The sequence below is a fragment of the Vibrio sp. 10N.261.55.C5 genome, from assembly GCF_041470505.1.
Classification (GTDB): Bacteria; Pseudomonadota; Gammaproteobacteria; order Enterobacterales; family Vibrionaceae; genus Vibrio; species Vibrio crassostreae_C.
Window position 1 is genome coordinate 1 of the sequence record NZ_JBFRMS010000046.1, and the last position, 51,918, is coordinate 51,918.

A 51,918-nucleotide genomic window follows, 5' to 3' on the forward strand; every position below is an offset into this window, starting at 1 on the left:
TTGAATTACGCAACAAAGCCCAGACGATAGGCTTTGAGCTCACGATAAACAACAGCAGTGGTTGATGGTTCTGTTTTGTGAATTGCCTCCGATAAACAAAACAGAACGCCCGTTATATAGGAAAACTAATAATGAAAAAACTATATTATCCCTATTGATTTCAGGTTCAGTAGTGTCCCCAATGGCGTTAGCAATGGCTCCAAGTACCGATCTAAATTTAATGCCGTACCCGCAAACAGTCGAGCTGAAAGCTGGGCAGGTTAAGGTTGATGGCAACTTCAAGGTTTACATCAAAGGCTTTAACTCTGACCGTGTTGAATACACGGCGAAACGCTTTATTGACCGCCTTGAGCGCCAGACTGGTGTACCTATTCTAAACTGGCAGGTTGATAGCGCCGACCAAGCGAACCTGATCATTGATATCGACGCGGCGCCAAAATCTGAAGTACAAAACATTGATTCTGTGGAGTCCTACAAAATTACGACTCAGGGCGAACAAATCACGCTGAGCTCTCCAAGTCCATACGGCACAATTCACGGCATCGAAACCCTTTTACAGCTCGTTGAAACCACAGCGACTGGCTACCACATTCCTGCTGTCACGATTGTCGATGAGCCTCGCTTCCGCTGGCGTGGTGTCTCTTACGATACCTCTCGTCACTTTATCGAATTCGATGTGCTGATTCGTCAGTTAGATGCGATGGCATCGGCGAAGATGAACGTTTTCCATTGGCACTTCTGGGACGACCAAGGTATTCGCATTCAAACCGAATCATGGCCACGTTTGTGGTCTGAAACCGCTGATGGTAACTACTACACCAAAGACCAAGTCCGTTACTTAGTGGAATACGCGCGTAATCTTGGTATTCGTGTGATTCCAGAGGTGTCTCTTCCGGGTCACTCTTCTGCGGTTGCTTATGCTTACCCGCGCCTGATGTCGGGTGGTGAAGGTCAAAGCTATGAGCAAGAGCGTGGTTGGGGCGTGTTTGAACCATTAATGGACCCATTGAATCCAGAGCTCTATGAAATGCTGGGCGACGTATTTGATGAAGTGACCGAGCTGTTCCCAGACGAGTATTTCCACATCGGTGGCGATGAGCCGAACTATGCGCAGTGGAAAAACAGCGAAAAGCACCAACAGTTCATTGAAGAGAATAATATCGATGGTGAGCGTGGCCTGCAGTCTTACCTCAATGTAAAAGTTGAGAAGATGCTCGAAGAGCGCGGTAAGAAGATGACGGGTTGGGATGAGATTTGGCATAAAGATCTGCCAACTTCTATCGTGATTCAAAGCTGGCAAGGACACGACAGTATCGGTCGTGCGGCGAAAGAGGGCTACCCAGGTATTCTGTCTACGGGTTACTACCTAGACCAACCTCAGCCAACCAGTTACCACTATCGCAATGATCCAATGCCAAGTGGCATCACGGTTGACGATAAGCTGCACAGTGGTGAGAAGTTTGTGACTTACCAATGGCAAAAGCCTCGCTCTAAAGGCAGCCCACGTAAGGGAACACTGACTATCATTGAAGCGCAAGACGGTACTTTCCGCGCGTTCAGTGATTACAACGGTAAGTCTCGTGAAGAGATCTACATCCTTGATTATGTGCCGGGTAAAACCTTTGTCGGCCACTTCGATAACTTCATGTCGTATACCGAATTCAACCTGAACTTGAATCCAAATGGGTTTGCGGAAGGCAGCTATCAGTTAATTGGTAACGTGCGCTGGCCAACCACAGGCGAAGTGATTGCGAGCAGCGATGTAGAAGGCAGCGTGATCCCTGAGCCAAACGGAGGCTACCCCGCGGAGCTAACCGACAAAGAAAAAGAGCTGATTTTAGGCGGCGAGATCACCATGTGGCTAGAAAACAAAGACAGCCTCACGGTCGAAAACTACCTATGGCCTCGCAGTTATGCAATTGCAGAACGTTTCTGGTCGGATGCAGAACTGACAGACGAACGCAGTATGTATAAGCGCATGAAAGCAATGGATACATGGTCAGAAGTATCGGTAGGGCTACGTCATCACGCAGATGCTGATATGCTGTTGAAGCGCATTGCCAAAGGCCAAGATATTCACGACCTGCGCGTGCTAGCGAAATACACCGAGCCGGCTCAATACTATGCTCGCAACTGGGAAAAGTGGAACTCCACTGAACCTAAGGGCACCTTGTACAGCCAATACGAGCGCCTAAATCGCTTCGTGGATGCTTTGCCAGTAGAAAGCTACGCGGTGTATGAGATGCAAGACTTGGTCAATGAAGTGGCGACAGGCAATCAGCAGGCGCTAGAGCAACTTGCAGAGCATTATCAGCAAGCAAAATCAGCTGCACTAGCGGCGGAAACTGTCTTCGCTGGTAACGTGTCTTCGGTAGAGACTGTGGTGGTTGCAGAGAAAACCGTTGAAGTTGCAGATTTAGCATTAACTTTGATTGCTAAAGCGCAAGCTGGCGAGAAGGTAAGAGAAGCTGACGTGAATGCCTACCAAGCGATACTGTCTGATTCAGCGAAAATCTACGATGAATCGATCATCGCGATTGTGCGCCCAACAGAACTGTTGTTGAAGCAGTTAGCTGAGTAAGTCGTTAACGGATTAGTGAATAAGTCACACGCCAATAAGTGAATCAAAATCGCCCTCTGTGGGCGGTTTTTTAGTTCTAGCGCTTCAATAGAATGTGGAGTTCAAGGTCTGTGTAAGTAACTACTCACTATCGCTATTGTTTAGTGTTAACGTAAATGTCATGCCTTGGTCTGAATTGTTCTTCGCTATTAATGTGCCTTGCATATCGCGAACGTTGTTGGCTGTGATAGCCAACCCGAGCCCCAAGCCTTCGCCCATCTTTTTGTTGGTATGAAACGGTTCGAAAATGGTTTCGAGTTGATCTTCAGACACACCACAACCGTTATCTTGAACCTTGATGATCACGCGTTGTTGCTCGGTATGAGCGCTGATCACAATGGTTGCTGGTTTCTGATTCTGCGTGGCATCGACAGCGTTTCTAAGCAGGTTACCAAGCACTTGACGAAGTCGCGCCTCTTCTCCCATTACCATCGAAATATTGGAAGCGACACGCACGCGAATATCGACGTTTTCCAGTTCGGCTTGATGAATTCGCAGGGTTTCTTGCAGTGCGTCTGTCAGTGAAACTGGGTAAGGCTTTTCAAGTCTTTGGAAGGCGAACGACTTCAATTGGCTGGTCATGTTAGCCATTCTGTCGATCAGGCTCATGACTAAGTCCATGTTCGCTTTCAACATCTTGGTCTCGCCTCTTTCCATCAATAGCTGGTTACTTGAAAGTAGCGTTTTTAGGCCAGTAAGCGGCTGATTGAGTTCATGAGTAATCGCACTCGACATCCGCCCTAGTGCAGCCAGTTTGCTAGATTCGACAAGTTCTTGCTGCGCATCTTTTAGATCTTGAGTTCGCTCTTCGACCCGCAGTTGTAGCGTTTTATTGGCGTTTTGCACCGCAATTTCGGCTTTCTTACGTTTGCTGATATCGATTACGGTACACAGGTAGTAAGTCGTCGCATGCCAAGGAAAGGCGCTAATAGAGAATAAAACAGGGAAGTAGCTGCCATCGCTGCGTCTTGCCATGGTTTCGACGCTAGTTATCTCGGCCAGCTCTTGATGCTGCTCTAAGTTTTTGAGCAGTTGCAAGGTGGTTGAATTCGGGTTACCTGCCTCAAATAACTGCCACGCCTTGATGTTATTGATCATTGAATCAGATAGTGAAAAGTAGTTCTTCGCCATCAGGTTGATATCGTGAATGCGTCCGTGTTTATCGATCAGTATTAACCCAACATGGGTTTTATTGATCATCCCAGACAGTCGTTTCTCAGACTCTTCGATAAGCTTTTGGATTCTCAGATTGCTGAGCTTTTTCTGGCGTCTTTGGTAAAGAATAACCAACAGTAACAGAATGAAAAGACAGCCAACCGCCACACTCCAGCTGATCCAGTTCGTGGTCTGGTTGAGGCTGGTTAATGGCGTTAGGTAGGTTAAACGCCAATTCAGATCGTCTAACTTGATGGACTGAATTAGGTAATCTTTATCTTGCAATCGCCACACGCGAATATGGGTTTGGTCATACAGCTCACGTTTTGTCGCTGTGGGCTGAGAATTGAAGGTGTCATTGAACCAATCGGCACTCAACCTGTTGTCACTGGAGAGAAAGAACTGATCGCGAGGGTTCTGAAACAGTATCGCCTCACCATCGGCAAACCATTGATCGGTTAACAATGACAAATCGATTTGCACCGCGACAATGCCAACCACATCAGAGGCTCGATATACGGGTGCCGCTATGAAGTAATCGGGTGTCACGCCTTTGTTTTTTGTCACCACTGAAATCGCACCACCTTGTTGGTGGATCTTCGAAACAATTGTACTGGCGTTCTTATTGCTCAGTTTGCTTCTTTCAACACTCGATACCAACAAGTCCCCTTCGCCAGAAAGCAGATACCAGCCCTTGGTGTTGGCGGCTTTATCCAATTGAATCAGCTGCTTCTTAATGCGTTTTTCTAGGCGGGCTTCACCATCAATGAAGCGCACACTGGTTTCATCATTGGTTACTAGGTAGGGCAGATAATAGAAACGCTTAAGGGTTCGCCTTGCTTCGGCAATGTAGCCAAGGAAGCGCTGTTCGGCATAGCGTTGGGCTTGTTCAAGCTTCCACTGGCTGATGCCATTCTTGGTGGTGACCTGCACTAAACCAATCAATAAACAGGTACACAGGAATAACCAATATCGATTGTTATTCATCATTGCTGATCAAATCCCTTTAAAATTAGTGGCTTGCCTCTTTGAGCTAGTGGTTTGACAAGGTTTTATGTTTGCTTTTTAAGCGAATGGAGAGTGAGACAAATCGAAGCTAACAAACATTATTAAACTGTTAAAGGAGTGTTATTCAAAGTGGGAGCTAGCTCCTTTTCGTCTGAGGTTTTTTTACATACCGTGGACGATATTAATCAGATGTAGAGTGGCGGAACCAAACTATGCAGCGTATTGCTTTAATTGAAGATGACGCGATTGTGCGTCAAGCAACCAGCCAATGGTTGCAGCTGGCGGGCTTCGATGTCACCGCATTTGAAGTAGGACAAGATGCGTTAAACACCGTAGAGCAGGGTGATTTTCAAACCATTATCACCGATGTTCGTTTACCTGATATTGATGGTGTTGATCTGCTAGGGCGTTTCAAAGGTCTTGTGCCAGATGTGCCTGTTATTTTGATTACTGGCCATGGTGATGTCGATATGGCGGTGAAAGCCTTACAGCAAGGTGCCTATGACTTCATTGAGAAGCCATTCGACCCAGAGCGTCTGTCTCAAACGGTATCGGAAGCGGTAGATAAACATCAAAGTGGCCAAGACAGAAACAGTCGTCAGAACTATCTGGATAACCTTAAGGGCATTGAACAGGTGCTGATCGGTCGCAGTAAAGTGATGTGTGAACTGCGCGAGCAAATCCAGAAAGTCGCTTCCATAGACACCAACGTGATCATCTATGGTGAAACGGGTTGTGGTAAAGAGCTGGTCGCCTCTTGCTTACATGAATTCAGCCAACGTAAAACCCATCCGTTTGTTCCGCTCAACTGTGGCGCAATCCCAGAAAATCTCTTTGAAAGCGAGCTGTTTGGACACGAAGCCGGAGCGTTTACTGGTGCGGCCAAACGACGCATTGGTAAGCTGGAATTTGCCGACAAAGGCACAGTGTTCCTTGATGAAATAGAGAGTATGCCGCTGTCGATGCAGGTAAAAGTGCTGCGCACCTTGCAAGATAATGTCGTCGAACGCGTGGGGGGGAATCAGCAACAACATGTTGATCTACGAGTGGTCTCTGCCTCGAAAAGCGATCTACTGAATCACCCCGACTTTCGCCAAGATCTATTCTATCGTTTGAATGTTGCCCAGTTGCATTTGCCTCCACTCAGTGAGCGTGAAGAAGATGCCTTACTTTTGTTTGAACACTTCACCCAAGAAGCCAATTCCGAAACACGTATAGCCAGTGAGGCTGATCGCTATGCACTGCTCTCGTATGCGTGGCCGGGCAATGTGCGTGAACTGCGTAATGTTGCGATTCGTTTTGCATTGGATGAAAGCTTGACCGTTGGGGATATTTTGGCGTGTCGTCCCAATTCTGTCACAGAGTCCACAACGGCGGGCATCCCTTTGGCGGTTCAAGTACAGAGCTTTGAAAGGAAAGTGATTCATGATGCCTTAGTTCGTTATAAAGGGCGTATCAATGACGTGATGCAAGATTTGGATTTACCTCGTCGAACATTGAACCAAAAGATGGTGCGTTATGGGTTAAATCGAAGTGACTATGTTGACCCTTAGAGAGCGGCTTCATCGCAGTGCTTGTTGATTTTTAATGAGCAATAAATGGCTCATTGCATATTTATCAATTTACATACATTGATCACACAACTGCAACATGGTGTGACTTGCTTCCCGATCTACAGGTGTTAATTCCGGTAGCCGATAAGCAAAAAATGGCTTACTTAATAACAGGGGAATAAGCAAAAAACGGCTTATTTTGAATAGGTTTTAAAATAAAAGTAAATTAAAACAAATAGTTAAAAAATGGCATTACGCTTGCTATCTATTGTTGTTAACAAAAATATAACGTGAATAACCCTACATGGAGAGTAACAATGAAATACAACAAGCTGGTTAAAACTTTAGCGCTAGCAATGGCTTCTCTTGGCCTTATCAGTAATGCGTCAGCTGAAGAAGATCGCAGCTATATTTTAGCGACGGCTTCAACGGGTGGTACCTATTATCCAGTGGGTGTGGCCTTAGCGACATTGAGTAAAGTTAAGCTTGCGCCTAAGCAGCATTTTTCTTTAGCGGCTATCAGCTCTGCGGGCTCGGGTGAGAACGTAAAGTTGTTGAACGAGAACGAAGCTCAGTTCGCAATTCTACAAGGTTTGTATGGTGCTTGGGCTTGGCAGGGTTTGGGGCCATATGAGAAATCTGGCAGACAAACTCAACTGCGTTCAGTTTCCATGTTATGGCAAAATGTAGAACACTTTATTGTGCGTTCAGATCTAGCAAAAACAGGTACGGTAAGCGATCTAGAGAACCTAAACGGTAAGAAATTCTCTATCGGTAAGAAGAACTCAGGCACTGAGAATTCAGGACGCCAGATCATGCAGGGCCTATCGGTTAACCCAGAACAATTTAAACTCGCCTTTATGGGTTACGGTGGCAGTGCTAGTGCACTACAAAACGGCACGATTGATGGCATGAATACGCCTGCTGGTGTGCCTGTTGGTGCGGTAACACAAGCCTTTGCTGCCTTGGGTGAAGATATTCAAATCCTGTCGTTTACCGATGCGCAGCTCAAACAAGCGAATGGCGATTACAATATCTGGACCAAGTACGAGATCCCAGCAAACACTTATCCAGGTGTCGACAAACCAATTACTACGATTGCCCAACCTAACTTCCTAGCAGTTCGCGAAGACATTTCTGAAGACGATGTGTATCAACTGACCAAAGCTATCTATGAAAACCTACCTTTCCTACAAGGTATCCATAAAGCAACCAAAGCAATGGCACTTGAGAAAGGGATCGCAGGTCTGCCTGTTCCTCTTCACCCAGGCGCTGCACGTTATTATCGAGAGATGGGCATCGAGATCCCTTCTGAGTTGATCGTTAACTAGCTTATCTTTTGTCAGGTAACTATTGGTTCGTGAGCTAATGATTTGTCGCGAACTAGCTGTTTGTCATCAACTAACCCCTTCGTGACTTAATTGCTTGGTGCACGTTCGCTCAAGAATGTGTTCGTGCACCTCTTCACTTTATGGATTTTCTCTTCGTGTTTGCTGCGGAGAGCAGGAGTTTTCTATGAGCGATTCGCTGCAGCAGGAACTGAAAAAATTTGAACTGCCGACCCGAACGGATTTTCCGTGGGTGGGCAAAGCAATAACGACAATGGGAGTGCTCCTCTCGTTGTTACACATTTGGTTTAACACCTTATCTACCTTGCCTGAGCTTTGGATCTCGGCGACCCACTTCGCTGGCTTTGCGATCATTTGTGCACTCTGGTATCCCGCTCATATCTCGCTGAAAAATAGCAAGATAGCGCTGGCTGTCGACATCGGAATTGCCTTGGCGGCTCTGGCTTGTCTTATCTATATCCCCTTCGCAGAAGACGCCCTTTATGACCGAGGCGTAAAATTTATCGCCAGTGATTGGTTTTTCTCTATCTTGGCGATTGCCATCGTCATCGAGCTGATTAGACGCACTATGGGCTGGTTCATTCCAGTGCTTATCTTAGTGTGTTTAAGCTATGTAGTGCTTTGGGGACAATGGACCAGCGGTATTTTTCATTTTCCGGGTTTAAGCCTTGAGACGTTACTTTATCGAAGCTTTTATTCATCAGAAGGGATGTTTGGTTCGATCTCAAGAATCAGTTGGACCTTCGTGTTCATGTTCATCCTGTTTGGCGCATTTTTAGTTCGATCTGGTGTCGGCGACTACATTATTGATGTATCCCGTGCCGCGGCGGGCAAAGTGATTGGAGGCCCTGGTTTCATTGCCGTTATTGGCTCCGGCTTGATGGGCTCAGTCTCCGGGTCGAGCGTAGCAAACACAGTATCGACGGGCGTGATCAGTATTCCCTTGATGCAAAAGGCAGGTTTCCCTTCGCGCTTCGCGGCAGGTGTTGAAGCGGCTGCATCTACTGGCGGGCAGCTGATGCCACCTGTGATGGGTGCGGGCGCGTTCATCATGGCCTCTTACACGCAAATTCCTTATGTCGATATTATTGCGGTTTCCTTCGTTCCTGCGCTTATCTACTTTTTGTCTGTGGCATTCTTCGTGCGCATCGAAGCAAAACGCAGTGGTGTGCAAAAGGTGACTTCTGGCTGTGAGCCTCTATTGAAAGTATTGCTGTCGGGTTGGCACAACCTGATCCCATTAGCGGTGTTAGTCACTCTGTTGGTGAAGGGCTTTACGCCGACTTACGCTGCGGGCATCTCGATTCTGTCTGTCGTGGTGGCTTCATGGTTCTCTAAAAATCACAAAATGGGTCCAAAGGCGATCATCGAAGCGCTTTCTCAAGGCGCAAAAAACATGGCGACCACGGCTGTGTTGCTAGTGGGCATTGGTCTGGTGATCAACGTGATCAGCACGACTGGTATTGGTAACACCTTCTCGTTGATGATCAACAGCTGGGCGAACGGCGATTTGTTGGTGATGATCGCCTTAATTGCACTGGCGTCTTTGATTCTCGGTATGGGTTTACCGGTAACGGCGGCTTATATCGTGTTGGGTACTCTGTCTGCACCAGCTTTGTATAAACTGATTGCTGAAAGTCAGTTGCTCGACCTGTTGGTTTCGGGACAGTTACCGGAACAGGCGAAAGCTATCTTCATGTTGGCTGCGCCAGATAAGCTTGATTTGCTGAACGCGCCAATGGCACTTGAAACAGCCAAAGAGATGATTGCGTTAGTCCCTGCTGATTTTGTGGAAACTCTGCTTGAACAGAGCCTTGGCTTAGAAGCGATCAGCCTTGCACTGCTTTCTGCCCACTTGATCATTTTCTGGCTATCGCAAGACAGCAACGTGACTCCGCCTGTTTGTTTAACTGCATTTGCGGCTGCAACCATTGCTAAAACACCCCCGATGAGAACGGGATTAATGGCATGGAAGATAGCCAAAGGCTTGTATTTAGTACCATTGTTGATTGCCTACACTAACTTGGTAAGTTGGGATGTGATCTCCGTATTAGTCACGGGTGGCTTTGCTGTTATTGGTACTTACGCGTTTATCGCGGCGATTGAAGGTTATCTAGAGAGCGAAGTTAATATTATTACTCGAGTAGCGTTGGTTGCGGTAGGTATAGCTCTAGTATGGCCTGATGTTTCAGTCGTGATCCGTTTGGTATGTGTTGCCATTTTTGTTGGCATATTTATCTACAGCGGTCGTAAATACGATGCTAATCAAGTGAAAATGGAATCAGAAAGTGAGGAAAAAAAGTTACCTCAAACCGGGTCTAACACTGTCGCGTCTTCCCTATAATTAAAAGGATTGAATGTAGGAATATTATGAACTCAATATACGACTATATTATCGTTGGTGGCGGCATTGTTGGCGTGTCGACGGCTTGGCAATTACAGCAAGCTCACCCTGATAAAAGTATCCTTTTAGTCGAGAAGGAACGTGGTTTCGCGCAGCACCAAACTGGCCATAATAGCGGGGTGATTCATGCTGGTGTTTACTACGCTCCGGGCAGTTTAAAGGCGGATTTTTGTAAACGCGGCGTAGAGCGCACCATCGCCTTTTGTAGCCAACACGATATCCCCGTCGAAAACTGCGGTAAGTTGTTGGTCGCGACCAATGAGCAAGAAGTGGAGCGAATGAATGCGCTCTATCAGCGTTGCCACGATAATGATATTGATGTTGATTTGTTGGATCAAGCTCAGCTCAAACTTGCCGAGCCAAATATCACGGGTTTGGGTGCGATTTATGTCAAAACCACCAGTATCGTCGACTACAAAAAAGTCACCGAAGTGATGGCTCAAGAGTTTGTTGAGGCGGGTGGTAAGCTTAGCCTTGGTACGGAAGTGATCATGGCCGATGAGCAAGAAGATGAAGTGCAGTTAACGTGCAAAGTAGATGGTCAGACTCTTCAACTGAACAGTCGATTCTTGATCACGTGTTCTGGCTTGATGGCCGATAGAATGACCAAGATGTTAGACATCGAAACCGACTTCCAAATCGTGCCTTATCGCGGTGAGTATTATCAGTTAGACGCTAAGCACAACCAAGTGGTGAATCATCTTATCTATCCGATCCCTGACCCAGAACTGCCTTTCTTGGGCGTGCATTTAACACGCATGATTGATGGCTCCGTAACAGTAGGGCCAAATGCAGTTCAAGGCTGGAAGCGAGAAGGTTATGGCAAGCTTAACTTTAGCTTCAAGGACACTTGGCAGATGCTGAGCTTTGTGGGTTTTTGGAAAGTGACTGCGAATCACTTGAAAACGGGTTTGGTCGAGTTTAAGAACTCGTGGTGGAAACCGGGATATCTAAAGCTAGTGAACAAATACTGCCCGAGTATTACGGTTGATGATTTTAAGCCTTATCCTGCTGGGATTCGTGCTCAAGCGGTACTGAAGGATGGCACCTTGGTCCATGATTTCCTGTTTGCCGAAAGCCCAAGAAGCTTACATGTATGTAACGCGCCATCACCGGCTGCGACCTCTGCAATGCCGATTGGTGAGTACATCTGTGGCAAGGTAATGAAAAAGACGGCTTGATGATAACTAAAGGTTATTAAGTTGAGATGCTCTCCGAAGACAATAAAAAATCCGCAAGCTCCAATCTATTTATGATCGTGGGCTTGCGGATTTTTAGTTTTAGCCGTGTTTGCTAGGTTTAATTGTTAGTCAATTAACCAACCTTAAAGCCAATCAGGAACGAAGTTAGCGACGATGGTGACATCACTAAAGTTACGGTAACCGCGCACCATGATGCTGAATTCACCCGCTGGCTTGTTCAATACACACTGTTCGTTGCTGCTGTTCTGGTATGGGCGGCAGTCGTAGTTCGCTTTCGATACGGTGCCGTTGTGTTTCACATATAAGTCGGCATCGCCACTTCGAGGGCCGGTTAATGTTACCGTTAACTGACCTGCACTTTGAGTCGTAAATGTGAAGAACTGCTCTTCACCATATCCTGCAGTAAGTCCTTTAACAGGCACGCCATTTTGCAGCTCTTTAGGGCCTGCAACGGGTGAATCAAGGCTGGTTTCGACAAGGTAAGCAATGGCTAGTTTGGCGAACTTGGTCGCGTGTGTCGCCGTAGGATCGGAGTTCTCAAGCGTGTCGTGCTCAGTGTGAATACTTGGGTTGTAATCATTGAACATGCTTTCGAATGGCATGGCAGCTGGGTAGCCAACATTGTGCCAAGAGGCGTGGTCAGAACAGGCATAGCCACAATCATCGAAACCGTAACTGATGTCGCTCGCGTAAGTGTCGATCAGCTCGCTTAAATAGGCGGTGAGGTTGCTGTCGGTGTAGTCTGTGATGAAGGTGATATCGTGCGCTGAACCGTTGTAGTTGGTCATGTCTAATTGCAATACCGATACAACGTTGGCTTGCTCATCTCTTAAAGCGTTGGCGACATCTTGTGAGCCACGTAGCCCTACTTCTTCAGCAGCATAACCATAGAACTTAATGGTTTTGTCTGGTTGAATACCACTGGCGATCATCAGGCGAAGCGACTCTGTTACCGTTGCAATGCCAGACGCATCATCATCGGCTCCCGGTGAGATGGTGCCTTCGCTTGTCCAAGATCCAACGGTCGAATCAAGGTGTCCACCAACCACGACGATCTCTTCAGGATATTTAGCGCCAAGCAGTGTCACTTCAACGGATTTCTGTGGGTATTCGGCATGCGTGATCTGGCGTGCAGACGCATACGGCACATCTTTAATTTCCGTCTCCCAACGTTCTAAAAGCCAATCTGAAGCAGCGACACCAGTAGAAGTAGTATAAAAACGGTTGGTGAAGTTGGTTAGATTTTCGATGGTCGTGACCATGTTGTTCGGCTCGACCTGAGCGAGTAGGTCGTTCACTGTGTCTTGATGGCTGATCACCGGCTTTTCGAAGGTGCTCATTGTCAATGGCATCGCTGCGGCTTTGAGTGCGCTTGCTTTGTCTTCGTGCACCATGTAGCCACCACAACGGTGAGTTTCTTCGTGCATGTGGCTGGAGAGTTTCGCGAGCTCTTTCTGGTTGATTTTCGCGACGATGGAATGCTTGTTTCCTGTCACGCCTGGGTAAACCGTTGCGCCATGTTGAGTCATAATATGTTGTGCGTCCGCATCGGTGGTGATCCACACCTCTTCGTTCGCTGGTGGTGTGATACCTAGGGATGCGTAAGCCGCAGTACTGTTGATTAGGGTTAACGATCCCCCGAGCACAGCTAAAGCTAGCATGCTTTTTTGAATAGCCATTTGTCGTCCTTTTTATGGTGAGTATTGTTATGTTGATGGGTTCGATTTTTGTGTAATGCGTAGGTTTTTCATGTAGACGTTTCATTCGCTAAATAGCTCATTGCCAAATAGCGAAAAGGGCTCCTATAAGGAGCCCTGAATCTACTTTCGATTATTGAGTTTTAATGAAACGGTAATGCTTGGTTTCTGAACAGATATCGCTTGAGGTACACACTTGGTACCCCACATCCACTGTGCCGTTGTGACGGAACTTGTCGACGTATGAGTTGAAGTCTGTAGCACCAACATTCTTGCCATTACGCTTAATCACGAAGTAGTCATTGGTGTCGTAATCCCATGCCAGCTTAACGCGCGCCTTACCGTTCGGATTTTTGTTACCAAACTTCAGTTTTAGTGGGAAGCCTTCCGCAGAGTCACCTTCAATCGTGATCGACTTGCTTGTTGATGTTGCAACGCCTGCATCGTCAGTCACGGTCAGAGTCACCACGTAGTCGCCAGCTTCAGCGTAGGTATAACGAGCCACTTCACCGGTTTGTGTGTTGCCATCGCCAAGGTTCCAGTGGTAAGAAACGATTTGACCATCGCTGTCTGAACTTGTGCTGCGTAGCTCGACTTCTTTACCGACAATCGTGTGTTCGAAAGAAGAGACGGGCGGCACGTTAGCGCTGCCTGATTCGTACGACGCTTTCAGATTTGCACCTGCGTAATCTGAGTAACCTAGAACGTTAACCGTGTAACGACCTGCGGTTGGGTTTTCAATCACACACACTTCATCGGTCACGGTTTCGCTCTTACAGATATTCTCTTGAGAGCTTGGCGCATAATCTAGGCCGACATAAATATCTGGGTCACCCGTAGAGACAGCAAGATCAATCGTCAGCTTCTCTTGACCTGATGGTACTTCGATATCAAAGTAAGTTTTCGAACCTGTTTCACCAGCAACTGCGGCTTCGACACCATTTTCAAGGCGTTGGTATTCCGGTTCTGGTGGAAGTGGTGGTTCGCCACACGGTGACACACCCACTAAGTTAAACGCAGAAACAACATCATCGGCACTGTAGCCAAGGTCGGTTGCTGAGTTTTTCACGCCACAAGCACCCTGCCAGAAGTCGCTGTTTTCAGACCAGTAGATCTGGTTGGCTAACACGAACAGTTCGAACGCTTTCTTGGTATCCCAACCTTGTGTGGTTGCAAGATGGTAGAACGCCTTGTTGAACACGCCAGAGCTGTAGTGCACGTTTAAGCCATCGTAGTACTCGGATGCATTGTTGATTGAAGAGCCATCGCGTGATGGATCGTCCATGTAACGCAGTGCACCTTCGCCTTTAAAGATATTGCGTCCGACCATCCAGTCGTTGGTGCCTTTCATGTAGTATTCAGCCGCTTCACCCGCCATGTCCGAGAATGCTTCGTTCATACCGCCGGATTGGTTTGCGTATATCAAACCTGAGTTTTGCTCAGTGAAACCGTGGCTCACTTCATGGGCTGATACATCTAGGCTAACAAGCGGGTAAAAGAAGCTTTCACCATCACCAAACGTCATGGCTCTGCCGTCCCAAAATGCATTCTCGTAGTTTTCACCGTAGTGAACACGCATCATGAGCTTGAAGGAGAGTGGCGCTGTGTCGAACCAGTTTTTATACATATCGAACACGATGTTGCCAAAGTAATGGGCATCGTTGAGTGGTGAGAATGCGCCGTTGACGGCTTTATATTCGTTACGAGGACATTCATAGCTGTAAGTGGTGTCGCCGTCGGTCGCTCCATTAAGGTCAACGGTAACGACATTTTCAGACTCCATTACACACTCTGTGCCCACTTCTTGAACATCAAGGTAGTGGTAGTCGGTGCCGTATTCGTACATGCCGGTTTTTTCGTTGCCGCCAGGGCCAGTACCGATCTGAGCATGGGCAATACCTTCCCAGCGGTCGATGACTTCGCCTGTGTGCGCGTCTAGCATGGTGAACGGTCGAGTCGGCTGTTCACTGCCTTCTACTAGGTAAGAGACAACGTACACTAGTCGTGTTTTATCTACGCTTTGCTGTCCGATGCCTTGCTTCACAGAGCCTTGATAGATAAATAGCTGATGTTGAACGTTGTCTAGAGATTTGCTGGTTAAGCCTTGAGTCTTTAGATCTTTACTTGCGAGTTCAACCGCTTGAGCGCTGTTGATTGATGGCTTAACAAAAGATCGCTCTAAGGTCGTTGTTTTAAGGTAGCGACCTTGAACGGACTTAAGTGCGCCACCTTGGACACTTTGGGTGGCATTTAGGTAATGTCCCCATACCGGTGTTCCCCAGATGTTCTGCTGGATCTTAACTTTATAGATACCACGCTTTTTCAGGTTTACTTCTTTCACCATCTTGAAGCTAGAGGCGTTACTGACTCCTAACTGAGCGTTTAACCCAGAGAAGCTAGTAAAGTTGATCGGTTGATCGATTTGAACGGATTCACTTGCATGTACTGATAAAGACATAGCACTGGCTATAGCAACGGCAACTAAACGCTTTTTCATTTTCATTGTTATTTTCTCTTTCCATGTAAAATCCATGAAAACGTAACAAAATTATCACAACGAATTTACATCATTCGATCTGATTAATTAGTAGCATGGCAATGATCTCTTTTATTCATGAAACTTATATTTCTCGTATTTACAGATAGTTATCATTTCTGTTTATTTTTGAACGCACCTATATGTTTATTTATAAAATCGTGACACTTTTATTAAGTGTTTATTTCTCTTGGAAATTAAGATTTTCGAGTAAATTGATCTGTGCCTCAATTAACGGATTCTGGGTTGATAGAAGGATCAACGATTTGAAAGTGTCACTTTAAACAGAAGGCCATTTAGCGAATTTAGGGGCAATTTTGATAAGAAATCGAAGACTTTTCGGCTTATTTTTCGAATTGTTAGTTAAAAGAGGGAAGGGGAATCGGGCACTTGTTTGGCACAGAGCACAAAAACGGCTGGATGGAAAAAGCCAGCGACGGGTCACTGGCTTAGATTAACTTAGTTTGTGCAGGCTACTGATTAAAGGTACGTAACTAGTACACTTAGCTATGGTTTGCGACTAAAGCGAATTACTGCTTTTTACCGCCAACTTGTACGTAGTCGATACCGATAATACGGTTGATGATACCCAGAACAGAGCTCGTATCAGAGTTTGTTGAGCGAATCGTATCAACCGTTGCACCTTCAGGTACTAATTCCATTGCGCGGTCTTGAGTGTTACCTGGCACTTGGAAACCGACAATGTTGAAGCTCTCTGCGTGCGCTGTGTACACTTCTTCGTTGTGGCTGATACCAGAACAACCCGCTAGAGAAACAATGCCTAAAACAACTAATAACTTTTTCATAAAAATACCTTAAGAATGATTGGAACCGAGATGGCAAGCCACAAAAGCAGTGTCGTGATTATCAAGATTCAATAAGTTCATGGGAGACAGCATCTCCCGACCGATGTTGAACATTATTCCAGAGGTGTTTTGTAGTTACTGTATGGGTTTGTCAGCTGAATCATTACACAGCTGAATGGTAATGGTGAATACCGCACCCTTTAAGGCTTGGCTCTGACCTACCTCCACGGTAGCGCCGTGTTGAGCACAGATCTTCTCGACGATAGACAGCCCTAAACCATGGCCGCTCTTGGCTTTGTTACGCGCTTTGTCGCCAACGTAAAAGGGTTCGAACAGGCGAGCTTGATGTTCTTGAGCCACACCATCACCGTCATCGTGTACCGCAATCTGTAGCTGATCTTGATGCACGGTCGCTGCAATCGACACTTGTGAGCGTGCGAATTTCATTGCGTTACGCACTAGGTTATCTAGTGCTCGGTTAAATAGCGTTTCATCCGCCATTATTGAGCTAGGTTGCTCTGGTAGCGATAGGTCGATGTTGAGCTGAGTGTCTTTGTTCCAACGCGCCATTGCGTGGTCGAGAAAGTCTCGAATCTCTAATGGCTTTTTTAAGTTTTCTAGGTCAGTGCTATCGAGTTTGGCGTAATACAATAGTTCATCGACCATCTTTTCCATCTCTTCCGTGTCTTCGACAATACTCTCAATCGTGCTTTCTTGCTCTGCGTTTAGCTGGGTGTCTTTCAACATTTCAGCTTGCCACTGAATACGGAATATTGGCGTGCGCAGTTCATGAGCGACAGCATTAGTGAGTGAGCGATTACTTTCTACCAAGCGATGAATTCGGTCGGCCATTAGGTTGAAGGATTTGTTCAGTGAACCAATCGCAATACCACTTGAAGTCTCGGCTCGTGTCGAGAGATCGCCCTCCGCAAAACGCAGAGTGGCAGCCTCAAGCTTTTTAACTCGGCGGAAGATAATAAATAGATGACATAACCCATATAAGATAAAGCTCGCTAAAAAGAACAACCAAATGAGGTCATCCTCCAACTCTATTTTTTGCCTAACGAACGCTTCACTGTTGGGGAGGTAGTGATAGGTATTGTCACTGCTTGCTAAGCGAAACCATAGGTCCCGTTCATCATCGTGAAAAACAAAGGTATTCGGATTCGTGCTGAAGAACTCTGAAACGGGGCCTGGTATTTCATCGTCTGGGCTGAACGTAACCAATTTATTTCGTGTGGTTTCTACAAACTGGTTTATCGCTTGATGAGCCGCTTCAAGGCCTTGATTTTTAGCGATGTTCTCGATCAATTGCTGGTGGGCAGCCGCTTCGTAATCTTCCAGTACGTATTCGTAGTCGGTATTGAGCTGATAGACGCTAATCTCGTAGGCGACAAGGCCGGCCATAAAGCAAACTAACAGCCCTATTAAGGACTCCAAAAAGATACGTCGCATAATCGCTCTCTTTTATTACGCTCGTATTGAGCGAGGTTAACGCCAGGCGGTCGAAACAAATAAGTAACCCTTCCCGCGAATGGTCTGAATTTTCTCTGCTGGTGTGTGGTCGTCGCCCAAAATCTTTCTTAGACGTACAACCTTGTTGTCAATCGTTCGATCGATTCCGTCGTACTCAATACCACGCAGCGTTTGTGTCAAATAGTCACGTGATAGCGGAGTATCAGGGTTACTTGCTAATAACCACAATAGGTCAAACTCGCTGTCAGTTAGTGATAAAACGGCACCTGAAAGTTCACACTTCTTATAGGTGTTTTTCAGAACTAGTTGATCGAACTGAAGGGTGTCTGAGTCATCGACTGAAGCCGTATTGGTGTCTTGGCGGCGTAATAGTGAACGAACTCTGGCCAGCAGAACTCTTGGTTTGATTGGCTTGGTGACATAGTCATCAGCGCCTGTCTCTAAGCCTGCGACGTGGTCGAAATCATCATCGCTGGCGGTGAGCATTAAAATCTTACCTTTAAAGAGGGTGCGCGTCTGTCGGCAGATTGTAAGTCCATCAGTTACAGGAAGCATCAAATCCAGCAGTACGATGTCAGGTTGCTCCGTGAGGATGGTGTGTGCGGCATCACTGCCATCGTCCAACACCGTGACATCAAAATCTTGCGCGACGAAGTAGTCCTGCAACATTTTCTGAAGTTTCAAATCGTCTTCCACGATGATCATTTTAGGTTTTGTCATTCCATTATCAGCCTTGTCGTGCGTTTCACTTATTGAGATTAGGTGAGCGAGTCTTCGTCGTGATGAACCATTACGATTATACGCTATTGCATATAAGTTCAGATGCTTCGCCAAATACCTAAAGCGAATGATTAAACACTTTATAAGTTAGTTCAATGATGAATTGGCATTTATAGGAAAATAAAAAACATCGTTCAAATAGGCTCGACATTCTCATACATTTCCACGACAGATAAATTCAGCGCTAAACAATAGAATTTTCCCATCAAACATTTTGGGAATAACGGTATGAACGACTATAGAAATGCATTACTGGCGTTACCTTTGATTCTGTTAGCGGGCTGTAATTCAAGCTCTAACTCAGGTAAAGCTGCCACCAAAGTGCAAGCAAAACCTCAAGCGGATTACGTATTTTCATCAGCGAAACTGGGTGAGTTGTATAAAGAGCGACAAGAGGTCCAAGAATCCATAAAACTTGATTACAACGGTGTGCAGTATGAAATCGTTCTGTTTGTGGAAGATATTAGTGATAAGCAAAAAGTGGTTAGGCTTGCGGATAGTTTAGGTCAAAGTGTGGATCTGTACCTCCCTGATGCAGGATTTGATAGCTGCGGTATCTACACAGAGAGCAAGGGTTTGGACGTGTTTGATTGTGGTGCGGCTCAACGCTCAATCGGCAATGACACCACGTTAATTAACACGACGACGAATACTCATAAGCCCGTCGAGCTTGAGTATCACAATGAACTGGTTCAATACGTGACTAGCCTTGGGTCTACCATTCTGAGTAACACTAAAAGTGGGAACAAGGTAACGATAACCACCTCGTTTGCTTTCAACGCTTTTTACCGTGATGTGCTCAACGAGACTGGCGCTGTTGATCGCATTACTTCCACTCTAGGCGCATCAACCTATTCTCAGCTTTTTGATATCGTGAAATTGTATCAAGGCAGTGAGATGACGTTGAAGTTTACCAACCATATTGGTGGAAGTGCCGACGATGATATCAATATGTACACCGGTCGCATGATCCACAGTAACAACATGACGACGATCGTAACGCCTACGGGGTCGGTGTTCTCTGGCGGCACGGATCTTTTCGCTGCGGGTAACCCACGAGTTTTGCAACGAGCAGATACCACTAAAGCCATTGAGCTCAATAAGCAGGTTGGTGTGCACAGTTGGGCTGAGGATGATAAAACAGCCAAAGACTTCCCATACACGAACGAAAGCCATCGCAAGCAAGCGACCTACTTTAAAAAGGTAATGGGAGACAAAGGAATCGACTTCTATATCTTCACGTTGGATTCTGCTCCGGCTTCTGGCGAACACTGGGTGACTAAGGCTGAGTCAGATAAATACGGTTTTATCACACGCATTGAGTAGCTTAGGCTCGCATTAAAAATTAGGTGTGTATGTTGAAAGGTTGGTTGTGCTTTGTCATCACCAGCCTTTTTTTGTTCTGGAATTGAAGGCGGTACCGCTTGTGATGCTCATTAATTCAACGAGAAAACATGGATGTGAGTAAAAACCGCATTTATTCGCTAAGTAACAACTAATTTCTGCAGATTTGGTTTTTAGAAAGCACAATCACAGCACTTTTTTGACGATAGCATTTATTATCCGCAACCTTACTGGCCAATAGGTTTCTATAATCTAACGATGTAAGGAGCATGTGAATGACTAATAAGGACGATCATTTATGCAGTTACTGGCAGGCAATCTGACACACTACGCTAATCCCCAAGCACGCCGTGAATTGGAATACTCAAGTGAGCAGCGTGACATTTTAAGTGTCGCGAACTCTCAACAGGCGATTAAAGATATTTCTCAATGGCCAGGTTACTCTGTGACTCCTTTGCATGAACTGAATGCTATCTCTGCTGAGATCGGCGTAAACAAGTTTTGGTACAAAGATGAATCGCAGCGTTTTGGCTTAAAGAGTTTTAAAGCTCTGGGCGGCGCTTATGCGGTGGCTCGTCAGCTTCAGATTGAAATCGCTAATCGCTATGGGAAGAATCCGACCATCAGTGAGCTGCTCAACGGTGAATGGAAATCAGAAGTTGCTGAGATCGTTGTTAGTTGTGCAACTGACGGAAACCATGGCCGTTCCGTGGCATGGGGCGCTCAGATGTTTGGTTGTGGTTGTGTGATTTATATTCACCGCGATGTGTCTGAAGGGCGCAAACAAGCGATGGAAGCGTTCGGTGCAGAAGTGGTTCGCATTACAGGTAATTACGATGAATCGGTTCGTTTGGCCGATTCTGAAGCCAAAGCGAAAAACCGCGTGATTGTGTCGGATACCTCTTATGAAGGTTACATGGAAATCCCGAAGGATGTGGCACTTGGCTACACAGTGATGTTGGCTGAAATTGTCGAGCAATTGGATGGTGAAATCCCAACACATGTCTTCGTACAAGGCGGTGTAGGTGGTTTGGCATCAGCCGTCTGTGGTTACTTCTGGGATTTGTGGGGCGCTGAGCGTCCACGTTTTGTAATCGTAGAACCTGAGCAGGCCAACTGTTTGCAGAAGAGTGCTCAAGCGGGCAAGCCCGTTGTAGTTACCGGCGATCTAGAGACACTGATGGCAGGCCTTGCCTGTGGTGAGGTTTCAAGCTTGGCGTGGACGATTCTACAAAATGGCGCTGATGATTTCATGACGCTGAGTGAAGAGGCGATCCCGCAAGCGATGCGTATGTTGGCGAGTGGCGAGCAAACGGAAGCGGCGATAGAAGGGGGCGAATCTGCAGTTCCAGGGTTTTCCGCAGTGATCATCGCTAAACAAGAGCCGAATTTCGCTGAAAAACTGAATTTAACTCAAGACAGTCGAGTGCTAGTAATTGGTACTGAAGGGGCAACGGACCCGGATCTCTACCAACAAATCATCGACAACAAAATCTAATAACGAAAGTACATAGTTAGCAGTTAATAGCTAATCGCGAACAACGAATAATAAAGTAAGCCCCAAAGTTGACGGTATGTAAGGTTTCTTCATACCGTCTTTTTTACTCTCTTTTTTACTTCATCTCATGACACGCCTTGGTTGCTAATTTCGCTGGTCATCAATCGATCTGGTCATCAATCACGCTGCTCATCAATTGGAATCGTCAGCCCAACCTTGACGTTATCCATCACCACATTGGTTTGAAAGCTCTTGATATTGGCATTGTCAAAGAAGGCTTCACGAGTGAAATTGTCGTAACCCTCCATATCTGCTGCCGTGACGATTAAGATAAAATCAGAGCTACCTGTGACGTAATAACATTGCTGCACAGAACGGTTCGAACTCATCTCTTTTTTGAAGTTGTGCATCAAATCCACGCGCTCACGTTCAAGTGTTACCTGAACGATAAACGTCATTCCGTGACCGACCGCTTTTGGATTGATCACTGAGACATCAGCCTGAATTACTCCTTGTGCTCTCATGCGTTTTAAACGGCGCTGAACGGCAGCGGGAGAGAGCCCGACTTTCTCAGCAATCTTGTCTGATGTTGCTCTATTTGAGTGTTGTACGATGTTGAGGATCTTCTTGTCGAAACTGTCGACCACCAATGCAGGCTGTTGTGTCATACCCATACTTCCCAGTATCAATTTGTAAATTAATTGTTTCTTTTCTACCAGTGTGTGATCGAGTTAAAGGTATTTGGCTCCAATAATTAATCACAGAGGTTTGAGAACAAAAAATCACTATAACGCAATAAAAAATGCGGAATTTCCGCACAATAAGGTATTCGTTTAATGATAATCCTTAAAGTTATCGGTGCATTATTAACCTTGTGAACGAAATGTAAAGTTCAAATCGACAGAGTTTTGAAGTTTACGTGATACATGTTGTTAACATTTGTTGAGTGTTGATATTGGCAGCTCAAGGAGTTGGAAAGTATGAAATCTGCAACCGCTACTTTACAGTTTGAATTAGAAAAATTGGCACCAGCAGGACGCGTCGGTGTGATTGCGTTAGCGACAGATTTCAATATTGAGCGTGATTTAAACACGTTGTTTCCAGACGATGTACAGTCGTTCACCAACCGAGTTCGAAACTATAATCCATTGACGATAGAGAACCTGCGAAAGATGGAGCCAGGAATCGCTGCTTGCGCTGATGCCATCCTTCCGGATACCGAATTAGATGTGGTGATTTATGCCTGTACTTCCGGCACCGTAGCGATTGGCAGCGAACGAATTACCCAGCTCATTCATCAGTCTCGCCCAAACGCTGCGGTAACGAATCCGGTGACTGCGGCCTTAGCGGCTTTCGACTGCTTTAAAGCGAAGCGTATCTCGGTATTAACGCCTTATACCGAAGCCGTGAATCAAGACGTCGCGGCATTTTTTGAATCGCTAGGCATTGAGGTATTGAGCATCGCTGGCTTTGATTTTGAAGATGACACCGCGATGACGTTCATTGACCCAATGGACATTAAACATGCCGCACTACAAGTTTGCGCCCCTGAAGCGGATCTTCTGTTTATCTCTTGTACGGCACTGCGTGCAGCATCGGTGATTGAATCCATTGAAGTGGAATTAGATAAGCCCGTTGTTAGCAGCAATCAGGTATTGGCTTGGCATTCGCTTCAGTTGATGAACTACCCCATACCCATAAAAGGTTTCGGTGCACTGCTAGAGCACCATCTTGAGCCAACCTCAGATAATTACCGTTGTAACGACCTTTGATTCAAGCTGCTTGCTTCGTGTTTACATTCAGCAGCCAAGCTAACTCCACATTTTACGTTAATACAAAGAATGACACTTTGGGACTACTACTATGCCTTCTACTTTCTCGATCAAACCAGACCAATTGTCTTCGCAGCTTATTCAAAGCATGACGGAGTGGCGTCAACATTTACACCGTTTCCCTGAGTGTGGCTTTGATGTGAATCTGACCTCCGATTTTATCGCTGACAAGTTACACAGTTTTGGTATCGAGGTAGTGCGTTACATTGGTAAAACAGGATTAGTTGGGATACTTCGTTCAGGATCGAGTGAAGCGAGCATTGGTCTGAGAGCTGATATGGATGCTCTGCACATTCACGAGCAAAACAACTTCGCACACTGCTCACAACACGATGGAAAGATGCACGCTTGTGGTCACGATGGACACTCCGCAATGTTGCTTGGCGCTGCAAGCTATTTAGCCGAGGCCCCAACCTTTGATGGCACTGTGTATTTCATTTTTCAACCCGATGAAGAGCACGGTTGTGGCGCGCAAGCGATGATTGATGATGGCTTGTTTGAGCGATTCTCTATTGATGAAGTGTATGGCGTGCATAATTTCCCCGGCTTAGCGGAAGGTGAATTGATGGTTCGTCCCGGATCATTAATGGCTAGTGAAAGTAGCTTTGAGATTACCATCAATGGCGTGGGTGGACATGCTGCTCTGCCGCACCAAGGCGTCGATCCTTTAGTCGTTGGTTCGCAAGTCATTCTTGGTCTGCAAACCATAGTATCTCGCAACCTTAGTGCGATCCACGACACGGCTGTAGTCTCTGCGACCGAGTTTATTACTGATGGCACGGTTAACGTTATCCCGACCCAAGTAACCATCAAAGGTGACTGCCGCTGCTTCACTGAGTCTTCTCTCGATCGAATCAAGCAAAATATGGAGCGAATCGTAGCGGGCATTTGTCAGGCGGCAGGTGCGACCTACGAATTTGAGTTTATCAATACCTTCTACCCAACCATCAACAGTGATCAACAAACCCAATATTCGGTTGCCGCCGCGCAGAAGGTGCTCGGTGTCGAGAAGGTTAATGACGCCTGCGATCCACTGACAATTTCGGAAGATTTCTCAAGCATGTTACGCGTTAAACCGGGCTGTTATGTGCTGTTGGGTAACGGCACGGAATCGGTCGGTGGCTGCGCATTGCACAACCCTGAATATGACTTTAATGACGGCATCTTAAAGCTCGGTGCGAGTTACTGGATTCAGTTGGTGAACGATCGTTTAGCAAGATCAATTTAGAAACACTTATTCAGAAACAATGAATTAGAAGTAACAACTCAATTAGAAGTAATAAGTAAAGGAACAGATTCAGCAGTGACGGATTTGGCACTGCAAGATGGCTGACTTTAAACGGAGTTTATTGTCGACACAGCCAAAACTGAAGCGCGTGAAGTGACCAAGGTCATCAGCGTGTAATTAGGATAATAAAAAGGAAAGACAGGATGAAACGATTAGGCGTAGCACTGCTAAGTTTGAGCATGGTTTTTGGCGTTCATGCCGAAACATGGAAGTTTGCTTCAGAAGAGGACAAAACAGACGTTCAAGATATCTATGCGCAAAAATTTGCGGAAGTGATTAAGAAGGAATCTGATGGCGACATCCGTGTTCGCATCTATTACTACGGTCAACTGGGCACAGAAAACGACATCGTAGAGCTGGCTGCTAAAGGCACGATTCAGTTTGTGTCTGTTGGCGCGGGTCACTTAGGGTCTTACGTACCTGAAGTTCAGGCGGTGAGCTTGCCGTATGTACTGGGTACCAATGAAGCAATCACTCATAAGGTGTTAACGGAAAGCCCGACCATCTACAACAAATTGGCACCTAAGTTTGAGAGCGTAAACCTAAAGCTGTTGTCGATGATGTCTGAAGGCGAAATGGTTTGGGGCGGTAATAAACCTATTCGTACTCCTGAAGATTTTGCGAACCAGAAAATCCGTACTTTCACTTCAACCATTCCTGTTGAAACCTACAAAGCGTTTGGTGCAACACCCACCCCTCTTTCTTGGGGTGAAGTGTACGGTTCACTGCAACTAAAGACCATTGATAGCATGGTTAACCCTATCTACTTCATCTACAACGCCAAGTGGCATGAGGTTCAAGATTACCTAATGTTCCCAGGTCAGCAACCTTATGTGAGTACCGTTTCGACCAACAGTAAGTGGTATAACGCTTTGTCTGAAGAGAAGCAAGCCATGGTCGACAAAGCAATCAAAGCGGCAGATCAAGAGGCTTACGACTATCAGATCCGCATCAACAAAGAGAACATGGACAAGATCTTGAAAGAGCGTCCAAACATGCAAGTGGTTGTCTTGACGGATGAAGAGCGTGAGCGCTTCAAAACACTAAGCCAGAAGCTGCACACGACATACTACGACGTAGTGGCGAATGCTTACCCGGCGGGTCAGAAAAGCGAAGCTCGTGAGGGGGCGAAAACCATTCTCGAAGAGATCCTAGGTGAAGTGAAGGCTGCTTCAGCAACGCAATAGAAAGCGTTAGTAAGGATGATAGTTATCCGTTGATATGTGTTAGCGGATAGCTTATCCCAACCTTCTCCAAAATAGTGGCAATGGACTCGTGTCACTGAACGAAGTATGGAGCACTGCCTGCTATGAAAGAACTGCTACATAAAATAAGTGTCGCGACAGAAAAGCTAGAGCGCTTTCTGATCATGACAGCCATTCTCGCGATGATGATCAACTCTACTGCCAATGCGATTGGTCGTTACGCCTTCAATAAAAGCCTGTTTTTTTCAGAAGAGCTCAATCAGTTTCTGATTGTCTCTGTTACCTTCGTCGGCTTCGCTTATGCGGTGCGCCAAGGTCGAAATATTCGTATGACAGCGGTCTACGACTCCTTGAGCACTAAAGCTCAGAAAATTCTCACAACCATCATTGCGTTATTAACTGCAATGCTGATGTTTTATCTCACTTACCATGCGTTCTTTTACGTTAAAGAGCTGAAAGATATTAACCGGTTAAGTCCAGCCTTACAGTTCCCTGTGTATTGGGTATACGCGATCATTCCAATTGGTTTTTTTATTGCCGGGTTGCAATACAGCATGAGCTTCTTGATGAACTTATTGCACAAAGAAATCTACGTGTCATTTGACGTGATTGAAAATAGAAACACAAAAGTAGGTGAGTTCGAATGAGCGATGTTGCACAGTTTTTCTCGGACGTTATTGCCGGCGAATTAGATATTTATGTCATCACATTTACTCTTGTCTCTGTGATGGTGATTTTGCTGTTTTTGAGCTTCCCTATGATCGTGCCGTTAGCGGTTGGGGCTTTGATTGGCTTGATTCATTTCTCTCAGGTTGAGCCCGGTGTATTGATTCAGCAGATGGTTACGGGTATCTCGCCGAACGCATTGATTGCTGTTCCCATGTTTATACTCGCGGCCGATATTATGACACGTGGGCACACGGCCTATAACTTACTTGGTCTGATTCAAGCGTTTGTAGGGCATCTGCGTGGCGGGCTGCCGATTACCACCTGCATTAGCTGTACTCTATTTGGATCTGTTTCCGGTTCGACTCAAGCGACCGTGGTGTCGGTTGGGCAAATCATGCGTCCTAAGTTACTGCAAGCAGGGTACAAAGACAGCTTTGTGATGGCGTTGATCATCAATGCCAGTGACATCGCGTTTCTTATTCCACCGAGCATCGGCTTGATTCTATACGGCACTTTAGCCAACGCCAGTGTAGGGGAGTTGTTTATTGCTGGTATTGGTCCGGGCTTAGTGCTCGCTAGCCTGTTCTCGTTATACAGCTATGCCTACAGCGTAAAACACAGCGACACCATCTCTTTGGTTGAAAAGGCCAACACTGCTGAGCGTATTGAAGCGATCAAGAAAGCGATTCTTCCTCTCGGCTTCCCTGCTTTGATTATCGGTGGTATCTATTCTGGCGTGGTCACGCCTACGGAAGCGGCTTCATTTGCCGTGTTGTATGCAATCATTGTTGAGTGCATTTTCTATCGCAAACTTGGCGTAAAAGACATCTGCGACGCGGCGCTGAATACCGGTTTGATTACTGCCGTTGTCTTTGTGCTGGTGGGTGTTGGACAGGCGTTTTCTTGGTACATCTCGTTTGAACAAATTCCTCAGGAGTTACTTGCTCCTCTTAATCTAGAAGATGCTTCACCAGAATACATTCTGTTTGTTATCGCACTGACTTTTTTTGTTGGCTGCATGTTCGTGGACTCATTGGTCGTTCTACTGATCTTGACGCCGATTTTCATGCCGATTGTTAATGCCGCAGGGATCGATCCAATCTTGGTCGGTGTGATGGTAACGCTGCAAATGGCCATTGGGTCGGCAACACCTCCATTTGGTTGTGACATCTTTACGGCTATCGCGATTTTCGAGCGGCCTTACATGGAAGTGATCCGTGGGACATTACCGTTTTTCCTTATTTTGATATTGATGTCTGCATTGCTGATTTTCTTCCCAAGTATTGCACTGTTACCAAGAGATATTTTATTCAATTAATTCGTCGAGTTACCCTTATTCAATCAAGGATAGAAATATGAGTATATTGCCGTTAACACCTCCGCAGAGAGGGTTTGAATCAGCAGAACTAGAGCAACGTACTGTCGAGTTACAACAACGTCTACGTGCTCAAAACATCGATGCAGCGTTCTTTACGACCGAACCAGAATTTCGCTATTTCAGTGGCTTCAAATCGCAGTTCTGGGAAAGTCCAACTCGACCTTGGTTTTTGGTTGTGCCTGCGGTTGGCAAGCCTATCGCCGTGGTGCCAGAGATTGGTGTCGCTGGTTTCGACGATACATGGATTGACGACGTGCGCAGTTGGCCGTCACCAAGACCAGAAGACGACGGTATCTCTTTGTTAGCGGCAACGTTGTCTGAAGTATCGAGAGGTTCTCGTCGAATCGGTTCGATGGTCGGCCCAGAAACACATCTGCGTATGCCGGCCACTAACTATGCATTGTTACAGCAGAAGCTAAGCCAACATAGTGTGGTTGATGTATCGCTGATGATTCGCGATATGCGCAGTGTTAAGTCTCAAGTCGAAATCGATAAAGTACGCTTTGCGTGCCAAGTCACGGCGGCGGGTTTTGAGTATCTTCGCCAAAATTTAGCAATAGGCATGACAGAGCGACAGGCGTGTAAAGCCATGCATTTAGAAATGCTGCGTTTGGGTGCCGATGCGTGTCCTTACTTGATCTCGGCATCCGGGCAAGGTGGCTATGACAACATCATCATGGGGCCAACGGATCGTGTACTCTCTGAAGGGGATGTTTTGATCATCGATACGGGGGCTAACTTTGATGGTTACTTCAGCGACTTTGATCGTAATTATGCCTTTGGTCATGCAGCACCTGATACCATCGCTGCCTACGATGCCGTTTATCAATCGACAGAAGCGGGGCTCGCGATTGCTGAGCCGGGACGCACCACTGGAGACGTGTGGCAAGCTATGTGGTCGGTACTCGAAAAGAACGGCGCACTTGGCAACGATGTGGGTCGTATGGGGCATGGTTTAGGTATGCAGCTTACAGAGTGGCCATCACATGTGCCTAACGGTGATGTGATCTTAAAACCGGGTATGGTGTTAACACTTGAGCCGGGCATGGCATTTGCGAAAAACCGCATGATAGTGCACGAGGAAAACATCGTCATCACAGAATCTGGCTGCGAGATGCTGCATCAAAGAGCTTGGCAGTCGATGCCGATTATAGGCGAATAAACCGCAGTTAGTTACTTTGTTAACCCTTCTATTCATCCCAAATTAAGACCGCTATTTGAATAGCGGTTTTTACATTCAACTTCATTCTCAAAATGAGAATTCTCAACTAGATAATCATAACCTTCTGTTAAATAAAGTTTTATTTTTCGGCACTATACTTGCTCCATTCCTCTTTACTCGTTTATGGCTAGTTGAAAGAGGGAACATAATGAGAAATTGGAATTCAGTCATACTGCCCAGTTGTTTAATGCCGTGTTTTGCGATGGCGCTGACAACTGCGGATCTTTCCTTTGAATCTGGAGCAGATGCGTCAAACTATTCGGTAAAAGGTAAACCCAACAATACTTATTCGATAGCCGATTCACTCCCACAAGATGTACTAACCAACGTTTATTCGATGCTCCCTGAAGGCAGTACGGTGAACAGTGCGTTTATTGCGCCCGAGCGTTATTCGAGCATTGATATTGACGACGAGTTGAATGGTGCAGAGTACGCAACGGCGAAAATCACGTTCTTGAATGAAGGGGCGGGTTATCGAAACTCTCTCGGTTACTTTGTGTTTGATACCAACAATCCACCGGCGACCAAAGACGACATTAATGCGCATGTGATTGTGTTTCCCAATACGTCCGTTGCTAGTGTTGGTGAGATGCAAGAAGGCGACACGATTGATTTAAGTGTCCAACTTACTGCTGGCCAAACATTGGCTTTCTTCATTATCTCTAATGGTTGGGGGTGGGAGGGTTCTTATAACAACATCCCGTGGCTTGGCGGTTGGGGAACGCCTTTTTACAGCTACCCTCCAATCAACCCTGAAGCAACCGCAGTGAACAGAAGACACAATGTTGCCTTCCTCGATACAGAAAATGAGTTCCTAGTACTTGGCTTTGAGGATATTTATCGCCCTAGCGGAGATAACGACTTTAATGATTTGATCTTCACTGTTGAAGTGTCACCTTTTACAGCCATTGATGGGGTCAATGAAGATGGTACGACAGATTCTAAATACGAAGTGCTGGTGCAAGAGAACAAGGATGTGGTGTGGCGTTACCGAGTGACAGAGCAACTCAATGGACAGCGAGAACTTAAAAACTTAACCATAGATTACACACTTCAGGCGATGGGGGCTGGCTATTCCAATGGCTATGCGTTGAAACTGCCGAACGTTCTACCTGCTAACGTGGCATCAACAACATTGACTCGAAATGGGGTTGCTGTTGGTCATACCATTCTCAAAGAGGGGAGCAGCGAAACGATTCTGATGGTGTCTGAAGATCTGAGAGTTGAGCTAGAAAACCTAGGAGAACTCACCGAAAACTGTGTCTTCTACCGAACACAAAGCGCATGCTCTGAACAGCAAAATGCTGATGCTCTCAACTATCAATTGTACGTCGAGTTTACGTCTCCAGTATCGCGTGATGAAATCGGATATCCACCTTATGACTCATTCATTTTTGCGGCTGAAGATATGTACCACGGTGATTTTGTTGGCACTCCTCCAGGTATGACATGGCAAACTCACCTCAAAGCGTTTTCTGGCACCAGTGACATGAATAATGCCTTGTTCAATAGTCACGATGACCGTTCTTCGGGCTCTGAATCGTTTAAGACCAGCAACAACATGCCTTGGGTGATTAACATCCGTGATGAATGGGACCACCCTGTCGAGTACATTGACATCAGTGAAGCTTATACGTCGTTCCCTACATGGGTAACCAGCAGTGGTGAGACAGATGGCGAGTGGTACAAGGCATCGATCACCAATAAAATTATTTCAGCGACGGACGAGTAGGAGAGCACCATGAATTATACAATCAAACGATTCACCATCAGTTCTTTGTCTTTGTTAGTCGCAGCCTGTGGCGGCGGGGGAAGCTCAAGTGCTGCGCCAGCTCAAACACCATCGGCCACCCCAACACCGGCTCAGACGCCCGCTTCTCCTGCTCAGCCAGCCGTTGCAGCAATAACCGACACTTCGGAGATTGTTGCGCAAGCTGGGTTTTCGTTTGATGTCGGTGAGAAGATCAGTTTGTCGATGGATTACTCGGGAACTACTCCGGGAGCGCTGCACTTGTATTCCGAGTCGGCATTTGTGATGAGTAACGGTGATGTTGTCGCTGACCCATTGTCTAGAATCACAACGGTGTACCCAACTCAAATCGATGTGGTGGAATTAGAAGTGAATGGAAACTGGAAGCGAATCTACGCTCGTTGGGTGCCGATGAGCAGCAGTGAACAAGAGCAAAGTTGGGTAATTTCACTGGATCAATCGAGCAATAGTTACCACTTGGCTTTTTAGTTGAACCAACCACACTTTATTATCTCAATATTGGCGATAAAAATGAGAGCACCGAACTTACTTGTGGTGCTCTCTTTGTATCTGATTTTCATTTTTACTCTTCATCAATCACATCATCGACTTTCCCTCCCAATACACAAATAACGATGCCTATTCGCTGTGTCTCGCCCTATTTCGGCACAGAAGATAAGCGGTTGAAGTTTGTTCAGAATAAGCAAAAACATTTGACCAATAACTATCACACCTCAAATCTTTAATTGTTTTTGTTAGTGCTCTAAATGATATTTAATTTATTGTTTTATAATGTTTTTTGCTGATTTGAATGCTGTATTGTTACGAGTTTGTTTTAAATAATCATTTGAACCCTAACTAAATTTCTGTCATTTTATATTTAACTGAACGTTCAATATAAAATAAAAGGGCTAAGAAATGCCGAAGGTTGGGATGCCTGATATACGTAAACCACAGCTTGTTCAAGCCACCATGACGGTGATTGATCGAGTGGGTTTGCATGCCGCGAGTATTGCGTTGATCAGCAAAGAAGCGGGAGTCTCCACTGGCATTATTAATCACTATTTTGGTGGAAAGCATGGGCTGCTCGAAGAGACCATGCGTGAAATCCTTCGCCAACTTTCCAATACCATCACCACGTCACTAAAAGCACTTCCTGTTGATGCTCACCAACAGAGAATTAACGCGATCATCGATGGTAACTTCGAAGGTTACCAAGCAGAAAATAAGGTCGCGAAGGCGTGGTTGGCATTTTGGTCATATTCAATGCATGACGAGCAGCTGAAAAGACTGCAACGTGTGAATGAAAAACGTTTGATTTCACACTTACGTCTTGAGTTGAAAGGTATTTTGAATCATGAACAAGCGGATCTCGTTGCTCACGGGATTGCGTCTCTGATTGATGGTTTGTGGCTGAGAGGCACACTAAACCCAGATGGTATCGATGCTCAAAAGGCGCGTGCCATCATCAATGACTATCTAGATAAGCAACTTACGTTCTACTCGTGTCATAGCAAATAGATCGCAGTGGTAGCGTTAGACCTTGAGCTAGACCTAGAGCAAGAGCTAGAACGCCCACTATTCGCACCCAATACTCACATATAGACCAGTAGAGTCTAATAACAATAATTAAGTCAGAATCTCAAATGGAAATGAACTCGTTATACATCGATGGCGCAGCGGTTAAAGCAACCTCTGGTGAAACCTTTGATAGCATTAACCCTGCCAACGGTGAACCTATCGCGACGCTTGGCCAAGCTTCTTCAGCTGACGTTGAAAGTGCGATTGAATCGGCGAAGCGCGGGTTTGCGGTATGGTCAGCAATGACAGCCGTAGAACGCAGCCGCATTCTTTTAAAGGCGGTAGAGATACTTAGAGCTCGAAATAATGACCTTGCGAACCTTGAGGTTGTCGATACGGGCAAGCCGTTACAAGAAGCGATCGAAGTGGATGTGGCGTCTGGCGCCGACGTTATTGAGTATTTCGCAGGGCTAGCACCTACGCTGCAAGGCGATCAACAACCTCTTAGTGAATCTCAATTTTTCTACACACGCCGTGAACCACTAGGTATCTGTGCGGGCATTGGCGCGTGGAACTACCCTATCCAAATCGCAATGTGGAAATCGGCTCCAGCACTCGCTGCGGGTAACGCGATGATTTTCAAGCCTTCAGAAGAAACGCCGCTAACGGCGCTCAAGCTTGCAGAAATCTTTACTGAAGCTGGTCTTCCTGATGGCGTGTTCAACGTGGTTCAGGGCGATTACCGTGTTGGTCAGATGCTAACGGCGCACCCAGAGATCGCAAAAGTGTCGTTCACGGGCGAAACCGGTACCGGTAAAGCGGTAATGGCAGACAGCGCTAAGACGCTGAAATCAGTCACCATGGAACTTGGCGGCAAGTCACCGATGATCGTGTTTGATGATGCGAAATTGGATGATGCAGTTTCCGCTTCGATGGTTGCTAACTTCTACACCCAAGGCGAAGTGTGTACTAACGGTACCCGTGTTTATGTACACGAAAACATCTACAACGCATTCATCGATCAACTTAAAACACGCACTGAGAAGCTGATCATTGGTGATCCAATGGACATGGATACTCAGATCGGCGCGTTGATTTCTAAAGAACACCTTTCAAAAGTCCTTGAAGCCATTGAGCTAGCTAAACAGTCGGGTGCAACCTTGCTGACGGGCGGCTATCAAGTGACGGACAACGGCCTCGAAAACGGTAACTTTGTTATCCCAACCGTGTTTGTGGATTGCGAAGATAACATGCCTCACGTTCAAAAAGAGATCTTCGGCCCTGTAATGTCAGTGTTGAAGTTTACCGACGAAGACGACGTGATTCGCCGCGCTAACGACACCAAATATGGCCTTGCGGCAGGTGTGTTCACGCAAAACCTTTCTCGTGCGCACCGTGTTATTCATCAAATGCAGGCAGGTATTTGTTGGGTGAACACGTGGGGCGACTCACCAGCAGAAATGCCGGTTGGTGGTTACAAGCTTTCGGGTGTTGGCCGTGAAAATGGACCAGAAACCCTACTTCACTATACGCAGACTAAGAGCATTCTTATTGAACTTGGCGACTACGCCAGCCCTTATGCCTAACGCGTAACACTCAATTTTATGGGTTAGCCTAACAGAGCTAGCCCTACTGACTCATCTCAGGGAAATCAAAAACATGGGACAACGCTACGATTATATTATCGTCGGCGCGGGTTCGGCCGGCTGTGTGTTAGCGGATAGGCTAACGGAAAGCGGTGAACATAGCGTTTTATTACTGGAAGCTGGTGGTACGGATAAGAGCATTTTTATCCAAATGCCAACCGCGCTTTCTTACCCAATGAATACTGAAAAGTACGCTTGGCAATTTGAAACAGAGAAAGAACCGGGCCTTGATGGACGTGAACTGCACTGCCCACGTGGCAAAGTGTTAGGCGGCAGCTCATCAATTAACGGCATGGTTTATGTTCGTGGCCACGCGTGTGATTTTGACCAATGGGAAGAAGAAGGCGCTGCGGGTTGGAACTACCAAGCATGCTTGCCTTATTTCCGCCGTGCTGAATCATGGAACAAAGGCGGTGATGAATACCGTGGAGACAATGGCCCTGTCGGCACTTGTAACGGTAACGATATGGAGCTCAACCCGCTTTACCAAGCGTTCATCGATGCAGGTAAAGACGCCGGTTACCCAGAAACCAACGACTACAACGGCTACCAGCAAGAAGGCTTCGGCACTATGCATATGACGGTAGACAAGGGTGTTAGAGCCTCAACCTCTAACGCTTATCTACGTCGAGCATTGAAGCGTTCAAACCTTACCTTGAAAAAAGGCATCGTGGCGCGTCGTTTCTTACTTGAAGCACAAGACTCAGAAGGTCAATCAGGCCTGAAAGCAGTTGGTGTTGAGTTTGAAAAGTCAGGCAATACTCAAGTGGCCGTGGCGAACAAGGAAGTGATCTCTTCTGCGGGTTCTATTGGCTCGGTTCAACTGCTGCAACTTTCTGGTATCGGCCCGAAAGCGGTACTTGAGAAGGCGGGTGTTGAGCTTAAACACGAACTCAGTGGCGTCGGTGAAAACCTACAAGACCACTTGGAAGTGTACTTCCAATATCACTGTAACGAACCCATCACGCTCAACAGCAAGCTTGGTTTAGTCAGCAAAGGCATGATTGGCGCAGAGTGGATTTTGACTCGCAAAGGTTTGGGGGCCACTAATCACTTTGAATCGTGCGCGTTCATTCGTTCTCGCAAAGGATTGAAGTGGCCGAATATTCAATATCACTTCCTGCCAGCAGCGATGCGTTACGACGGACAAGCGGCCTTTGATGGACACGGCTTCCAAGTTCACGTTGGGCCTAATAAACCAGAAAGTCGCGGTACGGTAGCGATCACTTCTGCTGACCCGCATGCCAAGCCAGAGATCATTTTCAATTACATCTCGACTGAGCAAGACCGCCAAGATTGGCGCGATTGTATTCGTCTAACGCGTGAGATTTTGTCGCAACCTGCGATGGATGTTTACCGTGGCGAAGAGATTCAGCCAGGTCTGAGCGTAACTTCTGATGAAGCGATCGACGAATGGGTTAAGCAGAACGTTGAAAGTGCTTATCACCCTTCTTGTGGCTGCAAAATGGGCGCTGATGATGACCCAATGGCGGTACTTGATGAAGAGTGTCGTGTTCGCGGCATTGATAATCTGCGCGTGGTCGACTCCTCTGTTTTCCCTGTTATTCCAAACGGTAATTTGAACGCACCGACCATTATGGTTGCTGAGCGTGCTTCCGATTTGATTCTAGGTAAGCCCGTTCTAAAAGAGCAAAACGTTCCGGTATGGATAGCACCGGAATGGGAAGAAACACAAAGAATCAATAAGCCAGTACGAGAAGCGTAAGTATCTGTTATTGTTTAAAAAATAGCAAAAGCAGCAAAGAATAAAAACAACAAGTAACAAGCAAAAAATAACAAAACTAATTAGTCAAAAGTCAGAAGAACTGCTCTCTATCGGTGTTGATATCGAGCAGCAAAAGGAAAGATAAAAAGGAACCATTATGACGACTCTAAATATTCAGAACGTGAAGACAAAAACGTTAACAGCACTAGCCATCAGCTCATTTGCATTTGGTGCTAACGCTTCTATTGAACCACAGCAATGTGAAAACGTCCGCTTCGCTGATGTAGGCTGGACTGACATTACCGCAACAACCGCCGTTACTTCTGAACTATTAAAAGGCCTTGGTTACAAAACCAAAACCGACCTACTTTCAGTACCGGTGACATACTCTTCAATGGCGAACGGCGATATTGACGTATTCCTAGGCAACTGGATGCCAACCATGGAAGGCGATATTGCTAAGTACCGTGAAGAGGGCACGGTTGAAACCGTTCGTGCCAACCTTGAAGGCGCAAAATACACGCTAGCCGTACCAAAATACGTGTACGACTCAGGTGTAAAAAGCTTCGCCGACCTAGCAAAACATGCCGACAAATTTAAAGACCGCATCTATGGCATCGAGCCGGGTAACGACGGTAACCGCCTAATACAATCAATGATTGATTCTGACGCGTTTGGCTTGAAAGATTTCAGCCTAGTGGAATCAAGTGAAGCGGGCATGGTGTCGCAAGTATCTCGCGCTGCTCGTCGTAGCCAGTGGATCGTTTATCTAGGTTGGGCGCCGCACCCAATGAACAGCAATGTTGAGATGGAATACCTATCAGGTGGTGACGACTTCTTCGGCCCTAACTACGGCGGCGCGAATGTTTACACTAACGTTCGTTCAAACTACCTGTCTGAATGTGCAAACGTCGGTCAACTTCTGCAAAACCTAGAGTTCACACTAGAGATGGAAAACCAGTTGATGGAAGAGATTCTTAACCAAAAAGTGAAGCCAGAAAAAGCGGCTCAACAATGGTTGAACAATAACCCTCAACAAGTTGAAGCTTGGTTAGACAACGTAAAAACGCATAAAGGTGAATCAGCGACTCAAGCCGTTACTGAATACCTAAAGCAAGTTAAAGCTTAGTTCTACCTATCTCAACAGCTACATAAATAATAAAGGTGGGCTTGCCAATTTATCGATTGGTTTGAAGTAGCCCACCCATAATAAAAGGCAATATTGTGAATTTTATTACGGAAAACAAAATCCCTGTTGGTCAATGGATGGAAGCGGGTGTTGATTGGCTAACAATCAATGCAGCAGGATTCTTTGACGCTATTTCGATTTTTCTAGAAACCGTCATTATGTTTTTAGTCGATGTATTTAAGTGGATGCCACCGGCTTTACCAATCGTGATGACCGCGGCGATTGCATGGTATTTACACCGTAAACCCTCGCTTGTGATTTTCGTGGTTGCAGCTTTGCTGACTATTTTAAACCTTGGCTATTGGCAAGAAATGCTGGAAACCTTTGTTCTCGTCTTTGCGGCGACAACGATTTCCGTATTAATTGGCGTACCGGTTGGCATCATGGCTGCGCATCGCCCTTGGTTATATACGGTGCTTAGACCCATTCTTGATTTAATGCAGACGGTTCCAACGTTTGTGTATCTGATTCCGACTTTGGTTTTATTCGGTTTGGGCATCGTTCCTGGCTTAATCTCGACCATCATATTTGCCATTGCCGCGCCAATTCGTTTGACCTACTTAGGTGTCACCAAAGTACCTGAAGAGTTGATTGAAGCGGGTAAAGCGTTTGGTGCCAGCCGCATGAAATTGCTGATGAAGGTCGAATTACCGGCGGCTCTACCAAGCATCATGGCAGGTGTAACCCAATGTATTATGTTGTCGCTTTCGATGGTGGTTATCGCCGCTCTTGTCGGTGCTGACGGACTTGGTAAACCTGTTGTTCGTGCATTGAACACAGTGAACATCTCACAAGGTTTTGAAGCTGGATTAGCGATTGTATTAGTCGCAATCATCCTTGACCGCTTGTGCAAAACACCAAACCAGAAGGAAGCTTAATCATGTCTAACTCTCAGGAAAAAAAGACAATGGACGCGATTACCATTAAGAATCTCGATGTTGTGTTTGGTAATAAATCGAAACAAGCGCTTGAGCTACTCGACCAAGGTAAAACTCGCCAAGAGATCATCGATGAGACTGGCCAAGTGGTTGGCGTAGACAATGTGTCGCTGACCGTTGAAGAAGGCGAGATTTGTGTGCTGATGGGGTTGTCTGGTTCTGGTAAATCATCTTTGCTTCGTGCAGTTAACGGCTTGAATGAGATCAGCCGTGGTTCACTGACAATCAAAGACGGTGACCAACAAGTCGATTTAGCGCAATGCGACGAAGCGACCTTGCGTCATCTTCGTACTCACCGCGTTTCTATGGTGTTCCAAAAGTTTGCTTTGATGCCATGGCTTAATGTATTAGACAACGTAGCGTTTGGTCTTGAAATGCAGGGTGTAGCGAAAGATGTTCGTCGTGTAAAAGCGCGTGAGCAATTAGAAATGGTCGGCCTGGCGGAATGGGAAACCAAATTTCCACATGAGCTTTCCGGCGGCATGCAGCAACGTGTTGGTTTGGCGCGTGCGTTTGCAATGGACACCGACATTCTGTTGATGGATGAACCGTTTTCGGCGCTTGATCCACTGATTCGTGCTCAGCTGCAAGATGAACTGATCACGCTGCAAAACAAACTCAACAAAACGATTCTGTTCGTGAGTCACGACCTAGATGAAGCACTGAAGATTGGTAATAACATTGCGATCATGGAGTCAGGAAAACTGATTCAACATGGTAAGCCTGAAGAGATCGTACTGACGCCAAAAACCGAATACGTAAAAGACTTCGTTGCTCACACCAATCCATTGAATGTGCTTAAAGGTCGCTCTTTAATGCAGCCTCTTGATTCACTGACGCAAGAGAATGAAAGCTGGAAGATCTGCGATTCTAAAGATCTTTGGATTGAACAGAGTGAAGGTGCTTTCTCAGTGAAAGGTGAATCTACTTTGGCGCTTGTTGAGTGGAGCGAGTCTGACGACCTAACCGCGATTAACGCGTCGAGTGTGGTAGTGACAAGCCCGGAGATTGGTATGCGTGATGCGATTAAGCTTAAGCAGATCAGTAACCACCCAATTCTGTTGGTTGAAAACAATCAATTGGTCGGGATTTTGGATAACAGCGAGTTTTACAACGCACTAACGGGTAACTTTCAGATGAATACCGCTGCGTAAAATTTCGTTTTTCAGTTTAGCTATTGAGGCTGGTTTTTTATTGGGTGGAGAGGGTTAAATCTCTCTACCTCTATGATTATTAAAATATATTATTCTTTGAGTTTGTATTCTCTGGTTCATTATTTTTGTCTTCATTGAAGCGTTCATTCCCCCTTCATTAAGCAAAAGTGCCGTACCACGCAAGTTTAGTGGTATAGAAAAGATTGAGAATAGTATGAACATCAGTACAATGCGGAAAAATCAATGAAGTAATTTATCAATTTACAGTGTAATTCGAGCATGCGTGACGTAATCACTCGAGACATTTCATCGCTTCGACGCTGTAAAACCATTCACAGTATATTAGTACAAAGGTCTGCATCTTGGACAAACATGACGAAATCCTGGTCGCTATTCGCCAAATTATTCGCGCTATCGATTTACACTCGAAGAAGCTGAGTAAAGAGTATGGTTTGACTGGCCCTCAATTAATCTTAATGAGAGCAATCCAAGAAATGGGTAATGTGACAATCAAAGAATTGTCTAATCAGACCAATGTAAGCCAAGCAACGACGACGACGATCATCGACCGTCTTGAGTTAAATGGCTATGTACAACGAGTACGCAGTTCATCGGACCGCCGTAAAGTACACGCGAACCTGACTGAAAAAGGTCAAGAGTTGCTAAACAATGCGCCACCGCCGCTGCAAGATAACTTCGTTAAAAAATTCCAAAACCTAGAGACGTGGGAGCAAAGCTTACTGCTTTCTTCGATGCAGCGTGTATCAGCAATGATGAACGCAGAAGACATCGACGCTGCTCCAGTGCTTCAGCTTGAAGGCATTGCAAACGTAGCCAAAAGCTAACGTTAGTTTTAAATTGTCTATTTAAAACAAAAAACTTAAAGAGTTATTAAATGGTCGCATTAAGCGGCCATTTTTGATCTCACCATGTGAGATTTCTCGTTATACCGCCTGTTCGTTACACCCTCCTATTTTAAATCGCCCTGGGTTTTAACCCTACGTTGTAACCACCCTATTTATTTGTATTCAAAAATGCATTGACGATTCTCTGACAATAAAAGTATAGACCGACCGGTCTGCTTTGTATTATTGTGTGCTCATCTTAACCACGAGGTGATGTATGAAATACGAATTGACGCCAACACAAATGACCATGACGTTGAACAACATGCAGGGAGCTTTTGCACAGAACCCGATGCCAGCGGTATCGGTGAGAATTGAGCAGTTGCTTGCACTTAAATCTGCGCTTATCGATTACACAGATCGTTTGTGTTCAGCCGTGAGTGAGGACTATGGTCACCGCAGTCGACAAGACACTTTGATGGCCGACATATTGCCTTGCATCGGAAATATTGATCACAGCATTGAGTGTTTACCTCATTGGTCGACATCTTCGATTCGTCATTCCGGCCCTTTGCTTTCAACCTCTCGTGTTGAAGTGGTTTATCAACCCAAAGGCGTTGTCGGGATCATTGCTCCGTGGAACTTCCCGATCATGTTATCCGTCGGCCCGCTTATTTCGGCGTTGGCAGCGGGCAATCGCGCCATGATCAAGATGAGTGAATTTACCCCAGCTACGAACCAAGTATTAAGAGCGCTATTGGCGGAAGTCTTCCAATCCGATGAGGTGTGCTTGGTTGAAGGTGAGGTAGAAATCGCAGCCGCATTTTCGGCGTTGCCGTTTGATCATCTTCTGTTTACGGGGTCAACCCAAGTGGGTCGCCAAGTGATGAGGTCAGCGGCTGACACGCTAACTCCAGTCACACTAGAGCTAGGTGGTAAGTCACCGGTTATCGTTGCAGAAGACATGCCAATTGATATCGCGGTTGAGCGAATCATTTATGGTAAGAGCCTCAATAACGGGCAGGTGTGTGTGGCTCCTGACTATGTATTGCTACCTGAAGGGAAAGTTGAATCTTTCATTCAAGAGTATAAAAAACAGTACCAATTGCTGTTCGATGAAGGGGTGTATTCCGAGAGTTTGACGTCCCTAATCAATCCTCGTCAATGCGATCGTATTGTCGGCTTGTTGAATGAAGAGCAACAAGCAGGAACGCGAACCGTCGCTTGCCATGACGAAGCGATGGACTTAGATAACCATCGTTTGGTGACGCACCTAATTGTTGAACCAAGCCTGTCATCCAAGATGATGAACGAAGAGATTTTCGGCCCACTATTACCCTTGATTACGTATCGCAATATCGAAGAGGCGTTCCAAGTCATCAATAGCAAACCAAGGCCGTTAGCGCTTTATCTAATGAGCTTTGATTTGAGCTTACAAGCTCAGGTTAAACACCAAGTTCATTCCGGCGGAATGTGTATCAATGACTGTGTTTTCCATTTAGCGGTTGATGACGCACCGTTTGGTGGCATTGGTGAATCAGGGCAGGGCAATTATCACGGTAAAGAAGGTTTCCTTACTTTCTCCCATGCCAAAACCGTCTTGGAAACGGGCTTAGATCATCGAGTTAAGCATCTGTTTTCAAAAGAAGACAACGAATTAAAGACCGCAGTGATGAGCATGCTTGGCAAGTAAATCATTTCTGTCATTACCCAATTTATCTACAAGAAGTTATTTATAAGAAATTATTTTTACGACGTTATTTTAAGAGGTTATTTTTATGTTGGAACGATTTTTTGAACGAACGATGAAAGCGTATTTGATGGTTACAGGATTCTTAACCGCAACCGCTTTCTCTACTTTCCTTGCGCCTGATTGGAGTATGCAAACGCTGTTCTCGTACAACGATACGATGATGGTGAACAAAGAGTATCTTATGGGTACCTATCAACACTGGGGAGTCATGGTTGGCTGTATTGGTGTGTTGTTGATGTTCTCGGCGAAGTACAAATCGCTGCGTACTTCGACCATGATTTACAGTGCATTTGAGAAGTCGATGTTTGTGGGCATATTCTTATACAACGTGTGTATCAACGATTATGAGTGGTTTTATGGTTGGAGCGGTGTATTTGCGCTCGATGGATTTGTGACTGTCTACTCTTTAGTTTACCTGTATTACTACCTCACTAGAGACAAAAGCAAGGTGCCAGCTCATCTTCGTTAATAGTTAATAGTTAATAGTTAATAGTTAATAAGTTGCTCATGGTGACTCAATGACACTTATTCAATGATCACTCACTTATTACTACAGCCCGCATTTGCGGGCTTTTTTCGTTTTGGGGCAATGATCCATAAAGATCTTAATTGACATATCTTTGACATTAACACTCTAGACCGACCGGTTTGTATTGGTTATTGTTTAGTCATCAACTAGAAATGAGGTAAATATCATGACAACCAATAATTTTAACTTTCAACTTAAAACCATTGTTCATGCTCAAGAGAATGGCATTGAAAATATCCCTTCTCTTTTTGGTCGCTTAGGTGCGCAAAGAGTCGTGCTCTTTTCTGATAAAGGCTTGGAGTCTCTTGGTTTTGTTGAGCAGTTCTCGGCGTTGTTTGTAAACGAAAAGGTGAACCAGCCAGGTAATGAACAAGCGGTTCAGCTTGTTGGTGTGTACACCGATATCGCGCCAGACGCGACTTGCGACAACATCAACGCAGCAATTGAGTTTGCAAACAGCGTCAATGCTGATGCGATCTTGTCTGTTGGCGGCGGCAGCGTAATTGATGCTTCTAAAGGTGTGAAATACGCATTTCATAAGAAGATAGATGACATTCGCACCGTGATTGCGGGTGGCGGTCATATGGATGTGTGGCCAAACAATGAAGATATTCGAGTGCCCCACATTGCGGTTCCGACAACGGCTGGTACGGGCGCAGAAGCCTCTCCGATTGCTGTTTTTTACAATGAACATGAAAACATCAAAGCAAGTCTAGTCGCGTCTGGATTGGAAGCCGATATCGCGATCCTTGATCCAACGGTGACCACTAAGCTGCCAGCTCACCTTACTCGTTCTACAGCCATGGATGCGTTAACACACGCTGTTGAAGCGATTGTGTCACCGATGAGTAATGCATTCACCGACGCTTACGGCATTCAGGCTGCAAAACTGATTGTTGAAAACTTACCCTTGGCACTTAAAGAGCCAGAAAATCTAACGGCACGCGGCAACCTTCTTCAAGCAAGCACTATGGCGATCTCTGCATTTTATTCGTCTTTGGGCGGTATTCCGATTCATAACTGTGCTCACGCCTTTGGTGCGATTAGCCACATTCCACATGGCGATGCCAACACGGTACTGATGCCGGTTGTGATTGAAGCTCTGCCTGAATTCTATATGCCGAATGCGGCGAAGTTAGCTCAAGCTTTCTCGGTCGACACGACGGGAACCGATGAGATGGTTTACCAGAGAGTGTTGGATTTCTTAAACAACTTCCAAACCCGTGTGGGTGCGATGAAGCGTTTCAACAGCTGGGACTTTGATGCGCAAGAGAAGAGCAACATTGCAGAAGCGATTGAAAAAGACATCTGTTTTCAGTTCTACCCAATCTCGAAACAGACGATTGAAACCATCATAGAGAAAGCGATTTAAGTCTCTGTCTTAATCGACTGAATGTTATGACCATTTAATTCAGTCGATGATTCAGTCCCTGATTCACTCAACAATCATTACTCGAGAGCCAATTATGAAAATCGAAAACGTATTGCTATCAAGCTTGTGCATCATCGCGCCATTCCTACTTTTCACCTAATTCATTCAACAGGGACGTCGAGACCTTTATTCCCGAGGAGGAAATAAATGATCAATAAACGTTTAACTACCGTGATTCTGACTGGTGTTTTGGTTGTTCTGTTTTTTGCCAAGGCCAGCTTTGGAAGTGAGAGCTTTGAGAATGAAGCAACCATGGATCAATCGCAGCAGCATCAAGATGTTGTGCAATTGTTGGATGAGGCTTACCAAGGGCAATTGGATGCCCAGCTCTCTGTCGCTTACTTATATCTGAGCGGAGATGGCGTAGAACAGAATGATGAAAAAGCCGCGGAGTGGTTCGTCACCGCAGCCAATAACGGTAGCCCTGAAGCTCAAACACAGCTTGGGTTGATGTATATCTCTGGAAGTGGCGTTCAAGCCAGCCAGGCGGAAGCTGTCACCTGGATTGGCATGGCAGCAACTCAAGAGTATGACCCCGCGCTCGACTTATTACATTGGATGTCGCAAGCCGCGCATTAATTCAAATCCTAACTCAGGTTAATCACAGAAAGGTTAACCTCAGAAAAAGTTATTCGCAGAAAAGTTACTCGCAGAAAAGTTAATTACTGAAACAAGTTAATCACAGAAATTGGAGAACGTCTTATGCAGACATTCAAGAAATCTTTAGTCTTCACTGCAATGGCCGCGGCAAGTAGTGCTGCTCTGGCCGCAGAATCAGAAAAACCGAATATTGTTGTCATTGTTGGCGATGATGTGGGCTTTGCCGATACTCAGCCTTATGGCTCAGAAGCCAATACACCAAACCTAATGGCGCTGGCTGAAGAGGGGGTTAAGTTTACTAATTTTCACGCGTCACCAACCTCATCGGTAACGCGCTCTATGATGTTAACCGGAGCAAACAGTCACGAGGTTGGGCTAGGCACCTTCGACTATGCCGTCTATCCGGGCGCGATTGGTAAGCCGGGTTATGAAGGTTACCTCACCAAGAAAGGCGTCACGGTCGCAACGCTGCTTGAAGAGAGTGGCTATAACACTTACCTGTCTGGTAAATGGCATTTGGGACACGAGGATGGATTCTTACCGGATGATCGAGGTTTTGGTGAGAGTTACGGTATCTTAGCGGGCGGTTCGAATCACTTTAACCGAGATATGATGTTCCCGGCCAAAAACGCTGCGACAGCGGATGCGCTGCAAAAAGGCGATATTCCCGGTGTTGAAGTTGAGCCAACTTACCGCAACGGTGAAGTGGTTGAGGATAAATACAAAGGCGAGTACTCAGACCAAGTTTACACCAACGAGATCATCAAGATGATCGATAGCAAAAAAGACGACGGTAAGCCTTTCTTCGCCTACGTCCCATTCACCGGTATTCATCTACCACTGCAAGCGCCTGAGTCTGCTTATCAAGATAAAGTCGACTACTACGTTGAACATGGTTGGGACTCGGTTCGAGAAGACCGTTTTCAACGCATGAAAGAGATGGGTGTGATTCCAAAAGACGCCGATATTTCAGATCGTAATGCATTAAGCCGACCTTGGGACTCGCTCTCTGAGAAAGAACAAAAGTGGTACGGAAAGAAAATGGCTGTCGCGATGGGCATGATGGAAATGCAGGACCAACAAGTCGGTCAGATAGTCGATTACCTGAAAGAAATCGGGGAATACGATAATACTTACATCATGTACCTAGCGGATAACGGCCCAGAAGCGGCGGATATTACCGGTGAAAATATCAGTGATTTGATTCGCACATGGACAGCGCATCACTTTGACAACTCGACGGAAAACCTAGGGAAAGCCAACTCCAGCGTTTCATTAGGCCCAGAATGGGCAAGCGCATCAACCGGTGGTTTGTCTTGGTATAAAGCGTACACGGCAGAAGGCGGTATTCGAGTCCCATTCATTGTTAAGCCAGCGAAAGCGCTCTTAGAGGGCGATCAAGCGCTGCAACCCGGCACTCAAACCGATGACTTGTCACAAGTAAAAGATATCGCGGCCACCATTCTTGAAATCGCCGATGTTGAGCATCCAGGAACGGAGTACCAAGGTCGAGAAGTAGCACCAATGAGTGGTGTGAGCTTGCTGCCTTACTTCAAAGGTGAAACGGGAGAGGTGCACAGTGCCGATAATGCGATTCCATTTGAATTGTTTGGTAGTGGCATTTTGCTCAAAGGGGATTACAAGATCATCCGAATCTCTACGGGCATGGGCGGTGACAGTGAATGGCACCTGTACAACACTAAGCAGGATCCGGCTGAGCAGCATGACTTAAGAAACCAAATGCCAGACTTGTTCCTAGAGATGGTTGCTGAGTATCAAGAGTACGAAAAAGCGCAAAATATCGTCCCAGTGGATGAAGCGTGGAACCCGTTTGAGAACGTGAAATAGAGGAAATGAACCACTCGGCCAACCTAATGCCACAAGCTTGGTTGGCCGATGAACACCGTGTAAAGGAATTACGAATTGTTTTGGCTAATACAATAACTTTTACATCGAGGCACTCTTCATGACGACATTATCGCTATCAAACTTGAGTTCAATTCCGCAGTTCAATGGCAAAGCACACAGCAAACTTCAGGCGTTAGCAAAACCCATTGGGGCGGTGTGTAATATCAGTTGCACCTACTGTTATTATTTAGAAAAACAACAGCTGCTTGATTACCCAAAAGGTTCTCAATATACGATGGATGAAGTTCTGTTAGAGCGTTATATCAAGCAGTACATAGAAGGGCAGAATACGCCTGAAATCATCTTTTCTTGGCATGGTGGAGAAGCTACTTTGTTGGGGGTTGAGTACTTTCAAAAAGTCGTCGAGCTGCAGAAAAAATATTGTCCTAACCACAGTAAGATCAGCAACGATCTTCAAACCAACGGCACGTTACTGAATGATGCGTGGTGTGAGTTTTTCCAAAAGAATGACTTTATCATTGGTGTGAGCATTGACGGCCCAGAGCACTTACACAATCACTACCGCACCAACCGTGCAGGCAAAGGCACTTTTTCTCAAACAATGCGTGGTATTCACTACTTGAAGCAGCATAACGTCGAATTCGCAACCCTAAGCTGCGTGAATGATGTGACAGGTAAGTATCCACTAGAGGTCTATCGTTTTCTGCGTGATGAAGTGGGTTCGAAGCAATTACAGTTTATTCCTGTCGTCGATAAGCGTGAGGCTCATACCAACAATAAATGGTTGAGCAACCAACAAGCGATCATTCCTGTATCAGGTGAGGTTGAACCGTGGAGTGTCGGCTCTGCGCAATGGGGAGAGTTCCTCACTACCATTTTTGACGAATGGTTCGAGCATGATTTTGGTCGGGTATTAGTGCCGTACTTTGAAAATTTTGTCGGAGTGTGGATGGGCAGAGAAAGCACCATGTGTACCTTGAGTGAGATCTGCGGAAAAGGGTTAGCGGTTGAGCCTAATGGCGATGTTTATTCATGTGACCATTATGTCTTTCCTGAATTTCAGCTGGGTAATATTCAGGAACAAGCACTTTCAACTTTAGCCTTTTCGCCAAAGCAGCAGAGTTTTGGGTTCGCCAAACAGAAGTCTCTGCCGAAACAATGCCAAGCCTGTGAGTTTAAATTTGCATGCCATGGCGAGTGCCCTAAAAACCGTATCATCACAAGCCTAGATGGCGAAGCAGGGCTAAATTACTTGTGTGAAGGTTGGCTGAGCTTCTTCAAGCATATCGACCCTGTTATTAAGGACTTATTCAAAGCCAATAATATTGCGTCTCGTCTGGGGTAATGGAGTAGGCGTGAATGGATTCAATCAAGATTTAAGTTAGATAGAAGGCTCGCTAAATTGTGCGAGCCTCTTGGTATTTGGTATTTGGTAACGGGTATCTAGTCAGCCGATTCTTGGGCTGGGCTCATGGCGAGAAGAGTCTCTTCCATGGCATTGTTTAGAATCGAACGGTTACGCTGCATGGCGGCCATGAGCGTTGAGCCAAGCCATAAACCATAAAGCGTTCGAGATAGCGATTCGGGCTCTGCGATAGTGAAATCACCGGCCTCATTGCCTTCTTCAAACAGCTTTGCCATACGCAGGATTATCTTTTCTGCGCCTTCTGCCATGGTCGATTGCAACGGGTTTGCAGACCCAGATACTTCTCCCGCCAGTTTTACAACAAGACATTGGATATTGAAGTCTTCAGTCAGTTTCGACGCACACCAAAACTCGAAATAGGCTTTAACGCGGTCACGACGAGAAAGCGATTCATCACTTAAAAAGTCATCCAGCTTAGCGAGATGCTCATCAAAGTAGTTAGTAAGAAGGATCTCACCAAAGTGCTCTTTGGATTTAAAGTAGTGGTAAAAAGAACCCTTCGTGCCTTCCGCTTGGTTGATGATCTTCATCAGGCCAACACCAGCAAACCCGTGTTCATTAATAAGGCTAAATCCTGCATCGAGCATAGCTTGTCGCATGTCTTTCATTGTTCTTACTCTTTATGCTGAGAATGAGGAATAGTGTAACGAGCAACATACCAACCGTCCAGTCTAGCGCGTTAGGACGCGGTCAATAATTGACTCGTTTCGTCAAAGTAACTTTTTCTCTTATTGGCACTTCTAAGCGACAAAACTTTTTTCAAGATAAGCACATCCTATAAATCGAAAATAACAACCTTAAAGGGCCTGTTTGGTGCCTTAAAATGGCTAAATTTGGGTGTTTTAAGTTGCTGTTTTTGTTCGTTTTTAATTTGGTGTTTTCTTAAGATCGCAATGGTAGTCTTAGCTTAATTTCTTTAGGGGGCTAAATGGACACCAATAACAGCACTTATCATCACCACAATTTTGCTCAGCAAGACTTATCAGAGCTTACATTTACAGCCTGTACGTTTATCCGTTGTGATTTCAGACGTTCGAACTTACGTGATGCAACGTTTATTAACTGTAAGTTTATCGAACAAGGCGATATTGAGGGATGCCACTTCGATGTTGCAGATTTGCGTGATGCAAGTTTTCAGAACTGTCAGTTGGCGATGGCGAATTTTAGCAACGCGAATTGCTACGGTATTGAGTTACGTGATTGTGACCTGAAAGGGGCGAACTTTACTCGTGCTAACTTTGCCAACCAGGTAAGCAATAGAATGTATTTTTGCTCCGCGTATATTACGGGCTGTAACCTGTCATACGCCAACTTGGAGCAAGCTTGTTTAGAGAAGTGTGAGTTATTTGAAAACCGCTGGATAGGTACTTACCTTGGCGGAGCGTCACTAAAAGAGTCCGATCTTAGCCGAGGCGTGTTCTCGGAAGATGTATGGGGGCAATTTAGTATGCAAGGTGCTAATTTATGCCATGCTGAATTAGAAGGGTTAGATCCTCGCAAGGTAGACACATCGGGGATTAAAATCGTTGCTTGGCAGCAAGAGCAACTGCTTGAAACCATGGGTATTGTGGTGATGCCTGATTGATAGCTGTAATTTCTAACTACAGGCTATTTGGAATATGTAAGAATTCGCTATAGAAGAAAAGCCCAAAGCTAATAACTTTGGGCTTTTCCGTATTTGGTAACCAGCATTTTATAATGAATTTTTAAAAAGAGAATGCTTGGTGATAGAGAACTGATTGGTTGATTAATGCATGCCTGAGCGCATTTTGTCGGCGAGCGCAAAGAAGACAAAAACGACGAAACAGACTAGAGCAGCACACAGTGAAGTTAAGATGGTTGTGGCGTCTTTTGAAATCAATGGAATGGTGATAGAAGCTAGCGCTATCAACATAACCAAGATATGAACAATTCGACCCGGAATTGGATTTTTATGACAGAATGAAGCCCAGAGGTAACGCATTTTCAACACCAGTATAAAATTAGTGGTTTTATTCTATTTTCTTAATGAGTGTTTTGTAAATAAGTTTTCGTTATAGGTGACTGTAAATATGAACTAAGTCATCATTATATAAAATCAGTTAAATAACAGTGGTTTATCTATAGAAAAGAGAGTGCTTATCATTTTTATAAGAAAACATAGTATTCGGTATTTTGTTGGATATTAAGCTAAAATTCGCTCCGTTTTGATTTCTGGGCTTAAGGTCTCACTTATTGAGTGTTTTGTTAAGATACCGTTTGCGTATTGATTTCCGCCCTGTACATGTCAATTAGGCAGGTATCTATTTAGGGGCTGAAATTCGTTTAATGTCATTTATCAAAGAGAGTGTTCGAATTGAGAGCGCGGTAATCTTGTCTTAGATTCAGTTTGGTATACTCAAGGTTCAATCTACGAAGATGATGGAGATGATATGTCGAAAACCGCGAAGATCATGAATGAAGATAAGCTGGTTAAGAAGGCTCTAGAAGTCGGTTTTAAAATGGCAAAGTTGCAAGGTTTCGATTTGCCGAACTCATCTCAACCAATCAAGGTTAAGGCTGTTTATCTATTTCTTGTTGAAGTAAATCAAATCACTCCGTTACCAGACAGTAAGTTGGATGGTGCAAATATTAAGAAGCGCCTAGCGTTATGGATACACAACGCTTTGCCTGATAATGATCCCTTGAAGTAAACCTTTTCCAAGCTGATATTTCTGGACTCGTTTCCTCTGAGTTCATTATTCATCGATATGTTAGATAAGAAACCTAGCGAGCTCTCGCTAGGTTTTTTTGTTTTTGAGGCCGATATTTTAATAGTGGATAGCGAGTCACTGCCATTCGAAGCGTTGTTATCTACTCGATAGAATGTTCAACACTGAGAGTGTTGGTGATTTATGCCGCTTGATTGGCAATCTGAGCACATAATTTACTAATGACTCTAACCTTCTTTTGACGCTTATTCGGTTAAAGACATTTTCTTAAGATCTCCACCGATCAAATACATTAGAACTCAAAGTATTATTCAATTCATGCTGACCGCTATTAAATGTGATATAGATCACTAATTTTTGTTTTTTAAAGTTAAGGTGTTGATCTTAGTAGGGGGTAAATGCTCATAATAAAAAGGAATTTAATTAGAGTTCAAAGGAATTTCTCGGTATGATTACATCAGCGCCTTGGGTGTTGTGTCCAGAAGTGATAGAAAAAACGAGTGAAGAATGGAGTTTTCGCGAGCCCAAAGCTTCAGATGGCAACGACATTTATCGACTGATTTCAGAATGTCCGCCACTAGACACCAACTCGTCATATTGCAATTTTTTGCAATCCACTCACTTTAGTAAAACTTGTATTTTGGTTGAGAACAAAGGTGAGCTTGCGGGCTTTATCTCGAGTTATCAAAAACCGAGTGAGCCTAATGTTCTCTTTATTTGGCAAGTTGCAGTTGCCCCTCGATTTAGAGGTCACTCTTTAGCTTACAAGATGTTGAACAGCTTACTTCGTCGAGAGTGGCTGAAGAGTATAGAAGCTATTGAAACAACCATTACTAAGTCAAATCAAGCGTCTTGGGCACTCTTTAAAAAGCTAGACGCAAAAAATAGTAGCACTGGAAAAGTGACCACTTTCTTAGATGAAAATGTTCATTTTAAAGGGCTGCACGATACTGAGTATTTGTATCGAATACCCCTTAAATAATCATTAACTTATAGGAATCAAATAACGGCCTTATCATGGATATTTTTAAAAAGCAGGAATCTAACGTACGTTCATACTCGAATAGTTTTCCAGTCACTTTTGCTAAATCAAAAGGCTGCTGGCTTGAAACAAAACAAGGTGATCGTTACCTCGATTTTCTTGCTGGAGCAGGATCTCTCAATTACGGTCATAACAATCCAATACTTAAGCAAGCTTTACTTGAGTATATTGAAATGGATGGAATTACACATGGCTTGGATATGCATTCAGAAGCCAAAGCTGAATTCCTAGAAGCTCTTAGTCGCTTTATTTTGGAACCTCGAGCATTAGATTACAAAGTTCAATTTACCGGCCCGACAGGAACAAATGCGGTTGAGGCAGCGATTAAGTTGGCGAAAAAAGTAAAAAGTCGAAGCAGTATTGTTGCATTTACCAATGGTTTTCATGGTTGTACGGCGGGTGCATTGGCTGCTACAGGCAACCAACACCACAGGCAAGGTGCGGGCTCAAATCTCAACAACGTTACGCTGGAATCGATGGTTTAAAATTATTTGAAACGATGTTAACCGATAATTCCGCTGGTATGGATAAACCTGCTGCCGTTTTATTGGAAACGGTTCAGGGTGAAGGTGGGTTAAATGTCGCTTCAAATGAGTGGCTACAGAAGTTAAGCAAAATCTGTAAAGCCCACGATATCCTACTTATTGTGGATGATATTCAAGCCGGTTGTGGTCGAACAGGGCTTTGTTTCCTAATTGGATCTCAGATAGAAACGGCCAGTATGGGTGATTATTAGGCTATTTCTATCGTTTTAGGCATACCTAATCCTGTGAGCTTATTCAACGC

The 51,918-nt window shown here is 45.4% G+C and carries 40 protein-coding genes and 1 pseudogene; 32 read left to right on the top strand and 9 right to left on the bottom strand.

Features of this window, described 5'->3' with window-relative positions; translation table 11 throughout:
• The first annotated feature begins 193 nt into the window (after window positions 1–193).
• On the top strand, window positions 194–2,581 hold the full coding sequence (locus AB4263_RS16515) for a family 20 glycosylhydrolase (protein ID WP_372098543.1): 2,388 nt from the start codon (window positions 194–196) through the stop codon (window positions 2,579–2,581).
• A gap of 120 nt (window positions 2,582–2,701) precedes the next feature.
• Here the strand turns inward: AB4263_RS16515 and AB4263_RS16520 are convergent, their stop codons facing one another.
• Window positions 2,702–4,765, bottom strand: a complete 2,064-nt coding sequence (locus AB4263_RS16520) for an ATP-binding protein (protein ID WP_017065171.1) — start codon at window positions 4,763–4,765, stop codon at window positions 2,702–2,704.
• A gap of 230 nt (window positions 4,766–4,995) precedes the next feature.
• Between AB4263_RS16520 and AB4263_RS16525 the strand changes: the two genes are divergently transcribed.
• The 4 genes from AB4263_RS16525 to lhgO all read left to right on the top strand — a co-directional run bounded on the left by AB4263_RS16525 (window position 4,996) and on the right by lhgO (window position 11,270).
• A complete protein-coding gene (locus tag AB4263_RS16525) occupies window positions 4,996–6,336 on the top strand; it encodes a sigma-54-dependent transcriptional regulator (RefSeq protein ID WP_372098544.1) in 1,341 nt (446 codons plus the stop codon).
• Between the two features lie 317 nt (window positions 6,337–6,653).
• Complete coding sequence (locus AB4263_RS16530; protein ID WP_372098545.1) at window positions 6,654–7,667, top strand: TAXI family TRAP transporter solute-binding subunit; 1,014 nt, start codon at window positions 6,654–6,656, stop codon at window positions 7,665–7,667.
• A 184-nt stretch (window positions 7,668–7,851) separates the two neighbouring features.
• Entirely contained in the window at window positions 7,852–10,029 is a 2,178-nt protein-coding gene (locus tag AB4263_RS16535) for a TRAP transporter permease (protein ID WP_017061065.1), read from the top strand.
• A gap of 26 nt (window positions 10,030–10,055) precedes the next feature.
• Window positions 10,056–11,270 carry an L-2-hydroxyglutarate oxidase gene (lhgO, locus tag AB4263_RS16540; protein ID WP_065584461.1) on the top strand — a complete coding sequence of 405 codons (1,215 nt, stop codon included), beginning with the start codon at window positions 10,056–10,058 and terminating at the stop codon, window positions 11,268–11,270.
• Between the two features lie 143 nt (window positions 11,271–11,413).
• Here the strand turns inward: lhgO and AB4263_RS16545 are convergent, their stop codons facing one another.
• The 5 genes from AB4263_RS16545 to AB4263_RS16565 form a co-directional block, all read right to left on the bottom strand.
• A complete protein-coding gene (locus tag AB4263_RS16545) occupies window positions 11,414–12,970 on the bottom strand; it encodes a M28 family metallopeptidase (protein WP_372098546.1) in 1,557 nt (518 codons plus the stop codon).
• Between the two features lie 151 nt (window positions 12,971–13,121).
• On the bottom strand, window positions 13,122–15,491 hold the full coding sequence (locus AB4263_RS16550) for a M4 family metallopeptidase (RefSeq protein WP_372098547.1): 2,370 nt from the start codon (window positions 15,489–15,491) through the stop codon (window positions 13,122–13,124).
• Between the two features lie 563 nt (window positions 15,492–16,054).
• Window positions 16,055–16,330, bottom strand: a complete 276-nt coding sequence (locus AB4263_RS16555; RefSeq protein ID WP_017065177.1) for a hypothetical protein — start codon at window positions 16,328–16,330, stop codon at window positions 16,055–16,057.
• Window positions 16,331–16,465: 135 nt separating this feature from the next.
• The gene (locus AB4263_RS16560) at window positions 16,466–17,785 is read right to left on the bottom strand and encodes a sensor histidine kinase (protein WP_372098548.1); all 1,320 of its coding nucleotides are present in this window, start codon (window positions 17,783–17,785) and stop codon (window positions 16,466–16,468) included.
• A 36-nt stretch (window positions 17,786–17,821) separates the two neighbouring features.
• On the bottom strand, window positions 17,822–18,526 hold the full coding sequence (locus tag AB4263_RS16565; protein WP_372098549.1) for a response regulator: 705 nt from the start codon (window positions 18,524–18,526) through the stop codon (window positions 17,822–17,824).
• Between the two features lie 288 nt (window positions 18,527–18,814).
• On the opposite strand from AB4263_RS16565, the gene AB4263_RS16570 reads away from it, so the two are divergent.
• Window positions 18,815–19,912, top strand: coding sequence for an alpha/beta hydrolase (locus AB4263_RS16570; RefSeq protein WP_372098550.1), 1,098 nt, complete (start codon window positions 18,815–18,817; stop codon window positions 19,910–19,912).
• 316 nt (window positions 19,913–20,228) lie between these two features.
• Window positions 20,229–21,428 carry a diaminopropionate ammonia-lyase gene (locus AB4263_RS16575; RefSeq protein WP_372098551.1) on the top strand — a complete coding sequence of 400 codons (1,200 nt, stop codon included), beginning with the start codon at window positions 20,229–20,231 and terminating at the stop codon, window positions 21,426–21,428.
• A gap of 176 nt (window positions 21,429–21,604) precedes the next feature.
• On the opposite strand, the gene AB4263_RS16580 is transcribed toward AB4263_RS16575, so the two are convergent.
• The gene (locus AB4263_RS16580; RefSeq protein WP_372098552.1) at window positions 21,605–22,096 is read right to left on the bottom strand and encodes an Lrp/AsnC family transcriptional regulator; all 492 of its coding nucleotides are present in this window, start codon (window positions 22,094–22,096) and stop codon (window positions 21,605–21,607) included.
• 312 nt (window positions 22,097–22,408) lie between these two features.
• Between AB4263_RS16580 and AB4263_RS16585 the strand changes: the two genes are divergently transcribed.
• From AB4263_RS16585 to AB4263_RS16685, 21 genes are all read left to right on the top strand, one after another.
• Window positions 22,409–23,200, top strand: a complete 792-nt coding sequence (locus tag AB4263_RS16585; RefSeq protein ID WP_372098553.1) for an Asp/Glu racemase — start codon at window positions 22,409–22,411, stop codon at window positions 23,198–23,200.
• Window positions 23,201–23,291: 91 nt separating this feature from the next.
• A complete protein-coding gene (locus AB4263_RS16590; protein WP_372098554.1) occupies window positions 23,292–24,488 on the top strand; it encodes a M20 aminoacylase family protein in 1,197 nt (398 codons plus the stop codon).
• A 203-nt stretch (window positions 24,489–24,691) separates the two neighbouring features.
• Entirely contained in the window at window positions 24,692–25,735 is a 1,044-nt protein-coding gene (dctP, locus tag AB4263_RS16595) for a TRAP transporter substrate-binding protein DctP (protein ID WP_372098555.1), read from the top strand.
• A 122-nt stretch (window positions 25,736–25,857) separates the two neighbouring features.
• A complete protein-coding gene (locus AB4263_RS16600; RefSeq protein ID WP_102432478.1) occupies window positions 25,858–26,400 on the top strand; it encodes a TRAP transporter small permease in 543 nt (180 codons plus the stop codon).
• Complete coding sequence (locus tag AB4263_RS16605) at window positions 26,397–27,740, top strand: TRAP transporter large permease (protein ID WP_372098556.1); 1,344 nt, start codon at window positions 26,397–26,399, stop codon at window positions 27,738–27,740. The genes AB4263_RS16600 and AB4263_RS16605 overlap by 4 nt, the downstream gene beginning before the upstream one ends.
• 37 nt (window positions 27,741–27,777) lie before the next feature.
• Window positions 27,778–28,962, top strand: a complete 1,185-nt coding sequence (locus tag AB4263_RS16610) for a Xaa-Pro peptidase family protein (RefSeq protein ID WP_048610028.1) — start codon at window positions 27,778–27,780, stop codon at window positions 28,960–28,962.
• Between the two features lie 208 nt (window positions 28,963–29,170).
• Entirely contained in the window at window positions 29,171–30,754 is a 1,584-nt protein-coding gene (locus tag AB4263_RS16615) for an LruC domain-containing protein (protein WP_372098557.1), read from the top strand.
• A gap of 9 nt (window positions 30,755–30,763) precedes the next feature.
• Entirely contained in the window at window positions 30,764–31,261 is a 498-nt protein-coding gene (locus AB4263_RS16620) for a hypothetical protein (protein WP_372098558.1), read from the top strand.
• 429 nt (window positions 31,262–31,690) lie between these two features.
• Entirely contained in the window at window positions 31,691–32,293 is a 603-nt protein-coding gene (gene betI, locus AB4263_RS16625; protein ID WP_004732441.1) for a transcriptional regulator BetI, read from the top strand.
• 125 nt (window positions 32,294–32,418) lie between these two features.
• Entirely contained in the window at window positions 32,419–33,879 is a 1,461-nt protein-coding gene (gene betB, locus AB4263_RS16630; RefSeq protein WP_372098559.1) for a betaine-aldehyde dehydrogenase, read from the top strand.
• A 73-nt stretch (window positions 33,880–33,952) separates the two neighbouring features.
• Complete coding sequence (gene betA / locus AB4263_RS16635) at window positions 33,953–35,665, top strand: choline dehydrogenase (RefSeq protein ID WP_372098560.1); 1,713 nt, start codon at window positions 33,953–33,955, stop codon at window positions 35,663–35,665.
• Between the two features lie 157 nt (window positions 35,666–35,822).
• Entirely contained in the window at window positions 35,823–36,794 is a 972-nt protein-coding gene (locus tag AB4263_RS16640; protein WP_372098561.1) for a choline ABC transporter substrate-binding protein, read from the top strand.
• Between the two features lie 95 nt (window positions 36,795–36,889).
• The gene (gene choW, locus AB4263_RS16645; RefSeq protein ID WP_009845976.1) at window positions 36,890–37,732 is read left to right on the top strand and encodes a choline ABC transporter permease subunit; all 843 of its coding nucleotides are present in this window, start codon (window positions 36,890–36,892) and stop codon (window positions 37,730–37,732) included.
• Between the two features lie 2 nt (window positions 37,733–37,734).
• Window positions 37,735–38,946: a choline ABC transporter ATP-binding protein gene (gene choV / locus AB4263_RS16650; RefSeq protein ID WP_372098562.1), complete on the top strand. Its 1,212-nt coding sequence runs from the start codon at window positions 37,735–37,737 to the stop codon at window positions 38,944–38,946.
• Window positions 38,947–39,308: 362 nt separating this feature from the next.
• Window positions 39,309–39,791, top strand: coding sequence for a MarR family winged helix-turn-helix transcriptional regulator (locus AB4263_RS16655; RefSeq protein ID WP_004732429.1), 483 nt, complete (start codon window positions 39,309–39,311; stop codon window positions 39,789–39,791).
• A 277-nt stretch (window positions 39,792–40,068) separates the two neighbouring features.
• Window positions 40,069–41,484 (top strand): coniferyl aldehyde dehydrogenase, encoded by a 1,416-nt coding sequence (locus tag AB4263_RS16660; RefSeq protein ID WP_017093346.1) that lies wholly within the window; start codon window positions 40,069–40,071, stop codon window positions 41,482–41,484.
• 85 nt (window positions 41,485–41,569) lie between these two features.
• Window positions 41,570–42,013, top strand: a complete 444-nt coding sequence (locus AB4263_RS16665) for a hypothetical protein (protein ID WP_004732424.1) — start codon at window positions 41,570–41,572, stop codon at window positions 42,011–42,013.
• Window positions 42,014–42,239: 226 nt separating this feature from the next.
• Window positions 42,240–43,445, top strand: a complete 1,206-nt coding sequence (locus AB4263_RS16670; protein ID WP_372098563.1) for an iron-containing alcohol dehydrogenase — start codon at window positions 42,240–42,242, stop codon at window positions 43,443–43,445.
• Between the two features lie 207 nt (window positions 43,446–43,652).
• On the top strand, window positions 43,653–44,084 hold the full coding sequence (locus tag AB4263_RS16675) for a tetratricopeptide repeat protein (protein ID WP_372098564.1): 432 nt from the start codon (window positions 43,653–43,655) through the stop codon (window positions 44,082–44,084).
• Window positions 44,085–44,207: 123 nt separating this feature from the next.
• Window positions 44,208–45,953 carry an arylsulfatase gene (locus tag AB4263_RS16680; RefSeq protein ID WP_372098565.1) on the top strand — a complete coding sequence of 582 codons (1,746 nt, stop codon included), beginning with the start codon at window positions 44,208–44,210 and terminating at the stop codon, window positions 45,951–45,953.
• 118 nt (window positions 45,954–46,071) lie between these two features.
• Complete coding sequence (locus AB4263_RS16685) at window positions 46,072–47,319, top strand: anaerobic sulfatase maturase (protein WP_372098566.1); 1,248 nt, start codon at window positions 46,072–46,074, stop codon at window positions 47,317–47,319.
• Between the two features lie 98 nt (window positions 47,320–47,417).
• Here the strand turns inward: AB4263_RS16685 and AB4263_RS16690 are convergent, their stop codons facing one another.
• Entirely contained in the window at window positions 47,418–48,008 is a 591-nt protein-coding gene (locus AB4263_RS16690; RefSeq protein WP_102458015.1) for a TetR/AcrR family transcriptional regulator, read from the bottom strand.
• A gap of 320 nt (window positions 48,009–48,328) precedes the next feature.
• Here AB4263_RS16690 and AB4263_RS16695 point away from each other — a divergent pair, with 320 nt between their 5' ends.
• On the top strand, window positions 48,329–48,985 hold the full coding sequence (locus AB4263_RS16695) for a QnrS family quinolone resistance pentapeptide repeat protein (RefSeq protein ID WP_171733163.1): 657 nt from the start codon (window positions 48,329–48,331) through the stop codon (window positions 48,983–48,985).
• Window positions 48,986–49,147: 162 nt separating this feature from the next.
• Here the strand turns inward: AB4263_RS16695 and AB4263_RS16700 are convergent, their stop codons facing one another.
• On the bottom strand, window positions 49,148–49,363 hold the full coding sequence (locus AB4263_RS16700; RefSeq protein ID WP_029235681.1) for a hypothetical protein: 216 nt from the start codon (window positions 49,361–49,363) through the stop codon (window positions 49,148–49,150).
• A gap of 448 nt (window positions 49,364–49,811) precedes the next feature.
• Between AB4263_RS16700 and AB4263_RS16705 the strand changes: the two genes are divergently transcribed.
• The 3 genes and pseudogenes from AB4263_RS16705 to AB4263_RS16715 all read left to right on the top strand — a co-directional run.
• A complete protein-coding gene (locus AB4263_RS16705) occupies window positions 49,812–50,072 on the top strand; it encodes a DUF5062 family protein (RefSeq protein ID WP_017072477.1) in 261 nt (86 codons plus the stop codon).
• Between the two features lie 466 nt (window positions 50,073–50,538).
• Window positions 50,539–51,072 carry a diaminobutyrate acetyltransferase gene (gene ectA / locus AB4263_RS16710; protein WP_010431975.1) on the top strand — a complete coding sequence of 178 codons (534 nt, stop codon included), beginning with the start codon at window positions 50,539–50,541 and terminating at the stop codon, window positions 51,070–51,072.
• 35 nt (window positions 51,073–51,107) lie between these two features.
• Window positions 51,108–51,823, top strand: a pseudogene (locus tag AB4263_RS16715) (aminotransferase class III-fold pyridoxal phosphate-dependent enzyme); the annotation flags it as partial.
• Window positions 51,824–51,918: the final 95 nt, after the last annotated feature.

Bases quoted from the DNA above. Each gene is read 5' to 3' on its own strand.
- AB4263_RS16530 (WP_372098545.1), top strand. From the start codon at position 6,654: ATGAAATACAACAAGCTGGTTAAAACTTTAGCGCTAGCAATGGCTTCT.
- AB4263_RS16580 (WP_372098552.1), bottom strand. From the start codon at position 22,096: ATGACACAACAGCCTGCATTGGTGGTCGACAGTTTCGACAAGAAGATC.
- ectA (WP_010431975.1), top strand. From the start codon at position 50,539: ATGATTACATCAGCGCCTTGGGTGTTGTGTCCAGAAGTGATAGAAAAA.
- AB4263_RS16560 (WP_372098548.1), bottom strand. From the start codon at position 17,785: ATGCGACGTATCTTTTTGGAGTCCTTAATAGGGCTGTTAGTTTGCTTT.
- betA (WP_372098560.1), top strand. From the start codon at position 33,953: ATGGGACAACGCTACGATTATATTATCGTCGGCGCGGGTTCGGCCGGC.
- betI (WP_004732441.1), top strand. From the start codon at position 31,691: ATGCCGAAGGTTGGGATGCCTGATATACGTAAACCACAGCTTGTTCAA.
- AB4263_RS16565 (WP_372098549.1), bottom strand. From the start codon at position 18,526: ATGACAAAACCTAAAATGATCATCGTGGAAGACGATTTGAAACTTCAG.
- AB4263_RS16640 (WP_372098561.1), top strand. From the start codon at position 35,823: ATGACGACTCTAAATATTCAGAACGTGAAGACAAAAACGTTAACAGCA.
- AB4263_RS16575 (WP_372098551.1), top strand. From the start codon at position 20,229: ATGCAGTTACTGGCAGGCAATCTGACACACTACGCTAATCCCCAAGCA.
- AB4263_RS16665 (WP_004732424.1), top strand. From the start codon at position 41,570: ATGTTGGAACGATTTTTTGAACGAACGATGAAAGCGTATTTGATGGTT.
- AB4263_RS16590 (WP_372098554.1), top strand. From the start codon at position 23,292: ATGCCTTCTACTTTCTCGATCAAACCAGACCAATTGTCTTCGCAGCTT.
- AB4263_RS16690 (WP_102458015.1), bottom strand. From the start codon at position 48,008: ATGAAAGACATGCGACAAGCTATGCTCGATGCAGGATTTAGCCTTATT.
- choV (WP_372098562.1), top strand. From the start codon at position 37,735: ATGTCTAACTCTCAGGAAAAAAAGACAATGGACGCGATTACCATTAAG.
- AB4263_RS16555 (WP_017065177.1), bottom strand. From the start codon at position 16,330: ATGAAAAAGTTATTAGTTGTTTTAGGCATTGTTTCTCTAGCGGGTTGT.
- dctP (WP_372098555.1), top strand. From the start codon at position 24,692: ATGAAACGATTAGGCGTAGCACTGCTAAGTTTGAGCATGGTTTTTGGC.
- AB4263_RS16600 (WP_102432478.1), top strand. From the start codon at position 25,858: ATGAAAGAACTGCTACATAAAATAAGTGTCGCGACAGAAAAGCTAGAG.
- AB4263_RS16570 (WP_372098550.1), top strand. From the start codon at position 18,815: ATGAACGACTATAGAAATGCATTACTGGCGTTACCTTTGATTCTGTTA.
- AB4263_RS16520 (WP_017065171.1), bottom strand. From the start codon at position 4,765: ATGATGAATAACAATCGATATTGGTTATTCCTGTGTACCTGTTTATTG.
- AB4263_RS16615 (WP_372098557.1), top strand. From the start codon at position 29,171: ATGAGAAATTGGAATTCAGTCATACTGCCCAGTTGTTTAATGCCGTGT.
- AB4263_RS16660 (WP_017093346.1), top strand. From the start codon at position 40,069: ATGAAATACGAATTGACGCCAACACAAATGACCATGACGTTGAACAAC.
- AB4263_RS16610 (WP_048610028.1), top strand. From the start codon at position 27,778: ATGAGTATATTGCCGTTAACACCTCCGCAGAGAGGGTTTGAATCAGCA.
- AB4263_RS16535 (WP_017061065.1), top strand. From the start codon at position 7,852: ATGAGCGATTCGCTGCAGCAGGAACTGAAAAAATTTGAACTGCCGACC.
- AB4263_RS16585 (WP_372098553.1), top strand. From the start codon at position 22,409: ATGAAATCTGCAACCGCTACTTTACAGTTTGAATTAGAAAAATTGGCA.
- lhgO (WP_065584461.1), top strand. From the start codon at position 10,056: ATGAACTCAATATACGACTATATTATCGTTGGTGGCGGCATTGTTGGC.
- AB4263_RS16525 (WP_372098544.1), top strand. From the start codon at position 4,996: ATGCAGCGTATTGCTTTAATTGAAGATGACGCGATTGTGCGTCAAGCA.
- AB4263_RS16550 (WP_372098547.1), bottom strand. From the start codon at position 15,491: ATGAAAATGAAAAAGCGTTTAGTTGCCGTTGCTATAGCCAGTGCTATG.
- AB4263_RS16515 (WP_372098543.1), top strand. From the start codon at position 194: ATGGCTCCAAGTACCGATCTAAATTTAATGCCGTACCCGCAAACAGTC.
- AB4263_RS16605 (WP_372098556.1), top strand. From the start codon at position 26,397: ATGAGCGATGTTGCACAGTTTTTCTCGGACGTTATTGCCGGCGAATTA.
- AB4263_RS16685 (WP_372098566.1), top strand. From the start codon at position 46,072: ATGACGACATTATCGCTATCAAACTTGAGTTCAATTCCGCAGTTCAAT.
- AB4263_RS16545 (WP_372098546.1), bottom strand. From the start codon at position 12,970: ATGGCTATTCAAAAAAGCATGCTAGCTTTAGCTGTGCTCGGGGGATCG.
- AB4263_RS16700 (WP_029235681.1), bottom strand. From the start codon at position 49,363: ATGCGTTACCTCTGGGCTTCATTCTGTCATAAAAATCCAATTCCGGGT.
- betB (WP_372098559.1), top strand. From the start codon at position 32,419: ATGGAAATGAACTCGTTATACATCGATGGCGCAGCGGTTAAAGCAACC.
- AB4263_RS16695 (WP_171733163.1), top strand. From the start codon at position 48,329: ATGGACACCAATAACAGCACTTATCATCACCACAATTTTGCTCAGCAA.
- AB4263_RS16620 (WP_372098558.1), top strand. From the start codon at position 30,764: ATGAATTATACAATCAAACGATTCACCATCAGTTCTTTGTCTTTGTTA.
- AB4263_RS16680 (WP_372098565.1), top strand. From the start codon at position 44,208: ATGCAGACATTCAAGAAATCTTTAGTCTTCACTGCAATGGCCGCGGCA.
- AB4263_RS16675 (WP_372098564.1), top strand. From the start codon at position 43,653: ATGATCAATAAACGTTTAACTACCGTGATTCTGACTGGTGTTTTGGTT.
- AB4263_RS16705 (WP_017072477.1), top strand. From the start codon at position 49,812: ATGTCGAAAACCGCGAAGATCATGAATGAAGATAAGCTGGTTAAGAAG.
- AB4263_RS16670 (WP_372098563.1), top strand. From the start codon at position 42,240: ATGACAACCAATAATTTTAACTTTCAACTTAAAACCATTGTTCATGCT.